The 54557-nt window shown below is 46.5% G+C and carries 35 protein-coding genes and 1 pseudogene (1 of these 36 cut by a window edge); 17 read left to right on the top strand and 19 right to left on the bottom strand.

All coding sequences use genetic code 11. The annotated features are described in order from the left end of the window. Window positions 1–208 (top strand): annotated as a pseudogene (locus GWO68_RS17810) (transposase); the annotation flags it as partial. A 26-nt stretch (window positions 209–234) separates the two neighbouring features. Here GWO68_RS17810 and GWO68_RS08215 read toward each other — a convergent pair. Both GWO68_RS08215 and GWO68_RS08210 read right to left on the bottom strand, forming a co-directional pair. Then, window positions 235–660 (bottom strand): hypothetical protein, encoded by a 426-nt coding sequence (locus tag GWO68_RS08215; RefSeq protein WP_162345950.1) that lies wholly within the window; start codon window positions 658–660, stop codon window positions 235–237. A 109-nt stretch (window positions 661–769) separates the two neighbouring features. Then, window positions 770–1819, bottom strand: a complete 1050-nt coding sequence (locus GWO68_RS08210) for a nucleoid-associated protein (RefSeq protein ID WP_162345949.1) — start codon at window positions 1817–1819, stop codon at window positions 770–772. 268 nt (window positions 1820–2087) lie between these two features. Here GWO68_RS08210 and GWO68_RS08205 point away from each other — a divergent pair, with 268 nt between their 5' ends. Further along, the gene (locus GWO68_RS08205; protein ID WP_162345948.1) at window positions 2088–2765 is read left to right on the top strand and encodes a porin family protein; all 678 of its coding nucleotides are present in this window, start codon (window positions 2088–2090) and stop codon (window positions 2763–2765) included. A gap of 181 nt (window positions 2766–2946) precedes the next feature. Here the strand turns inward: GWO68_RS08205 and GWO68_RS08200 are convergent, their stop codons facing one another. Further along, a complete protein-coding gene (locus tag GWO68_RS08200) occupies window positions 2947–3174 on the bottom strand; it encodes a hypothetical protein (protein WP_162345947.1) in 228 nt (75 codons plus the stop codon). A gap of 235 nt (window positions 3175–3409) precedes the next feature. On the opposite strand from GWO68_RS08200, the gene GWO68_RS08195 reads away from it, so the two are divergent. Beyond that, window positions 3410–3781 carry a hypothetical protein gene (locus tag GWO68_RS08195; protein WP_162345946.1) on the top strand — a complete coding sequence of 124 codons (372 nt, stop codon included), beginning with the start codon at window positions 3410–3412 and terminating at the stop codon, window positions 3779–3781. 126 nt (window positions 3782–3907) lie between these two features. Then, window positions 3908–4504: a helix-turn-helix domain-containing protein gene (locus GWO68_RS08190; RefSeq protein WP_162345945.1), complete on the top strand. Its 597-nt coding sequence runs from the start codon at window positions 3908–3910 to the stop codon at window positions 4502–4504. 87 nt (window positions 4505–4591) lie between these two features. On the opposite strand, the gene GWO68_RS08185 is transcribed toward GWO68_RS08190, so the two are convergent. Beyond that, entirely contained in the window at window positions 4592–5002 is a 411-nt protein-coding gene (locus GWO68_RS08185; protein ID WP_162345944.1) for a response regulator, read from the bottom strand. After that, a complete protein-coding gene (locus GWO68_RS08180; RefSeq protein ID WP_235941991.1) occupies window positions 4971–8300 on the bottom strand; it encodes a PAS domain S-box protein in 3330 nt (1109 codons plus the stop codon). The genes GWO68_RS08185 and GWO68_RS08180 overlap by 32 nt, the downstream gene beginning before the upstream one ends. A gap of 445 nt (window positions 8301–8745) precedes the next feature. On the opposite strand from GWO68_RS08180, the gene GWO68_RS08175 reads away from it, so the two are divergent. Both GWO68_RS08175 and GWO68_RS08170 read left to right on the top strand, forming a co-directional pair. Then, a complete protein-coding gene (locus GWO68_RS08175; protein WP_162345942.1) occupies window positions 8746–10983 on the top strand; it encodes a heavy metal translocating P-type ATPase in 2238 nt (745 codons plus the stop codon). Between the two features lie 27 nt (window positions 10984–11010). Then, window positions 11011–11217, top strand: coding sequence for a heavy-metal-associated domain-containing protein (locus GWO68_RS08170; protein ID WP_162345941.1), 207 nt, complete (start codon window positions 11011–11013; stop codon window positions 11215–11217). 39 nt (window positions 11218–11256) lie between these two features. Here the strand turns inward: GWO68_RS08170 and GWO68_RS08165 are convergent, their stop codons facing one another. From GWO68_RS08165 to GWO68_RS08155, 3 genes are all read right to left on the bottom strand, one after another. Beyond that, window positions 11257–11628: a transmembrane 220 family protein gene (locus tag GWO68_RS08165; RefSeq protein ID WP_162345940.1), complete on the bottom strand. Its 372-nt coding sequence runs from the start codon at window positions 11626–11628 to the stop codon at window positions 11257–11259. Between the two features lie 119 nt (window positions 11629–11747). Beyond that, window positions 11748–12764: a PorP/SprF family type IX secretion system membrane protein gene (locus tag GWO68_RS08160; protein WP_162345939.1), complete on the bottom strand. Its 1017-nt coding sequence runs from the start codon at window positions 12762–12764 to the stop codon at window positions 11748–11750. A 3-nt stretch (window positions 12765–12767) separates the two neighbouring features. Beyond that, window positions 12768–19982, bottom strand: a complete 7215-nt coding sequence (locus GWO68_RS08155; RefSeq protein WP_162345938.1) for a gliding motility-associated C-terminal domain-containing protein — start codon at window positions 19980–19982, stop codon at window positions 12768–12770. 1110 nt (window positions 19983–21092) lie between these two features. Here GWO68_RS08155 and GWO68_RS08150 point away from each other — a divergent pair. Together GWO68_RS08150 and GWO68_RS08145 are read left to right on the top strand one after the other, a co-directional pair. Then, the gene (locus GWO68_RS08150; protein ID WP_162345937.1) at window positions 21093–22487 is read left to right on the top strand and encodes an undecaprenyl-phosphate glucose phosphotransferase; all 1395 of its coding nucleotides are present in this window, start codon (window positions 21093–21095) and stop codon (window positions 22485–22487) included. Then, window positions 22477–23304: a WecB/TagA/CpsF family glycosyltransferase gene (locus GWO68_RS08145; RefSeq protein WP_162345936.1), complete on the top strand. Its 828-nt coding sequence runs from the start codon at window positions 22477–22479 to the stop codon at window positions 23302–23304. Before GWO68_RS08150 ends, GWO68_RS08145 begins: the two co-directional genes overlap by 11 nt. A gap of 11 nt (window positions 23305–23315) precedes the next feature. Here the strand turns inward: GWO68_RS08145 and GWO68_RS08140 are convergent, their stop codons facing one another. After that, on the bottom strand, window positions 23316–23522 hold the full coding sequence (locus GWO68_RS08140; protein WP_162345935.1) for a hypothetical protein: 207 nt from the start codon (window positions 23520–23522) through the stop codon (window positions 23316–23318). Window positions 23523–23697: 175 nt separating this feature from the next. Between GWO68_RS08140 and rfbF the strand changes: the two genes are divergently transcribed. From rfbF to GWO68_RS08115, 5 genes are all read left to right on the top strand, one after another. Continuing rightward, window positions 23698–24501: a glucose-1-phosphate cytidylyltransferase gene (gene rfbF / locus GWO68_RS08135; RefSeq protein WP_162345934.1), complete on the top strand. Its 804-nt coding sequence runs from the start codon at window positions 23698–23700 to the stop codon at window positions 24499–24501. Window positions 24502–24540: 39 nt separating this feature from the next. Continuing rightward, window positions 24541–25629 (top strand): NAD-dependent epimerase/dehydratase family protein, encoded by a 1089-nt coding sequence (locus GWO68_RS08130; protein ID WP_162345933.1) that lies wholly within the window; start codon window positions 24541–24543, stop codon window positions 25627–25629. 10 nt (window positions 25630–25639) lie between these two features. Continuing rightward, the gene (gene rfbC / locus GWO68_RS08125; RefSeq protein ID WP_162345932.1) at window positions 25640–26203 is read left to right on the top strand and encodes a dTDP-4-dehydrorhamnose 3,5-epimerase; all 564 of its coding nucleotides are present in this window, start codon (window positions 25640–25642) and stop codon (window positions 26201–26203) included. Window positions 26204–26246: 43 nt separating this feature from the next. Beyond that, entirely contained in the window at window positions 26247–27617 is a 1371-nt protein-coding gene (locus GWO68_RS08120) for an NAD(P)H-dependent oxidoreductase (RefSeq protein WP_162345931.1), read from the top strand. A 257-nt stretch (window positions 27618–27874) separates the two neighbouring features. Beyond that, entirely contained in the window at window positions 27875–28639 is a 765-nt protein-coding gene (locus GWO68_RS08115; RefSeq protein ID WP_162345930.1) for a sugar phosphate nucleotidyltransferase, read from the top strand. 93 nt (window positions 28640–28732) lie between these two features. Here GWO68_RS08115 and GWO68_RS08110 read toward each other — a convergent pair whose 3' ends face one another. The 4 genes from GWO68_RS08110 to GWO68_RS08095 form a co-directional block, all read right to left on the bottom strand. Next, on the bottom strand, window positions 28733–29839 hold the full coding sequence (locus GWO68_RS08110; protein ID WP_162345929.1) for a glycosyltransferase: 1107 nt from the start codon (window positions 29837–29839) through the stop codon (window positions 28733–28735). 125 nt (window positions 29840–29964) lie between these two features. Next, the gene (locus GWO68_RS08105; protein ID WP_162345928.1) at window positions 29965–31200 is read right to left on the bottom strand and encodes a glycosyltransferase family 61 protein; all 1236 of its coding nucleotides are present in this window, start codon (window positions 31198–31200) and stop codon (window positions 29965–29967) included. A gap of 44 nt (window positions 31201–31244) precedes the next feature. After that, on the bottom strand, window positions 31245–32378 hold the full coding sequence (locus tag GWO68_RS08100) for an alginate O-acetyltransferase AlgX-related protein (RefSeq protein WP_162345927.1): 1134 nt from the start codon (window positions 32376–32378) through the stop codon (window positions 31245–31247). 12 nt (window positions 32379–32390) lie between these two features. Continuing rightward, complete coding sequence (locus tag GWO68_RS08095; protein ID WP_162345926.1) at window positions 32391–33869, bottom strand: MBOAT family O-acyltransferase; 1479 nt, start codon at window positions 33867–33869, stop codon at window positions 32391–32393. Between the two features lie 336 nt (window positions 33870–34205). On the opposite strand from GWO68_RS08095, the gene GWO68_RS08090 reads away from it, so the two are divergent. The 4 genes from GWO68_RS08090 to GWO68_RS08075 all read left to right on the top strand — a co-directional run bounded on the left by GWO68_RS08090 (window position 34206) and on the right by GWO68_RS08075 (window position 45056). Then, on the top strand, window positions 34206–37580 hold the full coding sequence (locus GWO68_RS08090) for an Ig-like domain-containing protein (RefSeq protein WP_162345925.1): 3375 nt from the start codon (window positions 34206–34208) through the stop codon (window positions 37578–37580). A gap of 9 nt (window positions 37581–37589) precedes the next feature. Then, a complete protein-coding gene (locus GWO68_RS08085; protein WP_162345924.1) occupies window positions 37590–38570 on the top strand; it encodes a PorP/SprF family type IX secretion system membrane protein in 981 nt (326 codons plus the stop codon). 332 nt (window positions 38571–38902) lie between these two features. Then, a complete protein-coding gene (locus GWO68_RS08080) occupies window positions 38903–41209 on the top strand; it encodes a LamG-like jellyroll fold domain-containing protein (protein WP_235941990.1) in 2307 nt (768 codons plus the stop codon). Between the two features lie 316 nt (window positions 41210–41525). Continuing rightward, window positions 41526–45056 (top strand): PQQ-dependent sugar dehydrogenase, encoded by a 3531-nt coding sequence (locus tag GWO68_RS08075; RefSeq protein WP_162345923.1) that lies wholly within the window; start codon window positions 41526–41528, stop codon window positions 45054–45056. Window positions 45057–45180: 124 nt separating this feature from the next. On the opposite strand, the gene GWO68_RS08070 is transcribed toward GWO68_RS08075, so the two are convergent. From GWO68_RS08070 to GWO68_RS08045, 6 genes are all read right to left on the bottom strand, one after another. Continuing rightward, window positions 45181–46317, bottom strand: a complete 1137-nt coding sequence (locus tag GWO68_RS08070; RefSeq protein ID WP_162345922.1) for a glycosyltransferase family 61 protein — start codon at window positions 46315–46317, stop codon at window positions 45181–45183. Window positions 46318–46576: 259 nt separating this feature from the next. Continuing rightward, the gene (locus GWO68_RS08065) at window positions 46577–50026 is read right to left on the bottom strand and encodes a PA14 domain-containing protein (RefSeq protein ID WP_162345921.1); all 3450 of its coding nucleotides are present in this window, start codon (window positions 50024–50026) and stop codon (window positions 46577–46579) included. A gap of 952 nt (window positions 50027–50978) precedes the next feature. After that, complete coding sequence (locus GWO68_RS08060; RefSeq protein ID WP_202923703.1) at window positions 50979–52214, bottom strand: glycosyl hydrolase; 1236 nt, start codon at window positions 52212–52214, stop codon at window positions 50979–50981. After that, on the bottom strand, window positions 52214–53053 hold the full coding sequence (locus GWO68_RS08055; RefSeq protein WP_162345920.1) for a glycosyltransferase family 2 protein: 840 nt from the start codon (window positions 53051–53053) through the stop codon (window positions 52214–52216). The genes GWO68_RS08060 and GWO68_RS08055 overlap by 1 nt, the downstream gene beginning before the upstream one ends. Before the next feature lie 13 nt (window positions 53054–53066). Next, on the bottom strand, window positions 53067–54305 hold the full coding sequence (locus tag GWO68_RS08050) for a glycosyltransferase family 4 protein (RefSeq protein WP_162345919.1): 1239 nt from the start codon (window positions 54303–54305) through the stop codon (window positions 53067–53069). A 12-nt stretch (window positions 54306–54317) separates the two neighbouring features. After that, window positions 54318–54557 carry the end of a nucleotide-diphospho-sugar transferase gene (locus GWO68_RS08045; protein ID WP_162345918.1) on the bottom strand. 696 nt of this gene lie beyond the right edge of the window, so only the last 240 of its 936 coding nucleotides appear in the window; the start codon falls outside the window, past its right edge; the stop codon is at window positions 54318–54320.

Raw genomic sequence — 54557 nt, 5'->3', positions numbered from 1 at the left:
GGAAAACCGCCTCAAGCTGATGCTGATCCTCTCGGTGGTGTATGCCTTCCTGTTGAGCCTCTTGCAGGCAGAAGAACTCAACCAGCTGCTCCGGCAGGGATGCCATAGAACAGGAAAGCGGTACCAGCAAGCCCTGATACCGCTTTATCGTGTCCGAACTGCACTCATGCACATCTGGACTCAAGCACAATCCCTAAATTCGGGATGACTCATGTTTTATAAACTATAGTTTTCTTAATTATTATACTGTTCCTGGGTTCTGGAGCTTTCCTGGCGGATGGCAGGATTGCTTTGTGCTTCTTTTGGAACACCCATTTTTTCTTCGCGGCGTTGCTGGTACTGGGCAAACTGCATCGGGGTCAGGATATCTTTTATGAGCGATAACCGTGTTTGGCTGATAATGTCCATTTCGGTAGCTAACTTTTTAGGATTGCTTTTATACTTTGCCAAAACCTTGTCGGCCTGCTTCATGCTGGACAGGTTTACTTCGTTTACTTTTTTAAACTGCTCCGGGGTAAGGCGCAGGTTGGTAGCCATACTTTGGGTGATAGCTGTTGCCCGCTGTTCTACAGACTTTGCTGGCGCCTGGCTTTTTGTGCCCTGGGCAAAGGTGGTGAGTGTTGCAAAAACAAATACGGCTGCTAAAAATGCTTTTCTCATATAAATGGTTATTATCTGTGCGGTTCAGGGTGTAAAGCAAGAACCATTCCGGTTATACTTTGCTGCAGGCTATTAAACAAGTGCTGCTAAACTATAGTTTCTCAGGCGCTTACGTTTCGCTGTAAAAGTATACTTTGTAAAAGTGCATGCCACGCTCCTCGTCAAAGCCACGCTCTACGTATTGCTCGCTTTGTTCGGGGTTATACCCGCTAAACTTGATCTCAATCTGCGTATCCAGTTTAATGAAATTGCGGAACTTGCGCTTCATATTACGTACCGTGCTCTTATTTATTGTAAAGCCCTGAATATCCTCCAGGTTTCGTTCCTCGGCAAAGTTCTGGCTATAGTTTTTAAACCGCTCTGCCGACTCGGGTTCGTCAATTACACTGCTGGTAAACTCTTCCAAGTCAAAAGTCTCGTTCTTAGAGAAATAATCAACGGAACGACTGATGAAATCTACCTGTGCTTTTTTACTTTCTGTTGTAGCAAATACCTCCTCCGAAAAATCCTTGCACATGTTCAGTACTGTCCTCGTCGAAAAGTTCGTGTCTTTTAGTTCGTCTACATGCAGAAAATCATCTTTCCAGAACTGGGCATCGGTACTGTTGGCGTCTACCATTTTCACGCGGTAACCATCTTCGGCTTCTGTGTTATAGATCATGCAGCCTTTGTCTACGCCTTTCAGGTTTACGCCGGCATGGTAATCTATGCTCAGGTCGTTGTGGCTGTCCTGGAAAGTAAGAAAGGTGTCTTTGTTCTCTGATTTAAAGATACCGATGGCATCTACTTCCTCGTCGTTTATAATGCAGCCTTTAAAATGCGCCACGTATAGTTCTCCGCTCTTTACTTTCGGGTGATCGGACTGCTCGTACAAATGGTTGAGGATGTGTACCGAATATTCATGAAACTTAGCCGGCTGGTTAAAGATAAGCGTAGCATAAGCAAACATTTCGTTGAGGGCCAGGTCCGAAGTATGGGTAAATCTGAAAAACTCTTCCTGCTTGAACGGGGAAATAAAATAGCGTAACAACAGATCATTCAGCTGCGCATCACGCAGGTCAACCAGATCCTGCGAGGCTACCACACCTTCTTCCTTCGACTTATTTCCAACTCTGTGCACAGCCAAACGCTGTAGGGTTACCTGTATCTTATCGCTCATTTCATGCTTCGTTTTTCCGGACCGCAAAGGTAAGGCTTATAGTTTATAGTTTCAGAGCCCGGGTTAAAGTATAGTTCATTCAGCTGTGTTTTTATGCTTTTCACCAAGTATAATTGCCATTTTGTAAAATATATATTATTGATAGTTAATATTTTAACTTAAAACGAGTTCTGTGTCTTATAATCAGCCAAAGGTTTTGGCACGGTTTTTACATCCTGCATTATCAAGCCGCGCAGCTTACCATATTCACACAAAAATTAAGGGGATCATGAAAAAAGTATTTTTACTAATAGCCGTGGTGTTGGGCTTGGTGGCTACAAAAGTAAACGCGCAACAACAACCTATCCGTTTTGGTGTACGGGTGGGTGCAAACTTATCTAACTGGGAAGGCGAAACTGTAAACAGTGCCCAAAACCTGATTGATTTATCAGACGGAAACGTGAACCGTAAGATGCGCGAAGGGGTGCATGGCGGTGTATATATGAGCATACCGGTTGGGCCAGGTTTCGAGATAGAGCCGGGCCTGCAATATTCGCAAAAAGGTACGCGCCTGACTGGTAAATTACCGTGGGTAGAGACTGAGTTCCTGAATACGCAGATGACCATCACCAACAAATCGGAATACATTGAGTTGCCGGTAATGGCGAAACTATACGTTGGCGAAGGGTTTCATATTTACGGCGGTCCGCAGGTGGCTTACCTGTTATCAAACAAAGTACAGGCGCAGGCCAGCGTACTTGGGTTTAATGCCCTTAACCGCGAGTGGGATATGAAAAATGGCTTCCGTGAAATGGACTTTAGTGTGGTTGGTGGTATTGGCTACCGCTTTGCTAACGGCCTTAACCTTACTGCCGGCTACGACCACGGCCTGAATACGATAGATGAAAACGGAAATTTTGAAACCTATAACCGAACAATTAAGGCATCTGTAGGTTTTACATTTTAAGAATAGAGCGATTGTATAGTGTTTTGGTGAGTGCATAAGGCTGCTGATTTTGGCAGCCTTTTGTCTTTTATACTTCCGGTACCATAGTACTGCTACTTATAGTTACAACTATAGTTGTAGTGGCCTTACCGTTATACTATAGCAATGCCATTAGTTTACGCTGCTGGCTTTGTTATTTGTGTTAATGGTGATGATGGTGGTCGTGGTCGTTAGGGTTGCGCCTGAAGTTAGCGATAGTGCCCAGCGTAAAAAAAACAGCCCAGCAAATGTACAGCGCCGAAAAGTTGTTTACGCTTTTACCAATCAGGGCAAGTATCAGGTGTGCCAGCAGCGTCATTACCAGGCCTGTGGTGGCAACAAACTGGTACGAATTCATTTCGCGCGGGTCGTATATTTTCGATAGCTTCATCCAATTTAAATATTATTCTTTTCTGTAACGCGATAACTATACGTAAGGTGCCGCACCAGCCATTTATAATACAAAGATAGCAATTACCAGCAGCACACCGGGCTATAGTTTACAAGCAATAAACTATAACCTGGGTAAAGTGTTTGGTTGGAAAGTTATGTTAAGTAAGGATGCCCTGCCCCGAACCACCACACCTGCAGAGCGTATACAAGGCTACACCAATTAAACTCAAACTATGGCAACCCACAACGAAAACGAACATAAACCTGATAATGTAAAGAATATAAATAACGATTTCAGCAAGCGAGTGTCGATGGATAACCGCCCTGACCCATCGGCCAAGCGTAATGTAGGGCCGGGAGGGACCCTGGAACGGGCGGGCCAGAAAGACAAACTGGAAAACATGCACATACAGGGCAACGAAACAACCGGCTATGGTGCTACCGGCAAAAGCAGTACCAACGATTACCTGGCACAGGGGCCTGGCTTTGAGGCCGAAGGCAGCGACACGGCCATGGATAACAACCATAACGGCATCCGGAACAAGGAACAACCCTTCGGAGAAAATAATACCGAGCCTGATGGCACCGACCATAGCCGCACCTAATACAACTTTTAGCACAAGTGGGAATCTGAAACAGGTTCCCTCTTTTGCTTTAAGGCATTACCACTGCAACTATAGCCAAAATTTTATAAGTTTGCCTGTCCTTAGTTTGTTGTAACACCCATCCGCATGACGCACCAAAACCAACCGACTCCCCCTTACACCTTACACATCCGGAACATGGTATGCGACCGCTGCATTAAAGTGGTAACCGATGAACTTGAAAAACTGGAGTTGCCTTTGCAGGACGTTAAACTGGGAGAGGCGACCCTTGCCCGCGAACCGCACCCCGAAGAGCTGCGCCAGGTTAGAGAGATGCTTACTGCCAACGGCTTTAAATTGCTGGAAGACCCAAAAACCGAACTGACCGAAAAAATAAAGATCGCTGTAATTGAGCTGCTCAGAAGCGGCAAAGTAGAGGATTTGCAGGTAAACCTTTCGGACTACCTGGCTGACCTGCTTGGTAAAGACTACAATACCCTGAGTGCCCTGTTTTCGGCATCGGAAGGTATAACTATAGCCCGGTATATGGTGTTACAGAAAGTAGAAATGGCCAAGGAATTACTGGAATACAATGAGCTTACCTTAAGCCAGATCGCTGATAAACTGGGCTATAGTAGTGTAGCACACCTTTCAAATCAGTTTAAGCAGGTTACCGGCCTTTCGCCATCCGAGTATAAAAAGGGAAATTCGGTTACCCGCAAGCCTTTAGACCAGTTGCAGTAAGCATGTAGTTGCAGGAGGGGTAAACTATAGTTTAAAACTAAGTGCAGGCAAACAAAAAACCACAGCGCTTAAACTGTGGTTTAGGAGTTATTCGCAGATAAACTCTTCTCTTATAAAGCTCAGTATCTCAGGCGAGAGTGGCTTCGAGAAAAAATCTTTTACCTCTTTGTGGCTCTTGGCACTAATAATATCTTTCCTGTCAACGGCTGAGGATAGCATAAACAGGCAGCAGTCTTTGGTTACATCCTCGGGTAGTAGTCTGTACTCATCTATAAAGCTCCAGCCATCCATGCCTGGCATGTTAATATCCAGGAAAATAAGGTTCGGGAATGCGTCTGGCTGCTGTTCAGCAACCCGCTTTAAATAATCAAGTGCATTTTCAGCCCACTCAAAACTTTGTACTTCTTCAGCAAACTGTTCGTTTTTGATGATACTCTCGCAAACAAAGTTGTTTACCTGATCATCATCAATCAATACTACTCTTTTTATTAAGCTCATCTACTACACTATTCTTTAAAAAGTAAACACTAAAAGTTGTGCCTACTCCAACGCTACTATCCACCGCAACTTTTCCTCCAAGCAGCTCTGCCTGTGTCTTGACCAAATGCAGGCCAAGCCCTTTGCCAGCAACATGCGCATGGAACCTTTTATACAGACCAAAAACCTTGCCTTTTTCTTTCTGAAGGTCGATACCCAGGCCATTATCGCTGACTTGCAGGCAAATATAGCCATCAACTTCAAAAGTTTGAAGCTTTATATTCAAAATTTTGGCCTCATCGCGGTATTTCAGGGCATTCGAGATCAGGTTGTGTAGTATACTTTTCAGGTAGCTTTTAATGGTAACTATAGCCGGGGCCATTTCAAAATCGCATGTAAGCACGGCGCCGGCTGCAGCAATTTCATTGGTCAGGCTGGCATTAACCTGTTTCAGCACGTCCTCAAAAAATACTTTTTCCTGCGCATCATCCAGCTCGCTCCGCATCGACAGCAGCTCGTTCAAATCGCGGATGGTGTTATCGAGCAGCTTCGCCGATTTATACATGTTCTCAATTACGCGCTGGTTAATAGGTGCCTGTGGGTTTGCGCTATCATAAATAGAGGAGAGGCCCAGAATGTTGGCGATAGGTGCACGCAGGTTATGAGACACTATGTAGGCAAACTGTTGCAGGTTCTGGTTCTGGATCTGTAGCTTTTCGGCTAGCTGCGTCTTTTTTTCTTCGGCCAGCTTGCTTTCGGTAATATCGGCTACAGAGCTGTCCAGGCGTATAACTTTGCCTTCGGCATTCAGCTTCGGAGACATCCGGAGCATTACCCAGCGTGTTTCACCTGATTTGGTAATAATCCGGCATTCATGTTTCAGCCTGTAACCGGCTAAACCTTCGTTCAATAGCCTGCTTTCCAACAATTCCAGGTCGTCTTTATGAATTATTTCCGGCCATAGGTTAGACGCTAGAAATTCATCTTCGGTATAACCGGTAAGTTCGTAGCACTGCGGGCTGATGTAAAATATGCGGATATTGGTATCGGCAGAAAGTATGATTTCCGGGATATTCTCTATCGTGGACTGGAAGCGGTTCTTGGTTTCGGTTATTTCGAGCTCACGGTCTTTCTGCTCAGTTATGTCCTGGGTGGTGCCTACTACTTTTATTACTTTGCCTTCCATGTCTGTAACAGGCTCCATAATATGGTACAGGTATTTTAAAGTGCCGTTTGGCAGCAGTACACGGTGCTCCAGGTCTGTGGTGGTCTTGGTCTCTATTACGCGGTAATATGCTTCTAAACTGATGTCTTTGTCCTCAGGGTGAAACAGGTCCAGGATATTGTTGAAAGTAGGTCTGAATTCTTCCGGAAGCTCATATATCCTGTACATGTTCTGCGAAAACTTCATCACATTGCGGTCAATCTCGTACTCCCAGCTTCCTGCCTTAGCAAGTTCCTGCGACCGTAGCAGCTGCGATTCGTTCTCTTTTATAGCTTTTACAATGTTGCGCTGTTCTGATATATCGTGTATGCTGAGCGCTACAGCTATCGTATCTTTTGATTGGGTGAAAACTGGCCTGTACGATACCTCGAACCAATGGCTGCCACACCCGGTGTCGTAAGTTACAGTATTGCCCTGCAGAGCCTGCTGGTGGTCTTTTATAAGCGAGTCCAGTTGTTCGGTAGCGGCATAGTTGAGCATGCTTTGCCCGGTTTGCAATTGCTTTATCTGCAGCCTGCTAACCTCTTCGGCAGCTACTTTGTTAAACGATATTACCTTCAGGTCTTTGTCTAACAGGTAAATAGCCTGCGGCGAGCTGTCTAACAAGGCAGTAAGGTTGGCCTCACTTTCCAGTAGTTGATGCTGTGCTTCTTTTTGGGTGGTAATATCAATAAGTGTTCCGTTATATAGTATCGACCCATCATCCTTCGGGGTTGGCAAACTATGGCCCCGTATCCAAATCCATTTATTATCGCCAGGGCTCCACATCCGCAACTCCTTCATCCACGGCGAAAGTGTGCGGGCTGATTCGTAAATACTTTCCCAGATGGCTTCCAGCTCGTCTGGGTGAGCAGCCTTAAACAGCAGGTTCGGGTCCTGGTAAATGTCGTTGGGGGTAACACCGTACATGTTAAGCAGGCTGCCGCTTATAAACGGGAAGCTGAAGTCCATGTCCTTGTCGAGCTGGAACTGGTAAACCGCCCCCGGTATACTGGAACTTACCCCAAGCAGCTGCCGTTCGCGCCGTTCCAGTTTCTGTATCGCCTTTACCTGTTCATCTATGTTGATGGCTACCACTACCCGGGGTTTTATGTTGCCCTGGGGCGGCAAACTATGCGATTTTATATCTACATAAAAAGCACTGCCATCCTTTCTAACGTGTAGCCAGTTCTCATTAAAACTAAAACTATAGTTGTCATTTATCAGCGGAATCAGTTCCTTAAGTTTAGCTACCTGTTCGGCGGGCTGCAGCTGGGCTATGGTCAGGTTCAGGAATTCCTGGCGCGAGTAACCGTACTCCTGCATGGCAGCTTTGTTCACCTCCAGTATTTTTAACGTATTTACATCAAACACCCAGATAGGAATGGCAATGTTGCGGAACAGGGAAGTGTAGATCAGCTGGCTTTCGGTTAAGGCATGTTCTAACTGTTGGCGCTCTCTTTTCTCTGATTTCAGCAGCACATCATTGAAGCTCATTTGCTTTAATACCTCCCTGATAAGGTACGCAGCCACGCCGGTCATTAACAGCGCTATTAAAAGCAATACATTATAGTTGCGTATCGTATTATGGATGGTGGTAAGAGCAATGGTACTTCGCTTTCTGGTATTAATACTGATAGTATCCCCGAGTCTGTTTAAGTATAGCTGGTGCTGTTTGTAAGCAAGCAGCAGCTTTTGGTCTGCTATATTGTTTGCTGCGCCGCTTTGCTGCTGCTGGCCCGCCGAAAGCACCTCCTGTAGCATGCTGGCATATGGTTGCCGGTTTGTCTGGTAGGTGTGTAGCAGTTGTCGCCTTGAAGGTATATAAAGCAGTTTCTCAAGTTCTTTCAGGTCAGTCTGGATGATGTTGTTTAATTGCCTGATCTGCTGTTTTGCTTCCTCCATTTCGTGTTTATCGGAGGTTTTCATGTACTTTATAACCAAACTATAGACCAGATCTTCGTTACGATGCAGTTTCGTGATCAGTTCCAGCCTGTGCAGCGATTCGGAAACCATTTTGTTATAATCTTCCTGTACTTTTTGGGCAGCCAGGTACGAGTAAGCGCTGATAATAAGCAGTGTAATAGCCAGCACAGCAAAAACAAACGCTGCCAAGCGCGTAGTTTTAGAATGATTAAGCAAGATCTGCCTGGTTTGCTGCCTGTATTTCATGTAACGGTATTACGTAGCTTTTACCCTGAAAAATGTAACTGGTAAACTATAGTTGTTTACTGCCGGTACCAGCAGGAACTTCTTAAAACTGATCAACCGGTTTAAAGGTATGGATCAGGTATATACTTGTAAAAATCCATTCTGGTTAGTGACAAAAGTAGTTCAGGTATCTTTTTTAATCCTATAATTCAACTTTTGCATGCCTTACAATCCGGATAATTTAAATATAAGCACAACTCTTAAATTTACTAGCTTCCTGTATTCAATTTTGCTGCATAGCACACTGGCCAGGCATCCTTCTGAAAATCTGTAAATCATTAACTCAAATCTGTAACAGCCCGGGGACTTTGCAGGTGTATCTTTGTCATATTCTAAAAGAGCACAAACTATGGCAACATTAACCCATACTACCGCTGAAAAAGCTACCTACCCGGTAGAAGGCATGACTTGTGCCTCCTGCGCATCGAGTATAGAAAGTATGCTGCGTGCCCGCGAAGGCGTAACAGATGCAAATGTAAACTTTGCAGGTAAAACGGTGCAGGTAATCTACGAGCCAACTATAGTTAACCCCACCCAGCTGCGCGATACGGTAAAAGAAATAGGCTTTGATATACTGATTGAAACACAGACGCAGGAACAGCTGGAAGAACGCGAAGCACAAGCCATAAAAACACTGAAGCAGAAAACTATAGTTGCCGGCGTGCTGGCGCTTCCTGTTTTTATATTGGGCATGTTCCTGCATGGGCATTTTGCGTGGGGTAACTGGGCAATGTTGTTGCTTACTACACCCATCCTTTTGTGGGCCGGACAGCGCTTTTTTACAGGCGCATGGGCACAGGCAAAACACGGCCGCGCCAATATGGATACGCTGGTGGCGCTCAGTACGGGTATCGCTTTTATTTTCAGTGTTTTTAACACCGTTTACCCCGAATTTTTTCTGAGCCGTGGCCTGGAACCACATGTGTATTTTGAAGCGGTAGCCGTTATCATTGCTTTTATACTGTTGGGCAAGTACCTGGAAGAAGGAGCAAAAAACCGGAGCTCGGCGGCTATAAAAAAACTGATGGGCATGCAGCCAAATACAGTGCGTATAGTTCGGGATGGTGGTGAGCTGGAAATTAAGATTGAGGAAGTGCAGGTAGGCGACAGGGTTATACTTTTGCCCGGCGATCGTGTGCCTGTGGATGGAGAAGTTGCATCCGGAACCACGTACCTCGACGAAAGTATGCTGAGCGGCGAACCGCTGCCCGTTCAGAAACAGCCCGGAGACAAGGTATTTGCAGGAACTATAAACCAGAAAGGCAGTGTGCAACTTATAGCGCAGAAAACAGGCGGCGAAACCATGCTGGCGCACATCATTAAAATGGTGCAGGAAGCGCAGGGAAGCAAAGCACCTGTACAAAAGCTGGTAGATAAAATTGCCGGCATATTCGTACCTGTTGTGCTGGGTATTGCTATAGTTACACTTCTGGCCTGGATCATACTTGGTGGCGAAGCTTACTTAACAGAAGGTTTCCTGTCGATGATTTCGGTGCTGGTAATTGCCTGCCCTTGTGCACTTGGTTTAGCAACACCAACGGCAATAATGGTGGGTGTTGGCCGTGGCGCTGAAAACGGTATCCTGATAAAAGACGCCGAAAGCCTGGAACGCGCCCACGAAGTAAACGCCGTGATACTGGACAAAACCGGAACGATAACTCAGGGCAAACCAACCGTAACCGATGTAGTGTGGGCAAGTGATGTACAGCATGAAAAACAGCTGGAGGCATACTTTTACTCCATGGAGGCCCAGTCGGAACACCCGATAGCGCAGGCGGTGTATGCCTACTATAAAGAACTTGGCGCGCAGGTGCAGCAACCCGACCATTTCAACAGCCTGACAGGTTTAGGTATTGAAGCTGATTTTGAAGGCAAAAAATACTATGCCGGTAACTATAAACTGCTGCAGCAACACGGTGTAACCATACCAGAAGAACTCGCCCAGCAAACTATAAAACTACAGGAAGATGCCAAGACCGTTGTATATTTTGCAGATGAAAAACAGGCGCTAGGCGTTTTTGCGGTATCAGACCCGATAAAGGAGACTGCAGCGCAAGGTATAAAAGCCATGCACGATGCCGGACTTGAAATATACATGCTGACCGGCGACAATAACCAGACCGCCGCAGCCGTGGCGCGCCAGGTAGGCATTACTAACTATAAAGCCGAGCTTATGCCGCAGGACAAAGCAGAATTTGTAAAGCAACTGCAGGGAAGCGGCAAACACGTAGCTATGGTAGGAGATGGTATAAACGACGCGCAGGCACTTGCCACCGCCGACATAAGTATAGCCATGGGGCAGGGTACTGACATTGCCATGGATGTAGCCGGTATAACCCTGATGCGCTCGGAATTAACACAGGTGGCAGCAGCTATAAAGTTATCACGGGCAACAGTTAATACCATTCGCCAGAACCTGTTTTGGGCCTTTTTCTATAACGTGATCTGTATTCCTATTGCCGCCGGTTTGCTGTTTCCGTTTACAGGTTTCCTGCTTAGCCCGATGATTGCGGGTGCAGCCATGGCTTTTAGTTCGGTTTCGGTGGTGGCAAACAGTTTGCGTTTAAGATCAGTAAAATTAAAATAAGTGTATAGTTAATTAATTATGTTAAATATGAAGACCTATAAATTTAAAACCAACATAAACTGCGGCAGCTGCATTAAAGCAGTAACCCCGCACCTTAACAAACTGGAAGGTATAACCTGGGAAGTGGATACAAATAACCCGGAAAAGATACTGGAAGTGAAATCTGAAACTATAGAAGCGGATCAGATAAAGAGCACGGTTGAGAAAGCCGGCTTTAAAGCAGAAGAAGTGTAAACTATAGTATGTATAAACGCAAAAAGGCTGATCCACCGATCAGCCTTTTTGCGTTAGGGGAGTAGTATCTGTTACTTGCCGGCGGGGCACTACAGCATAGATAAACAACACCGCAGCTACCAGTAATAAACCCAAAGCTTCGCGGGCTTCTTCTATGTTTTTAATATCGCCACCACCCACTTCTAGGCCTTCGTATTTTTCAGGCCACATATAAATTGCTCCAACTACAAAGGCAGCGCAGGCTAAACCCAAAAGTATAAACGGGACCCTACGGTAAGCAGCAAATACACAAAGGGCAGCAGCCACCAGGTAAATGGCTACCCAAATACCCGTATCCGGGTCGTTGTACTGCAGGGCGGCGAAGCTGGTAAAAAGCAGGGCAAGTATAATTCCGATAATTTTTCGAAGCATAGTCAGGCCGGTTTTTAAACAATATAGCTATACTTGAATTTAAGGGAAAGGTTATAGGTAAAGGCAAACAAAAAAGGATGGCAACTACCATCCTTTCTACTCATGCTATAGTTACAACTTTACCAGGCCCACTCCGGACATAACACTTTGCGTGTATTGCGTAGCTTAAAACCCAGCACTACTTCGTGGCTGCCTGCATTTGCCTGGCCCAACGGCGATGTGCTTGCATCATACGAGTATGCCAGGTCAAACAGGTGGTTAATGTTCATGCCGGCCATAGCTGCCACCGACTCTTTATGACGATACGTAGCCCCCGCCCAGATCCTGTTGGCATACATTACTTTAGCTGATACATCAAACGAAACAGGGCTCGGTTGTGCCATTTTTACCATCACCGACGGTATTATGGATAAGTCGGGCGTCATATCCAGACGGTAAGCAGCTGTTGCGAAATAGTGCTGTTGTAACCTGCCATCGTTATCTGTTGGGGTGCCGTCGTTTATATACTTGCGCTTGCTTGGTACCAGCTGCGCACCCGAAACACCCAGGTAATAATTGTATGAGTACAGCCAGATACCCATGTTCAGATCAAATTTTATTTCGTTTACGCGGCCATCATACACGGCAGGGTCGTTACCTTGCGCTGTAGTTACGGTGCCGGGGTCCAGGCTGTATTGTATCATACCCGGTGCCACGCCTGCTGCCACCCGCAACGACCTGGTAAGCGGCTGGTGATAAGCATAGCTCATGTTAAAGCTGCCACGTTTTAGCGGACCGGTTTTGGTACTGCTGGCCATAGCCCCAATGCCGTGGTGCGGACGGATACGCTTATACCTGTTCGGTTTTTTGGTGGTTTCTTCTTTTGCCTTCGTACCAACCCGGCTACCCCTATACGAGGAGCTCATGTCCTTATTGATCGGCATATGAAAGGTAGCATAATACGTCTGCGGCGCGCCTTCCAGCCCGGACCATTGCTGGCGGGTTCCCAGTTTCAGGTCGCCGTAATCTTCTATTCCCGAAATGGCAGGGTTTAAAAGATAGTTATTGGTACTGTACTGCGTGTACTGTGGTTTTTGCTGCGCCATTGCCTGCCCAGCTAATAGTAACACAAATCCTAAGGCTAAAAGTCTTTGCATATATTATTTAACTATAGTTATACTTCCTGATAATGGTTTTTCGGATGGCTCCAGCTGAATGATGTAATAATAGGTAGCCAGCGGTAATTCCTGCCCGTTATACCGCCCGTCCCAAGGCACTTGGTACCCGTTCGACTGGAACACCATAGTACCCCATTGGTTAAATACCTGCACTTTGCAGTTCGGGTACTTCTTCAGGTTGGCAATTTCCCAGGTATCGTTAATGCCGTCGCGGTTTGGCGTAAAGGTGTTCGGTATTTCCACAAATGGCAGCACGGTTATAGTTACCTCATCTGTGAAAGTACAGCCACCAGCCGTTGTTATAGTTACCTTGTAAGTAGTAGTAACTTCGGGGGTTGCTACCGGGTTTGCTATGTTCGGGTTACTCAGCCCGATGGCCGGAGACCAACTATAGGTATCACCGCCGGTTGCTTCCAATGGCGTGCTTCTGCCTTTGATGATCATCCTGTCCGGGCCGGCGTCTGCTGTTGGCTCCATCACGGTTACCGTAACAGCAGTTCGTTCGCTGGCGCACGAAAGGGTAACCTCCTGCACATAATAAGTAGTAGTGTGCGTTAAGGCTGGCGTCGTAAATGTAGGTCCCACAGCTAACAGATCGCCTGCGCTTGCCGAGGCATACCATTCCAGTCGGCCTTCTTTGCCGGTTGCCTTTAGGGTAGTGCTGCCTCCTGCGCATATAGTTACCTGCTGGGCAACCGGTGCTAGTGGCTGGGCATTTATACTTACCACCACCGCATTGCTTATCAGTCTGTCGCACGACTCCGAAGTTACGATTCTGCGGAACCAGGTTTTCTGGGTGAGGGGCATCGGGGTGTAGCTTTGGCCGTTGTTTGCGCCCGGTGCAGTCGTAAATCCTTTGTCCGGACCATCTGTGCTGTATTCCCACAGGTAGCTATAGTTTCCGCTTCCGCCAGCTGGCATAGAGCCCGTCAGGGTTGATGGCGCCGTCGCATAACAGATCGTCTGGTTGGTGCTGATCCTGTTGTTGCTCATGGCCGGCTTCACGGTAATCATTACTTCCTGGCTGTTATCAGAGCGCTGCCCCGAGATCACGATTCTGCGGAACCAGGTATCTTCGGTAAGTGCTGGCGGTGCGTAATCTATAGTTGTGCTGTTACCTTTGGCCGTTACCCAGGTAGCGCCTGCTTCGCCGGTCTTGTACTGCCACTGGTACAGGTAATTGCCTTCGCCACCTTCCGGTGTAGACCCTTTTAGTGGCTGCGGTGTGTTGCCATAACAGATAACCTGGCTTGCCTGGATGTTGTTGTTCGAGATACCCAGCGTGATCGTAATCTTCACCGGATTTGAGATGCTTTCGCAACCTCCGGAATATACGCGTCGGCGGTACCAGGTATCGGTTTGCAGCACACCCGGGCTATAGTTTCTGCCATCGTTCAGGCCAGTAGCGGTGCTATAGTTGGTGCCATCGGTGCTAACCTCCCACAGGTATGTATAGGTGTTGTCGCCGCCGGCGGGTAAAGAGCCGGTTAACGGTGCCGGACGCTGCCCCGCATAAATTGTCTGGTCTAATGTAATGGTGTTTTTCGTTATCTGTGGTGATACCGTTACTTTTACCACATTCGATACCAGCGTGCAGGCACCAGACATTACCACTCTTCTGAAATAAGTAGTAGTGTATAATGTGCCTGGCTGATAATCTGGGGTAGTACCGTTACCTGCAACCGGGTTAAAGGCTGATGGTGTGTTAGTTGTAGCATATTGCCACTGATAGGTGTAAGTGCCGTTGCCACCGGTAGGAGCAGCGCCTTGCAGTAGCGCTGGGGCAGCGCCTACGCAAACAGCCTGTTCGTCCGTTATGGTGTTGTTAGCAATTACCGGGTTTACCTCAATTTTAACAGCAGCTGAATAATCGTAGCATTTACCGGAAGTTACCTTGCGGCGGAACCAGGTCGGCTCTGTTAATACACCTGGCTGGTAAGCCTGGTTGCTGTTCACACCTGCAGCAGCTGTATAGTTTACACCATCGGTACTGGTCTCCCATAAGTAAGTATAAACGCTGATGCCTCCTGCATGCTTGGAACCATTGATAATGCCAGGTTTTTCGTTGGCACAGATCACCGCATCGGTTAAGGTAACAGTATTGGCAATTATAGCCGGATGCACTACTACCTGCACTGCAGCACTTTCAGTCTGCGCACATGGGCCAGATGTAACCGTGCGCTTAAACCATGTAGTTTTGGTTAATTTGCCTGGCTGGTAATCTTTTAAGTTGCTGTTAGCTATAGTTGTAAAGCTTGTTCCGTTTTCGCTGAAAGACCAGCTGTAGGTATACATGCCATCACCGCCGGTTGGCGTTGAGCCCGTTAATAAGGCTGGCGTTTCGCCTTCACAGATGGCTTCAGCTATAGTTATCGTGTTATTATCCAGCGCCGGTAATACCTCCACTTTCACTGCTTCGCTCACATATTCAGAACAAGGGCCTGAGATAGCTATACGTCGGAACCAGGTAGTTTTATCGAGCGCAGTTGGCTGGTAAGTAGCAGAAGTAGCATTGGCTATCGTTTTAAAGGTAGCGTCTATGCCTTCGGTTTTCTTTTCCCAGCGGTAGGTAATGCCCAGTATATTGCCGCCTTCCGGTGTGGTGCCTGTAAGTATATCCGGAACCTGTCCGGCGCAGATAGCTTTGGTTGGGGCTATTAAGCTGTTGTTTGTAATGTTTTTGTTAACGGTAACTATAACGGCTGTGCGCTCCGAGCTTCCGCAACCATTGGCATTCACGGTCTCTACATAATAGGTAGTAGTTGCGTCAAGTGCAGGTGTTTCGAAACTGCGGCCACTGAACACCGGGGTTGTCGCATCAACTGAAGTGTACCAGTTATAGTTGCCGGCTGCTGCTACGGTAAGCGTCGCCTTGGTATTCTCGCAGATAGTAACAGGAGCTATAGTTGGCGCTACCGGTAACGGCACAACCGTTATTTCAATGGCTGGGGAAATATCCACGCAGGTACCCGATACCACTTCACGCTTGTACCAGGTTGTTTCCTGTACCGCGCCTGGTGTATAGTTGGCCTCGTTGTTTACGCCTGCTGCCGGAGTATATGCGCCGTTGGCCCCGGTTGTGCTCACCATCCAACGGAAAGTATAAGTAGCATCGCCACCGGTAGGTTGTGTGCCGTTAAGCGTAGCCGCTTCCGTTCCGAAACAGATTACCTGGTCTTTAGAAATGCTATTGTTGGCGATAACCGGGTTAACCTGTATTTTGATGCTGTTGCTGGTGCTGACGCCGCACGGCCCACCTGTTACTTCGCGTTTAAACCAGGTAGTTCCGGTAAGGGCACCTACTTTGTAGTTTATACCATTGTTCTGGCCTGTAGCAAGTGTAAAGTGTTCGCCATCGTTGCTCATGTACCAGCGGTAGCTATAGTTGCCATCTCCTTTTTCTGGTTGGCTGCCTTCCAGTACCTGCGGAATAGCGTTGGCACAAACTGTTTGCTCCCCGGTAATCGTGTTGTTCGTGATTGGTTCGTAGATCGTGATCTTAACAGGCTGGCTAATATTAACCTGGCAGGTGCCCGACATAACTTTTCTGCGGAACCAGGTAGTTTCTTCTACTGCTGATGGGCTATAGTGCTGTGCTGCGTTGTTTCCTGTTGCCGATATATAAATTCCGTTCTCGCCCGTGGTGCTCATTTCCCAGAGGTAAGTATAGGTTTCGTTCCCACCGCTTGGCTGGCTGCCGTTTAGTTGGACAATCTCGCTCCCGATACAATAAGTAGCATCTTCGGTAACGGTATTGTTAGCGATAACAGGTGTTACACTTACTTTCACCGGTTCAGAAATATGCGAACATACCCCTGATGATACCACCCTCCGGTACCAGGTTGTAGTTGTAAGTGCTCCCGGCTGCAGGTCTTTAGTAGTTGCGCCTTCCACTTTACTAAAACCGTCGGTAGCTGATTTGGTGCTGCTTTCCCAGTAGTAACTATAGTTGTTGTCGCCGCCTGCAGGAGTTGAGCCAGTTAGCAGATCAGGTGTCTGGCCGGCGCATATTTCAGCAACAGGTGTAATGGTATTGTTGCTGATAACATCCAGCACAGTTATAGTTGCCGCCGTTCTCGGGCTGATACACCCTTCGATAACTGCCTGCACATAGTATGTTCTGCTTTCGTTAACAGATGCAATCCCAAATGAACGGCCTTCGAAAAGCATGGTACCGCCAGTTGCTGCATCAAACCACTGGTAAACGGTGGCATTGCCTTGTGCTACCAATGTAGCGCTGCTGCCCGGGCCGCAAAGGATAACAGGTGCTACAGTAGGAGCCGGCGTGGCCGGACGAACCGTAACTTTTACAGGCGTGCGCACGCTGGTACAGCCACCTTCTATCGTGGTTTCAACATAATAGGTAGTAGTGGTTTGCAGGGCAGGAGTTTCAAAAGTTGGGCCATCGCCTAACTGTTTCCCGCCAGTTGCAGCATTGTACCAGGCCAGTTTACCAACCGGGTTCTGTACCTGCAGGGTAGTGCTAAAGCCAGGGCAAAGTGTTTCTGCAGCAGCTACTTTCGGGGCAGTAGGCAATTCGTTAACGGTAACTATAACTTGGTCCGAAGTGGCGCAGCTGCCTTCTCCGTAACTATAGGTTAAGGTAAAGGTGCCTGCCGCAGCCGGTGTAAAGGTACCTTGTGTCGTAACATGCTGCGAACCACTCCAGGTGCCACCCGCAGGGCTTGCTTTCAGGGCGAAGCTGCCGCTATTCAAACAAACTGTAATATCCTGTCCGGCATCAGCGATTGGAGCTTCGTTAACAGTAACCTGCATGGTGCTATAGTTGCTGCAGCCATTCGGGTCGGTGTAAGTATAGGTTAAGGTGTAATTGCCGGTTGCAGTTGGCGGAGTAAATGTGCCATCTGTTGTTACATGCTGGCCGCTCCAGGTTCCGCCTGCCGGGCTGCCCTGCAGTTTGGTGGCTACCGGTTTGTTGCAAACTATAAGATCCGGGCCTGCGCTAACAACAGGTAGCGGGTTAACTTTTATAGTTAGTTGCTGTGTTGTGCTGCAGCCGGTTTTATCATCGTAACCAATTACGGTATAAGTTGTAGTTTGGGCTGGCGTGGCTGTAACCTGCTCACCGGTAGTTGCACTTAAACCTGCAACCGGAGACCACTCATACCGATCAGCACCTGTAGCAGAAAGTATAGCCTGGCCCTGACCCACACAGATCTCCTTAACACTAGCTTTTACTTCTACTTTCGGAGGCTCGTTAACAATAACTGTAACGGTAGTGGTGTTTGTACAGCCGGTGGTAGTGTTTTTACCGGTAACTGTATAAGTAGTGGTTTTAGTTGGTGTAACAGTAACGATGCTTCCGGTAGTTGCGCTCAGTCCTTCAGCTGATGACCAGGTGTAAGTATCGGCGCCCGAAGCAGTTATAGTTGTGCTGGCTCCCAGGCAAAGTTCTGCTGTTGCGGCTATCGCTTTTACTTCCGGCAAAGCATCTATTTTAATCTGCTGCATAGCCGGTTCAGACTCGCCGCACTCATTTATAGCTACTACGCTAATAGTATATAAGCCTGCTTCGGTAAATTTTATAGTTGGGTTAGCACTGGCTGCATCGCCAGCTTCAAAGGCAACGGCACCGCCAGTTACGGTCCATTTGTAGCCGGTTATAGTTCCGGATTGCGCGTCGTAAGTTGGTGTATGTGCGGCATTGGCTGCGGTAAATGCTATAGTTTGCGGACCGCAATACACGGCATTGGCGGGCAGCGTAACAACAGGTTTACTGCGTATCGTTACTTTTTCTTCTTTTGTACTGGCAGGCGCGCATTCGTTAGTTGCTACAAGTTTTATAGTATAGTCGCCGGCTTTTGTAAAGTTAAATTCAGCATTCTCCGAGGTGGCATTGGTACCGTTGGTAAAACCCCAGCCTTCAGCCGGAAGTACCTGCCAGGTATACCTTACGCCATCACCTACAGATGTATTCTGGGTTTTATATGTTGTTGGCGTGCAGTTATCCGAAGAGGAGGGAAGTAACGTGAAATCCGCTTTAGGAGGCTCATTAACAGTTATCTCCATTTCCTTGGAGCTTACCGCACAGGTGGTATTAGGGTCAAGTGGTTTTACAACTAGTACCAGTTTATACTTACCAGGCTTTGTAAAAACAACTTTTGGGCTTTTAGAGGTAGCCGTACCCGATACAAATTTCCAGCCTTCAGCAGGCTCTATGGTCCATTCGCTCAGGTAGTTTTCAGTATTGTTGGTCGCATCGTAACCGCTTTTGGTAAGGTTTTGTAAGGCAATAGGCTGGTTAACACACAACGACTCAGAGCCAAGTGCAAAATCCGCTTCCGGGCCTTTGGAAATACGGATGCCAGAGAACGTAGCCCGCGACGAACTACATGGGTTTTTAGCATAACCGGTTAAGGTAAAACCAAATTCCGTGTCTTTAGATGATTCGTTGAAAGTATGCTCTATGTAGCGGTCGGCTGGCAGCTCGCTGTGCTTGTAAGTAATGGCTGGGGTGCCATCATCAAACTGGAATGTATAAACGGTTTCCGGTGAGTTTCCTTCTACGCCGGTTATCTTAAATCTGTATGTAGCAGGTGCACATTGCGTGTTGTTACCATCGCTGGAAATACCCAAACCAGGGTTACTGCCCACAAACATGCGCTTGGTTGTGGTAGTAGTGCAGCCATTTTCGCCTACAACAGTTAGTACAATATCGTAACCGCCGCCGGCAGTATAGGTGTGGGTAGCCTTCTCGAAGTTTTTGCCATAGGTGCTCGTTTTGCCATCACCCCAGCTAACGTGGTATTCTTTGTTGGTTTCCTTGGTAGTAGAGGTGTTCTCGATGTTCAGGGTAAACTTAAACCCTGATGAGCTACTGGAGTAGCTGCAATACGTAAAATTAAGCTCCGGATATTCGGGGTCGATGATGCTGGCATCGGGGGCACCGGCTATAGTTATTGTTTCAGAAGTGCCTTCGCAGCCATCTTCATTTGTTGTTTTAACCCAGTAAGTGCCCGGTTTGGTAACGGTAATGCTGGCTGAAGTTTGGCCCGTAGACCAGGTATAGCTTTTTGCCGATGAAGATTGCAAAACAACAGCAGAGCCTGTACAAAGTGAGGTTCCTTGCGGGGTAGTGATAACAGGCTGACAAACCTGGGCAAAGGCGCTGCTACACCACATCCCGAAAAACAGGAGGAGCAAAGGCAAACGTTTGCCTAAATGTATTGGCTGCATTGGCTAAAAGTTGTAAAGTTTATTGCAGAAGCAGATTATTTATTGCATTAAAAATTAAGGAGACAAAGTAGGGCAAGGCTGCCTGATTTGTGCTTGTAGTAGTAATAGCCGGTATAGTTTGTCGCTTTTTACAGCCATAAAGTCAATCCCGGTACTATAGTGTCACCCGAAACTATAGCTGACACGTGTATTCGGTTGCAGGAAAAAGTATAATTAATTCCTGTATTTAAAACATCTCTCAAATTGTAATATAACTAAGTTGTAGCTATAGTTGCTATTTGTGATGTCTGACTAACCAAATTAAAAAATAATAAGTTTAATATCATACTTAAAATTTAATACACTCGTGAAAATTAAGTATTTGTAGCCTTGTTGCAATCCGATTTTGATTTTAAGGCGACTATAGTTTTGTTAGCTTATAGATAGGATTGTAGCGCTGTTGATGAGTGTGAACTATAGTTGTGTGATTGTATTATTGCAGTAAAACTTTCAGGTAAGCGTAATAGCGCACCTTGCGGAAATAATAAAAATAAAGTCCGTTCAAATCGAGTCTGCCTTCCCCTGCACATCTTCTTCCTTTCTATCCCGGTCTCATCCTTAATTGGACGCTTGCTTTTGAGTAAAAGTAAGTGCTACTGGCAGCAACATTGAATATAGTTTGATAGCTAAAGTGACCATTTATTTGCTATGTGCATTGAAAAATACAATTGGTTGATATAGCTTGAAAACAGCGTCACGCCTTGTGTTATGCTATAATTTATAGCTTAAAATGCCTTAATTGATTAATATAGGTATGTTTAGATATATGAAGTTTCATTTATTTATCAATTTCAATTTTTTAATAAATATAAATAAAACACTAAACCATTCGGAAACGACACCCGTAATTTAGACTGCTTGGAGAAAGGTATACTTGCTTAACTGGCAACAGCACATATCTCCCCAGGTAATTTCTATAGTTCACAAATTAACTGTTTTACCGAGTAAACCTAAACCTTCCGGAGATGCCGGATTTGAAGTTGGAACGCATGCAGCCAGTAACAGCATGCAGCAAAGTAGTCGGTGAAAAGACCAAAGTGTTTATGGTTAAAATTTTACAGCGTTTCAAAAATGAATAAATATCAGCATTACCACAGTTTCAACAGGATTATTCTGTTGATTTTAGACGTAGCCCTTATCGCCCTTTCATTTAACTTATCAAATCTTTTCAGGTATGGTACTATAGAACTGGACCACCAGTACAGCATTTTCTTTGTGTTGTTTGCCCTGGTTTGGTGGATCGTTTCCGGCTTTTCCAATTTCGTTTTCCGGATAGATGGTTTTCTGCCAATCGGTAAAAAGCTTGCTAACCTGATCAACGCCTTCGTACTGCATGCCTTTATACTTGCCAGCTGCATCGTAATCTTCAACCTCGAGGAAATCTCACGTTTGCTGCTGCTTTATACTTACCTGTCTACAGCCATGCTGATCGGGTTTAGCCGATTGCTGTTTATGCAACTGAGCCGTTATTTTACCAAGTCAGATATGGCGTACTCGCGGTTTGTAGTAGTGGGTAGCGGCCAGGCAGCCATTAACCTGTACAACACCTTCGGCAACGACGAAAACCCTGGTGCCAAGTTTATGGGCTTTTTCGACGACGAAGCCGATGTGAACAGTCCATACTATAGTTTGGTAAAAGGTTCGGAAGCTGATCTACAGGAATATTGCCTGCAGCACAGCATCGACGAGATCTACTACACCAAGCCCCTGAACAATAAAGAGCAGGTAGATGAACTGACTGCTTTCTGCGACGATAACTTCTTATACTTCCGTATCGTGCCGGACTTCAGTGCTATAGTTCAGAAAGACCTTAACCTGTACTTCTACCACAACATCCCGATGCTGAGCGTGCGCAAAGAGCCGCTGGAGCAGGTTACCAACAGGGCAGTTAAGCGTGTGTTTGATATCGCTTTCTCTATGGCTGTTATCCTGCTTATTTTCCCGGTTGTGCTGCCAATCATTGCACTTCTGATCAGGCTGGAATCTAAAGGGCCGATCTTCTTTAAGCAACTGCGTCCAGGTAAAAAGAACAGATTGTTTGTGTGCTACAAGTTCAGGACCATGTTTGTAAATAACCAGACTGAGTTACAGGCAACTAAAAACGATCCGCGCATTACCAGAATAGGTCGTTTCCTGCGCAAAACTAATTTAGACGAACTACCACAGTTCTTTAACGTACTGTTGGGCGATATGTCAGTGGTTGGGCCTCGTCCGAACCTGGTTTCGCAGCTCGATCATTATTCAAAAGTTATATCAAAATACAACATGCGTCACTTTGTAACACCGGGCATTACCGGATACGCACAGGTTAGCGGCTACCGCGGCGAGACCAAGGAAGTACACCTGATGGAAAAACGCGTAGAGTACGATGTGAAATATATGGAGAACTGGAGTTTTATGATGGACATGAAAATTATTTTCCTGACCGTTTGGAATATGATAAAAGGCGAAAAAAATGCTTACTAATGATACCTATACTACGCCTGCCACAACACCACCCTTACAATTAAAACGCAGGTTACTTACCGCTGATATTACGGCGGGTTCTTTTAAAAATTTTGTTGAGCAGGTGTTCTGGCTGAGTGAACACAAAAAGTCGAGTTACGTGTGTTTTGCCAACGTGCACATGCTGGTAGAAGCCTACAAAGACAAAGACTTTAATACGATACTGAACAATGCGGATGTGGCCAGCCCGGACGGAGGCCCCCTTTCCAAGCTAATGAAACTTTTATACGGGCAGCAGCAGGACCGTGTAGCAGGCATGGACCTGTTGCCGGCACTCTTGCAACAGGCAGCTGCCCGGGGTAAATCGGTATACTTTTATGGCTCTACCGACGAGGTACTGGAAGCCGTAGTAACAACTGCCACGGCAAAACACCCGGAGCTAAAAATTGCCGGTTATTATTCGCCGCCCTTCCGGAAACTGACAACCGCCGAAGATGCCGCTATAGTTGATAAAATAAATGAAGCCAACCCCGACCTGGTTTTTGTAGCCCTGGGCTGCCCGAAACAGGAACGCTGGATGGCCGAACATAAAGGTAGAGTTAATGCCTGTATGCTGGGTGTAGGCCAGGCGTACATGACCTTTGCCGGCCTTGAAAAGCGCCTGCCAAAATGGGCACGGGACCTGAGCCTGGAATGGGTATACAGGTTAGTACAGGAGCCAAAACGACTCTGGAAACGCTATTTAGTAACCAACAGCGTGTTTGTGGCATTGGCTTTAAAGCTTATAGTGCAGCGCATGGCTGGCAAAAACCCCGGGCAGGAGTCTGTGAGCGGGTAAAATGTAATACCTTAACGTGTAAGATGAAGTATGGCACTTACATAGAACACTATTATCGTTATAAATGCAATTATAGCCACTACCGGACGCACGTTTTCCGGTATTATACCAAGCTGTGCCACTCCCGCCGAAATAACAGTGCCATTCTTTATCCCAAACAAACCTGTGTGGTTACCTCCATGCAATTCTATGCCTCTAAAAAATATGCATCTGAGCATGTAGAAGCAGTTATTTCAGCTGCATGAAAAAAAGAGCTGTAAAAAAAGTAAAATTTAATACATCAAAATATAGCTATTGCCGTATCAATTACCGACCGCAACAAAAGCTGCATGAACAGATAACATAAGGCAGCAGTGGTCATCTGAATCTCAACCTAATAAAACCCTTACTTTTATGAAAGCAGTTATACTTGCTGGTGGTTACGGAACCCGAATTAGCGAAGAAAGTGGCGTAAGACCTAAGCCTATGGTCGAAATTGGTGGTAAGCCGATCCTTTGGCACATCATGAAAATATATTCTTACTATGGCATAAATGAGTTCGTAATCTGCTGCGGCTATAAAGGCCATATGATCAAAGAATACTTCGCCAACTATTGCCTTTACAATTCTGATGTAACATTTGACATGCGCAAAAACAGCATGGAAGTACACCGTAACAACACAGAGTCGTGGAAAGTAACGCTGGTAGATACCGGCGAAGGTACTATGACTGGTGGCCGCCTGAAGCGCGTGAAAGACTACATTGGTAACGAAACCTTCTGCCTTACTTATGGCGATGGTGTGAGTGATGTAGATATTGCAGAAGCCATAAAATACCATAAAGAGCAGGGAACACTGGCTACACTTACTGCCGTGCAGCAGCCAGGCCGTTTCGGAGCTTTCAACCTTGCTTCAGATGCAACCAAGATCAACCAGTTCCAGGAGAAACCGACAGGTGGAGAAATGCCATGGATTAACGGTGGATTTTTCGTGCTGGAGCCAGAGGTGCTTAACTATATTGAAGACGATAGCACAACCTGGGAGCGTGAGCCAATGGAACAGTTAGCCAAAGAAGGCGAGCTATCTGCTTATCGCCACACCGGTTTCTGGCAGCCAATGGATACCCTGCGCGACAAGCATGTGCTGGAAGAACTATGGCAGAAAAACCAGGCGCCATGGAATGTATGGCAAAAGATGCTTTCTAAAGCTGTAAACTAAGAAATCCTTCCTCAACTATACTTTTAAATCCCTTTACAGATGAAGATATTAATAACCGGAAATATGGGTTATGTAGGCCCTGGCGTAGTTAGCCAGCTGCGCGCTACTTACCCGGATGCTATACTTGTGGGCTATGACATGGCCTATTTTGCCACCAGCCTTACGAATGCACCTTACTTACCAGAGAGCAAACTGGATCAGCAATTGTTTGGCGACGTGCGCACCATGCCTGCCGATGTGCTGGAAGGCGTAGATGCTGTAGTGCATTTAGCGGCTATCTCCAACGACCCAATGGGTAACAAGTTTGAAGAAGTAACACTGGATGTAAACTATAGATCAAGCATCAGAATTGCTGAAATGGCGAAAGCTGCCGGCGTTAAGAACTATGTATTTGCGTCGAGCTGCAGCATGTATGGCGCGGCATCGGAACAGGCTAAAACTGAAGAATCTGAGCTTAATCCGCTAACAGCTTATGCCCGCTCTAAAGTAGCTTCTGAAAAAGAACTGGCTCCACTTGCCGGCGATGGCTTTACCGTAACCTGCCTGCGTTTTGCAACAGCCTGTGGCATGAGCGACAGATTACGCCTGGACTTAGTTCTGAACGACTTCGTGGCTGGTGCGATCTCTACGGGCAAGATAACTATACTTAGCGATGGCAGCCCTTGGAGACCATTGATCCACGTAAAAGATATGGCACGCGCAATTGAGTGGGCTATAACCAGAACACCAGATAACGGCGGTGAATTTTTAGCGGTAAACGCCGGTAGTAACGAGTGGAATTACCAGGTAAAAGAGCTGGCACAGGCTGTTGCCGAAGTTATTCCGGGCACCGAAGTTTCTGTAAACCTGGAAGCTGCGCCGGACAAACGCTCGTACCGCGTAAACTTCGACAAGTTCAAGGCACTGGCACCAAACCACCAGCCACAGGTATCGCTAAAGCAGGCTATTCAGGAGCTACGAGATGGCTTAACTGAAATGCGCTTTAAGGATGGAAACTTCCGCGATTCGCTGTTAATGCGCCTGAAAGTGCTGAACCAATTGCAGGAAACAAATGCCATTAACGAGCAGCTACAGTGGAACCGCAGCACTGCCAAAGTAGCCAAAGAAACCGAATTAGAGATCGCTTAATACTTTACTGATGATATTTACTGAAACTAAGCTGAAAGGCGCCTATATAATTGATGTTAAAAGACTGGAAGATGAGCGTGGCTTTTTTGGTCGTTCGTTTTGCCAGAAAGAATTCGAAGAGTTCGGCTTAACAAATGACATCCGCCAGGCGAACGTATCTTATAACAAAAAGAAAGGTACACTGCGCGGTATGCACATGCAACTTGCCCCGAACGAAGAAACCAAACTGGTACGCTGCACACGCGGTGCTATCTACGATGTGATTATCGACATGCGCCCGGATTCTGAAACTTATAAGCAATGGATTGGCGTGGAGCTGACAGCCGACAACTATAGAATGCTGTTTGTGCCGGAAGGTTTTGCCCACGGCTTCATTACACTGGAAGATAACACTGATGTAACGTACAATGTAACCGAGTTCTATACGCCGGGCGCTGAGCGTGGCTACCGTTGGAACGATCCTGCTTTTAACATTGAATGGCCGATTGAGCCGGTTGTTATTTCTGAAAAAGACCAGGCCGCCCCTGATTTTGAAGAAGTAACTAAAGAAACTGAAGGAAAGCTGCTGGTATAATACCGGCGGCTTTCCGTCTTATAACCCTTAATTAAAGTATAAAATGATTATAGTTGATAGTGCGCTGGCAAAGCGTCACGCAGAAAATAACCCTGTCAGAGTTGCCATGGTTGGTGCCGGCTTTATGGGCCGCGGCATCGCGCTACAGATCTGCAAATATGTGCAGGGCATGGAGCTGGTAGCCATTGCAAACCGCGACCTCTCTAAAGCAAAAAGAGCTTATTCCGAAGCCGAAATAGAAACCGGTGTAGAAGAAGTAGCCTCTGTTGAGAAACTGGAAGAGAACATCCGTAACGGCAAGCATAGCATTACCGACGATGCGATGCTGCTTTGCAAAGCCGAAGGCATTGATGCCATTATTGAAGTAACCGGAGCCGTTGAGTTCGGTACAAACGTAGCCATGCGCGCCATCGAAAACGGAAAGCACATCATTATGATGAATGCGGAAGTGGATGGTACTGTTGGCCCGATCCTGAAAGTATATGCTGATAAAGCAGGTGTAGTATTCACCAACGCCGATGGCGATCAGCCGGGTGTGATCATGAACCTGTACCGCTTTGTGAAAGGCCTTGGTGTGAAGCCGGTGCTTTGTGGTAACATTAAAGGCTTGCACGACCCGTACCGAAACCCAACTACACAGAAAGGTTTTGCCGAGAAATGGAGGCAGCAGCCATCTATGGTTACCTCGTTTGCCGATGGTAGCAAGATATCATTTGAGCAGGCTATAGTTGCCAACGGAACTGGTATGCGCGTAGCCAAGCGTGGTATGCATGGCCCGACTGTGCCAAGCGGCACATCTCTGAAAGACTGTTTTAAAGATCTGTATCCGCTGGAAGATCTGACAAACGGCCCGGGTATAGTAGATTATGTAGTAGGAGCGGAGCCAGGACCGGGCGTATTTGTACTGGGCACGCACGATAACCCGATTCAGCAGCATTACCTGAACCTTTATAAACTGGGTGAAGGTCCGTTATATTTATTCTACACGCCATACCACCTGTGCCACTTTGAAGTGCCAAGTACTGTAGCGCGTGCTGTATTGTTTAACGATGCTGCACTTGCTCCGATTGGCGCACCAACCGTAGAGGTTGTAACAGCTGCCAAAATAGACCTGAAAGCCGGACAAGTTGTAGACGGTATCGGCCACTACATGACCTATGGTTTATGCGAGAACGCAGACACAACTATAGCTGAAAACCTGCTGCCAATTGGCGTAGCCGAAGGCTGTGTACTGAAGCGTGACATACCAAAAGACCAGGTGTTGACGTACGATGATGTAGTGTTACCGGAAGGCCGTTTGGTTGATAAGTTGGTAGCTCTTCAGCGCCGTTACTTTAACGCAACAGATAATGCCGAAAAAGAGCAGATCCTGAAAAGCGTTTACGGTAAAAGTGAATCATTGACAGAGGTATAAGCACACAAACTATAAACTGAAGCATCCCGGCAAGTATAAACTCGTCGGGATGTTTTGTTTGAAGCTTAGGTGGTATACCATGGCGCGAACGTCCTCGCTCGTGACGAACTATAGTTTGGGCCTCTGGCCCAGTGGATCATAGATCCACTATTATAGTAAGTCACGGATCACAGATCCGTGCCAGCAAATAGAGTGTGAAATTCCATTCCTTGGAGGGGCAGGTTAATACATTACTAGAAAAAGCTAAACTATAAACCATGAAGCAAACTATAGTTGGTATTATTCCGGCGGCGGGCCTGGGTTCCAGGTTAGGGCAGATGCCTTTCAGTAAGGAGCTTTACCCGCTTGGTTGCAAAACTGATGGAACACCTAAAGTGGTGTCCGAGTATTTGCTGGAACTGATGCGGGAGGCAGGAGCGGAGCAGGTCTATTTTATAGTACGCAATGGCAAATGGGATATACCGGGGTATTTTAGCGATGGCAGTAACTATAGCATGGCTTTCGCTTATCTGCTGATGAACCGACCGTATGGCACACCTTTCTCTGTAGACCAAAGTTATAGTTTTGTAAAGGATAAAACTATAGCTTTTGGCTTCCCGGATATCATAGTTGAGCCGAAGAGTGTATTTGTAAAGCTGCTTAATAAACGACAGGAAACCGATGCAGCTATAGTTTTAGGTTTGTTTAAAGTAGAGCATCCGCATAAATGGGACATGGTAGAAACTGACGAAGACGGTAACGTAAAAGCTATACTTCCCAAACCTGAAAAATCTGAATTGACACAAGCCTGGTGCATTGCTGTCTGGTCACCAGCCTTTACCGAATTTATGCACCAATACCTTAAGGCTGCAGAGCCGAGATTTAAACTTGGCGAGCTTAAAGAAATTCCGATGGGAACCGTGGTTCAAGCAGCTATAGTTGCAGGCTTAAAAGTGCAGTCGGATTATTTCTCAGAAGGCAGCTGTTTGGATATGGGTACGCCCGAAGATCTGAAAGTAGCGATCGCAAAGTATAGCAAGTAGCGAAAGACCTCACAGCGTTTTAAAACCTGTGAGCGTCTATTTAGCTACGTAGCGAGCCACCGACAGGTGTGAAAGACACTATGAAGTCTACTTTTAATTTATAGAAGCCAGGGCCTTATCTACAGCTTGCAGGTAACGCTTTTTAGAGAACCTGTCCAATAGTTTTTCTCTTGATTCAGAAATCTCTTCTGGTGTCAAACTCAGCACATTATCCAGCGCTTTGTTAAACGAGTCGAACGAACTTAAGCTGAACTCACCGGCTTTAGTGTCTTTTTCCATGATTTCGGCTACAGAAGTTCCCTCTACAAAAACAACAGGTGTGTTCAGGTAATATGCTTCTATGGCAGGCAAGCCAAAGCCTTCAGACTCGGACGGGAACAACAGCGCGCGGGCTTTGCGTATTTCATCCACAAACACATCTTCCGGCAAATGAGATTTCTGCACGATACCTTTCATGCTGGCTACGAGCTTTTTACTTTCCGGGCAAATCTTTCCGATCAGATGCAGGTCGGGCAGGTCTTTGCGTGTTTCGGAGAGTTGCTTCCAGAATTTAAGCAATGGCAAGGTACACTTGTGTGGCTGCTCAGATGCCAGGTGAATAACGTAGTTGCCTTTATCTTTAAAGTTACTTGGCTCTAAAGTCTCAAAATCAGAAGCTTCGTAGGTTACATGTATAATCGGGCGCGGAATGTTATACCTGTCGCACACATCCGTTATCTGCTTCTTAGCGTTTTCGGTTACAGTCAGCACATAATCGCACTTCTTCATGCTTGTTTTCAGGATGTTGATCCAGTATGCCATATCTGCCTTCGACCGAAACTGCGGGTATTTATCAGCATAATGTTGCAGCAGCGTGTCGTGCATTAAACCAACCGTTATGCCTTTGGGCTTTGTTAAATAGGGCAGGTAGCCTTTGGGGTAAAACCAGATATCGGCAGGTATTTTTTGCAGATATAATGGGTGCAGGTTATCAGTTAACAGGCGTTGTATCTTGCTGTTATCGGTACGCCAGGGTAATGTATGCTTTTGTATACGGGCATCATCATAGGTAAACGACGACTGCGAAACGATTTGCGAAAGGATATAGTTTGGCAACTCTGCCAGGCCACCAATTAGAGTTTTGGTAATGCTAGTAATACCGAGGCTCCTGTCGCGGTGCGGGTTCTGGTCGGCCAGGTAAAAAGCAATAGATTTCGACATGTGTTACTAAGGGTAAACCAGCAGCGGATTTAATTGCTGTAGCTATAGTTTATAGTTGGGTTTCAGTAAAACAGCTGCCCAAAAAGCAGCTGTTCAGGTAAAATTTCAGATTCGGTCAGGTAAAATTACGCTGTCTGGTAAACGTATTTAACGGCCTTCATCTTCTTTACGGTCTGCATTATTTGTTCTACGTCTACTTTAAAGTGGCGGGTCTGGCCCTGGGCCATGTTGGTTACTTTGCCATTGCCTTTACAGATCACGTAATCGTAATCCAGGTCTGCTTTGCCGGCAATATCGAAGAACGGTTCTACTACAAAGCCTTCGTTAAACACCTCGATGATGCGTGTACCCGGTTTGCAGAAAAGCATGCTGATAAGACCGGCGCCGGTAGCCGAAACCACTACGCGTGCCTGCGAGAAAAGGCTTATCTTTTCGAGTATACTTAGTTTGCTGGAAATCACGTTTTCAAAGCCTTCCATGCGTAAGGCACTAACAAGCTCATTCTCGTTTAGGATGTTACGTACTTTAGAGTCGCTGCGGCTGATGTAGATAAGTGGTGTTTCAGGGGCCATTATTACAGGTGCCTTTGCTTTGGCAGCAGGTACAAAAGAGTTTCGGATAAAGTCGCAAAGCCATTTTGGTACCAACGTATGGTTTCCGCGCGGGGCAGTAGAGGCTACAATGCAATCAGCGGCTATATGGTTAAACTTGTCTCCGGCAATCAGTTTTTCTTTCGGCATGCCCAGCAACTCTAATGTTTCCAACTGGTAGTCATACTTCAGGCTTGGCACCAGAAACCAGTCAATCTTATCATATAATCCACTTTCGCGCAATAAATGCAGTCGGGGCAACACATCTAAAAACCAGTGGCTGATGTTGTTTATACCTGCTCCACCCGTCAGCAGCGAAAACACCGTACCATTAAACTTAACCGGGGTAGAGAAGAAGCGCTGCTCAAAAATATTGTTAAGGTTTGGCTCCGTTACTTTACCCTGCGTCAGGCTCAGAGATACATTTTCGACTACTCTGTTATACTGTGTAATCACCGACACGCTCGACTCATTATCGGTATGGATGCGGCCATTGGGGACTTCTACAACCAAGTAGGTGGTAGTTACACTTTTTTCGGGTTTCCAGTAGGCGTTGCAGGCTGCGTATAGTTCGTCCGAAATATCGAGGGTGGTAACAGCATCTTTATAGATGGTGTGTACTTTCACTTCGCTCGGCTTCATGGTGGCCATGTTCTCGGGCGTAAGGCGGCATACGCCGGCAGGTTTGTAGCGGGTGTTATAAGGCACAAAGCGGCCTAATATTTTGCCAGCTTTCCTGGTGCTTTTTGTATAGAGGGTTTTAATGTTCATCGGTTCAGTTTGTTAAAGCTGCGTCTCAGTTCTGGTTACGTATACTACTGATTAGTTGCAGCCTGGGGTGTATAATTAACAAGGTATTTGGGGTCTTTTTTATCTATAGGTGTTTGTACATCATCTATATGTTTCAATACTTTTTCAGATGCTACCTTTACAGCTATTTCGTTCCAGTGCGCGTCATCCACCGGAAACAGCGGCACATTTTTCTGCTGGTATAGTTGCTCAAAGGCGTCCTGAATATTTATTACCTCTACGTTGCGTTTATGCAGTTCTGCAAACAGCCTTGGTAAAAAGTCGGGCTTTTTCTGGGAGGGCAACAGTTTATAGTATATGTTTTCTTTGTTAGGTATCGGCATAAACATAAACCGGATGCCCCGTTCTTCTACAGCATTTTTGTAGCCTTCCAGCACATCGGCCATCTGCTGTACTTCTGCTTCGCTAAAGTCGCGGTTTGCTATCTCGCCTTCTATGAAAAATTCGTTATTATAGGCTACATAATCTTTTTTGCCAAACTGCCTGTTTAGGTTTGCCAGCGTGCGGTGGTATAAACCAAGTTTAGAGATACGATCGGCAGTAATGGCGGCATAAGTAAGCACAGGCGATGAGTTGATCAGGTTACCGGTATAGTTGCGGATTTTGGAGTCGAAGCCATTGGCGCCTACGGCCGGCAGTTCAGGTATGCGGCGTTCTATACTCGATACGATCACTACTTCTGGGGCATCTTTTATAAAGCGGTCTGTAGCCAGAAAACGGTTCATGGTTGCCGGCGCAAAGGCATATACGTCTTTATCCAACTGGCGTTCCAGTACCTCGGCCAATGTTTCTTCCTGCGATAGTTTGGAGCCGGTAATGTTTGAATCTCCTATAAGTAACACATCGCATTTCGAGTCGCGGTTGCGGTAGCCATACTCATCTGTAAACCATTCAACTTTGCGTTTGGTGGCAAACGGGGTGTGTGGTGCCAGTTCTCCTTCTTCTTCCATTACCATGTGCTGGTTAGGGTAAAATGGCCCCGACATAATGCGCACTTTATTTACACAAATAGCCTCCCAAATGCGGAAAGTAAAAGTATCGATAGGCAATATGGTTGCCTCCAGCAAAGGCCAGACGATGAATGGAAGCCCTAACAAGGTTAGTTTTGCCAGCAGCCTTTTTACGCCATTGTTCTGCATAACCTTATCGTTTTAAAATTGGAAATAGATAAATTCCTGATTGCCGAACTGCCCGAAAAGTAACACCGCGATCAGGGCAATGTAATACACGCTCCAGCGAACTATAGCCGGACGGTTCAGGATAAGCTGCGATACACTGCCGTTGCGCTGTATCAGGTGCACGGTTTCCATAATAAGTACAGCCACTACCGATACCACAAAGGTTTTAGCGCCCTGGTCCATAAACAGCAGGTGCTCCAGGTTTATGCCGGCAAATACCTGGCTTATATTGCCCAAGCCTACCACACTATACTTAATGATGTAAAGGGCATCGGAGATTGTATTGGCCCGGAAAAAGATCCAGGAAAAACATACCAGGGCAAATACGGTCAGTACCTGTACCCATTTATATAACACCGGGCGGCTGGTAAGCCCTATAGCACTGGCCAGTGCATTACGCTGTTTGGCGGTAACTATAGCAAATATCAGGTAGAAGCCGTGCAGTGCGCCCCAAACTATAAAAGTCCAGTTGGCGCCGTGCCAGAGGCCGCTCACCAGAAACGTGATAAACAGGTTATAGTACCAGCGCCATTTTACCACGCGGTTACCACCCAGCGGTATGTACAGATAATCGCGGAACCAGCTGGAAAGTGAAATGTGCCAGCGGCTCCAGAATTCAGAGATCGATTTCGAGAAGTATGGCCTGCGGAAGTTTTCCATCAGGTTGTAGCCCATTACCTGTGCCGCGCCAATGGCAATATCCGAATAGCCTGAAAAGTCGCAGTAGATCTGGAAGGCAAAGAAAACAGTGGCCAGTATAAGCGTAAAGCCTTCGTAATCGGTGGGGTTGTTGTAAACCTGGTTTACCAGTAGGGCAAGGTTATCAGCGATCACTATCTTTTTAAAGAAGCCCCAGGCCATGCGTCGTAAACCCGAAACTACCCGTGCGTAATCAAAATCATAAGAGGTGCGCAGCTGGCCCAGCAGGTTTTCGGCACGCTCGATAGGACCGGCCACCAGTTGCGGGAAGAAAGTGATGAATAGCGCAAAAATGCCCAGATGTTTTTCAGCTTTAATGCGGCCATGGTACACATCTATACTATAGCTCATCGTCTGGAAGGTATAAAAAGAGATACCCATGGGCAGCAATAGCTCGAAAGCAGGCATTGCATAATTCATACCCAGGCCCTGGGCCAGGTCGCGGGCGCTTTCGTTAAAAAAGTTGTAGTATTTAAAGAGCGCCAATATAGATAAGTTGGCAACCAGCGACAGGTACAGAAAAGGTTTGCGCTTGTGTTTTTCGGCATCAGAATACCTGCCCATTGCCCTGCCGGTAAGGTAATCGAGTACCGTTGAAATGATCAAAATGATGGAATAAGCCGGCTTCCAGGACATGTAAAAGTAATAGCTAGCCAACAGCAGTATGATCCACCTTCTGTTATAAGGGGTCAGGAAATAGAGGGTAACTACTACCGGGAAGAAAATAAAAAATTCAGTAGAGTTAAATAACATAATACTGGCTTAAAGAGTGTTCTGGAAACTTTCTGAAATCACATCTGAAGACATTGTGCTGGTTGTCGGTAATGAAAAACAGGTTTGTGATGCCTGCTTTTTTATACTCCTATTATATAGATATCAGTAAAAAAGGTTAGGCTAAAACCGAAATATTTTTTTAGTGCAATATAGGTACACTCAAATAAAAGCTTGTACGTATAATATCTGTATCAGAATATGATATTGTTTTAATAAAATTGCACTATGATAATATAATAGGATTAAAAAAGTATAACCTTCGCAGAATATAGTCGTTAAAGACCTCATTAATTTTGCACATAACTTACAGAGCGTATGCCTCACTCTTACTCTTCAGGGCGCCATCGCCTATTATTTTATATATGCCTTTTCTTCGCTTTTATACTACCTGAAACCAGTTTTGCCAACACCACTACTGCCCCGGCTACTGTTGTAATTGCAGCGCCGCAGGTATATGCTTCACCTTCTGTTGCCGGCACCATTTCTATTACCTGGAACAGCGTTGCCAATGCTTCTCAGTACACCGTGGAGTATTCTAAAATTTCCGGATCGGGGTTTACGGTGTTGCAAACGGTTGGCGCCAGTGTTACCAGCTACCGGCATACCAATTTAGGAAACGCTGAAACGCTGTATTACCGCGTGAAGGTGACAGGCGGCGGGGAAAGTGCTTATAGTAATGTAGTAACAGCAACTACCCGGGCAGCCAATTATGTTTACCGTGTTATGCCGCTCGGCGACTCCAATACCGACGGGGGCAGCGCTGACCTGGCCCGCGAAGACCGTGTTGCCTACCGTAACGAGCTGTTTCAGTTGCTGACCAACGCAAAGTATAAAGTTGATTTTGTCGGAAGTGAAGTTTCGGGTACTAACACGAGTACGGCTTTTCAGCAGAAGTATGGCTTTGCCCCGGACCTGAATCATGCAGGGTTTGGAGGCTATAAAAACTATAATATCCGGGACTTGCTGAAGAATGGAAACGATGGCAGCGGCCCTTACCTGGATAAATATAAGCCGGATATTATTTTACTGCACATTGGCACAAACAGCCTCGGTTACCCGACCAACATTACCGAACTGGACGAGATACTGAATGAAGTGGATGCCTACGAAACCCGCTCGAAACAGGAAGTAACCGTTGTGTTAGCCCAAATTATAAAACAATGTACCGATTGTGGTGCAAATGAAGAAGATGCTTACTGGGGTGCTTACTACACTGCCAAGTATAATGAAGATCTGGTAAAACTGGCGAACAGCCGCATTGCCAACGGCGACAGAATAGTGCTGGTTGACATGGCAGATGATGCAGGTATTGTGTACAATCAAAACGCAGACATGTACGATTTTCTGCACCCTAACCTGAACGGATACAATAAGATGGCCCGCGTATGGTTTGGCCCCGTTAAAACGCTGCTGACAACAACAGATACACAAGCTCCTGAAACACAGATTACTGCTGCGCCACCAGCTACTACTACCAGTAAAACAGCTACCTTCTCGTTTGCGAGCAATGAAAGTGGCGTAACTTACCAGGCCAGCCTGGATGGGGCTGCTTTTGCAACTATAGCTAACCCGGCAACTTTAAGTAATGTAGCCGACGGAACCCATACCCTAAAAGTAAGAGCTGTAGATGCCTCCGGAAATGCCGATACCACCCCAGCCACACATACCTGGACCGTAGATGCCACGCCGCCAGCAGCACCAGCTATAGTTGCTATTACAGAAGACCGCGGTCCGGTTACCAACGACAGAATAACATCTGACAACACCCTGAAACTAAACGGAACCGCTGAAGCCAATGCTACAGTAACCTTAAACTTAAGCGGAAAAGGAACTATAGGAACCGTAAAAGCAAGCACCACCGGCACCTGGGAGTATAGCTACGAAGCAACTGCGCTAACCAACGGTACATATACGTTTACAGCCACCGCCACCGATGCTATGGGCAATACCAGTGCTGCCAGCGCAAACTTTGTTGTAACTATAGACCAGGCTGCACCAACTGTAGCCATTACAACTACAACTGCCAGCCCGGTAAACACTGCGTTTGATGTTACCATTACGTTTAGCGAGGGTGTTTATTACCTGGCCACCACGGATTTTATAGTGACCAATGCAGCTATAAGCAATCTGAAAAGTACAGGTACTGCAACCTACACCGCAACTATAACACCAACCACCGACGGTAAAATAACCGTGCAACTGCCCGCCGCCAAAGTAACCGACCTTGCTGGCAACAGCAACACGGCTTCCGGCATGCTGGAAATGGAAAGCGATATTTCCAAACCGACTGTGGTACTTGCTACTAATGCACCGGAAATTACAAATCAGGCGTTCGAGGTAACTATAACTTTCAGTGAGAATATCACAGGGTTTGAGGTTAGCGATATTACTGTCGCCAACGGAACTGCGTCAGCTTTTAAGAAGGTAACTGATAAGACATTTATAATCCTGGTAACACCCAGCGCGCAGGGGGAGGTTGCAGTAAGTATAGCTGCAGGAAAAGCACAGGATGCCGCCCGTAACGGAAACGAAGCCTCCAACATCATTAAACGCCAATACGATGCTGTAGCCCCAGCCGGGTATGCTGTAAAGTTTGCGGTGGCGCAGGTTAACGTTTCTAATGAAAAAAGCATTGATCTGAACATAACAGGTGCCGAAGTAGGCGCCAGCTATACTTATTCCATCAGCAGCAGCAACGGTGGGGAGCCTGTAAACGGTTCGGGTACTGTATCTGCAGCCGCCTTTACCATTGCCGGCCTTAACCTTTCGGGGCTGAAAGATGGTATGCTGACCGTAACCTTATACCTGACAGACAGGGCAACTAACAAAGGAGAAGCTGCCACGGCGCAGGTCGCAAAAGTATCGAAAGACATTGCTTCAGTTACGCCATCAGAAGCCGTAAAAGTGCCTTTTAACACTGCGTTCAGTAAGGTAAATCTTCCACAAAAAGTTAAGGTTACCTACAATACCGGCGAAGAAGATTACCTGGATGTAACCTGGCAGCAAGGCAACTACAACCCTAAAGTAGCTGGCAAATACACCTTAACCGGCACCCTGAAACTGGCCGAAAGCACCACAAACTTTAGTAACAGAACAGGCAGTATTATAGTTGAAGTAGAGCCTAACCAGCCACCAACCAACCTGACCCTGAGCGCCACCAGTTTTACGCCAAACGCACAGCCAACCGATGTTATCGGCACTTTTACAACCCAGGACCCGGAGGACGATAACTTTACCTATAGTTTGGTAGCCGGTGAAGGCGATGCGCAGAACGCGTATTTTCACATCGTTAACAATGAGCTGCACTTAACTTCTAACAGCGGGTTGTCAGGTATCACTGCTTTTAACATCAGGGTGCAGAGCGTGGACCCATATAACAACACTATACAACGAACATTTAAACTCACCAAGGCCCCTTACGAACCGGCGCAGATCAAGCTGGTAAATGCATTCTCGCCAGACGGGGATGGCATTAACGATACCTGGACAGTGCCGGAACTGCGCTTTTACAACACCGTGGAAATTACCGTAATGGACAGAGCCGGAATTACGCTCTTCCATAGCACTGACCCTGAAAAAGGCTGGGACGGAAAAGGTAAGAACGGGCAGGTAAAACAGGGTGCCTATTTTTATATCATCCAGATAAAAGATACCGGCCTGGTGCAAAAAGGGGTAGTATCGGTTTTATAACAGAACAAAATGAAAAGATATATTTTACTGATTTTCCTGGCATTTTATAGTTTACTGGCAACTGCCCAGACGCGGAAATATGTCGGCAATTTTTCGCAGCTCAGGACTTTCTATAACCCATCGCTGACCGCGCAGGAGGGGAGCAGGTTTACAACACTTTACCGTAACCAGTGGACCGGCTTCGAGGATGCCCCTAAAACCATTTTTGCCACAGCAGAACTTAACCTCAGCGACCTGAAAAAAAGCAAAGGCTACCAGTTAGAGAACCAGAGTGAGCAAACTACCGCATTGCAACATGGGCTTGGCCTTTTATTGTATCGAGACTCGTTTGGGCCGTACAGCGAAACCCAGGTAAACCTGAGCTATGGTTCGGGCATAAATTTATCGGAGAATGTGATGTTGCGCTGGGGCTCGGCTGTTACCTATACCCTGTTGTCGCTTGACGGAAACAAACTGACCGTAGACCAGGAAAACGACCCGAAGTATAGCCGCCTGCTGGGCCAGAACAACCGCTCCGGCAAAATGGATCTGAACCTGGGCCTGACACTGGCTGGCCGCAACTTTTATGTTGGGTATGCGATGCAGGATATTACACAAAGTAAGCTTATGAAATCAGGAGATGCTTTTATGGAGGATTTGTACGCGCGTAAACATATCGGTTTAGCTGGCATCCGGACAAATATAACAGATGCTATGGGGCTTGTGCTGAATGGCCTGTACCAGTACGATAAGCAGGAAGAAGCAACTATAGAAGGCCAGGTGAAGGCAGTTTACCAGAACATATTCTGGGCCGGCGCCGGGTACCGCCACAACCAGGCTTATTCCGCTACGGCAGGTTTCAGGCTAAACAAACTACAGATAAGCTACCTCTACGAGTCGCCTATAGCTGATGCCGCAACTATAGATAAACCATCCAACGAAATAACTTTAGCTTACCAACTGCGTGCCATTAAATCATTGCCGCACCGCAAACAGCTACAAGTCTGGTAATAGCAGCGGCAAGCTATAGATGCCAGCATTTTAACAAACTATAAACAAGAGTGCTGTTGTAAGTTATTGATAATGAATTACTGGTAGTTTGGAGTGCGCTGTGCTACAACTATAGCCTATCTTACAACTTACCTAAACCTACAAAACCAAACCGCGTAATATAAGCAGTTTCCAATAAATGGGATTTTGAATACTTGGCTGCTAATGCTGGCTATAGTTCATTTTCCCGGTTCATGCAGCTGGCTCTGATCATAACCCGGAGCACTTTTTTACTGAAGTAGCCTTATACTTCCCGTAATCGACTTTACCCTTTACAAAGAGCGATCTCACTTATGATACATCATTACTGGTACGCTTGCATAAGTAACCTGACCTTACTCCGAAATTCCATAGCCCTGCCGGGTGTTGTGTGGCTGCCCAAGCAGTTGGCAACTATAGTTACCATGTTGCTGCTATTGGCAGCAGTTCAGGTAAAAGCCCAGTGCCCGCCCAACATGGCGCATTACTTCCCTTTAGACGAAAAAACAGCCGGTACTTATAAAGATAAAATGGGTGGCCCTGATGCTACGTGTACCAACTGCCCGGCTCCGGCTACCGGTTTGTTTGCCGGAGCGCAGCGCTTTGATGGGAGCAACGATGGCATTGTATTGCAGGATAAAACAGTATTTGAGTGGGGTTCTAATGCCAGTTTTACAATCGAGTTCTGGGTCCAGACAACAGCATCATCTGGTAGCAACCAGGTAATTATGGGCCGCACCGCCACCGATACCGACATGACCTGGTGGATAGGGCTGGACAAATCAGGAAGTGCTGTTTTCAGTTTTTTCGATAATCAGAATAAGGGCACTGTAATAGGTAACGGCGAAAGCAAACTGAACGACGGCAAATGGCACCACATCGTAGTGGTAAGAGATGGCATAAATGAACGCAACAAGATCTATGTAGACGGCTACACCACAGCCAACTTCAAGCAGGTATACACAGGTACCTTCGAAAGTATATCGCAGGTAACACTGGGCTACCTTGATAAGCATGCAGGCACCAACTATAACGGCCTCCTGGACGAGGTGATGGTGTATCAGCGTAACTTATCAGAAGTAGAAGTTAGAGCACGCTATAACAACGGGGCCGGCAGTTATTGCGGTACCGAGCAGGTAGCGCCTACTCTTATGTCTGAGCCGGTAACGTATGGGGTAGTGGGGCAACAGTACCTGTACCAGGTGCAGGCAACCGGTAATCCAAGGCCAGCTTTTACATTGGTAAGTCCGCCGGCAGGTATGTCTATAAACGCATCAACCGGCGAAATAAAATGGGTGCCAGCGGCCACTGGTAAATTTCCGGTAAAAGTGCAGGCAAAAAACAGCGCAGGCCAGGCAGAGCAAAACTATACGATAACTGTAAAAGACAGCATAGGCGAAAAGTTTGGAATGGTGCATCACTGGATGCTGAACGAAGTGAGTGGTCTCACTTTCAAAGACTTTTACACGCCTGCTGATGCTACGGCCGAAGCTGAAGCAAAGCCTACGCCAACGACTGGCGTTGTAGGCGGAGGGCAGCATTTTAACGGGCAAAGCAGCGGCCTGGATGTGATTAAAAGCAGTAACTTTAACTGGGACCCTAACGAAAACTTTACCATAGAGCTTTGGATGCGCAGCTCGGCAAGCACTGCCGGCGGCCGCGTGTTTATTGGCCGCAGCGCCTCCGATTCGCCAACGCACTGGTGGCTGGGAGCTAATGGTAACGGTAATGCCGCTTTTCAACTACTGGATATAGAGTACCAGGGACACCTGATCGGGAATACCGGCCCTAAATTGAACGACGGCATCTGGCACCAGGTAGTTGTAGTACGCGAAGGTAGCGCCGGGGCTACCCGGCTGTATGTAGATGGCGAACAGATAGCGACAGGCAACTATAGTTTCCAGCACAATTTTGCGAGTAAAACCCCGGTAAACATCGGCTACCTGAAAAGCGGAAACGGTTACCGTTACGAAGGTGACCTGGATGAAGTAAAGTTATTCCACCGCGCCCTTAGCCCACAGGAAATTAAAGAACGCTATACTGATACATTCGATGCCATTACCGATCTCCTTCTTTTCGAGGGGGAGTTTATTAACAACACCGTGGTGCTTAAATGGGAAACTATAAACGAGACCAACCTGAAAACCTTTGAAATTGAACGGTCAGCAAACGGAACAGAATTTACAAAAATAGGAGAGGTAGCAGGTTCGGGCACTTCATCAGAGAGGCTCGCTTACACTTATACCGACGAAAAACCACTGGATGGCAGAGCGTACTACAGGCTCAGGATTGTGAAGGAAAGCGGGGCGCATACATACTCCAACACAATCATTATCGATAACCGTTCTATTACAGCATCCGAATTCAGGGTTTACCCTAACCCAACCAACGGGCAGGATGTAACAGTAGAAGTAAACAGACTGGTGCCCGACGAGCCAATAGAGCTTATAGTTTCGGATATGACTGGCCGCAAACTGATGCAACAATCGCTTAACGCTGATGCGGAAGGCTACCTGATACTCAACATCCAAACCCTGGATAAACTAACCCAGGGCATGTACAACATAACAATTGCAACCAACAAAAAAGTAATCAGCCGCAAACTGGTGGTTGCCAGATAAAGACCGAAAACCGGAAACTATAAAGAGAGCACCTTACACAGTGCTCTTTTTTATGAATATCGCTTGTTAAATATAAAATTGCACTTAACAAATATTAATTAATATATATTATATAAATATAGCTAATTAATTGATTTATAAAACTATAGCTGACGGTAAGCGTAATTTTCCAAAGTTATAAGGTTAGTTATATCCTATTTTATAAGAGTACAAACCTGTAAATGCGCATGCGAACAGCTCAGAACCAGGAGTTTGCCCTGTAAAAATTCAAATTCTGATTAAGTAACTATAGATGTAAAACGATTACCCTTAACGTATGAAAAAAAACTATACCCAACGCGGAGGAGGCTTCTCTCTGCTACTTCGTAACGGCACAAAACAAAAGCAAAAATCAGCCTGGATCTATACTTTACTTTTTTCCTGTTTTTTATTTTTAGTTGGTTCAACTATAAGCAATACAGCCACGGCGCAGCCTTCCGGCTTTGTTGTTGAAGATATTGGCGGCGCCTGGAACGCCGCTGTCGGGCTTACCTTCTCTAAAGATGGCAAGCGTATGTATGTTTGGGAAAAAGGTGGCAAAGTATGGATCGTGGAGAATGGTGAAAAACTGCCAACTCCGCTGGTAGACATAACCGAGGAGGTTGCAGACTGGGGCGACCATGGGTTGCTTGGTTTTGCCATCGACCCCAATTTCGACTCCAACGGCTACATTTACCTATACTATGCTGTAGACAGGCACCACCTGATGAACTTTGGTACCGCCAACTATAGCTCCACCAAAAACGAATACTATAATGCCTCTATTGGCCGCATTACGCGCTACACGGCACGTACATCAGATGGCCGCAAAACCGTAGACCCTGCCAGCCGCAAAATACTGGTAGGCGAAACCAAATCTTCAGGCGTGCCCATTTTGTATGAGTCACATGGGGTAGGCTCGCTATACTTCGGCGAAGATGGTTCGTTGTTGTTCTCGGCAGGCGATGGTGCTACCGGCGGCTGGAAAGATTACGGCTATTACGAAGACGACCCCAACAAACCTGCCGATACATTTATACCACAAGCCCTTGCTGATGGCATTATTGTGCCTGAGCAGAACGTAGGTGCTTTCAGGGCACAGCAAACAACTTCTATTAACGGCAAAATACTGCGCATAAATCCAGCAACCGGAGACGGCTATGCAAATAACCCATTTTATGACGGCTCCAAACCACGGTCTGCTGCGTCACGGGTATGGGCTATGGGTTTCCGGAATCCGTTTCGTTTTACCATTAAGGCAGGTACAGGCAGCGCTACCAACCCCGGCGTAATTTACCTGGGCGATGTGGGCTGGCAAACCTGGGAAGAGCTGAACGTGGTAACCAAAGGTGGCCAGAATTTTGGCTGGCCGGTATACGAAGGCTTACTGGAGCAGGAATATTACTACCATCATCAGGTGGCGAAGCCAGGCGCTACAAACCCGTTGCATGGCCAGGGTACCTGCAACCAGCCGCTGTTTTATTTCCAGGATCTGATTTATCAGCCAAAGCAAACCGGCGATGTATATTTCGGAAATCCGTGCCAGTGGGAAACACCAATACCAAGCAGCATTCAGACATTTGTGCACACACGCCCTGCCATTGACTGGGGTAACCGCGAAGGTGGTTCCCGCACAGGTATTTTCAAAGACGGTAAAGCAGATGTGATCAATATCGGGGCAGCAGGCTCGCCGGTTTCAGGTCCGCAGTTTAGCGGTAGTTCTGCTACAGGCGGTGTATGGTACACGGGCACACAGTTTCCGGCCGAGTATCGCAATGTATACTTCTTCGGAGATTATGGTGCCGGCTGGATAAAGGTAGCTACGTTCGATGCCAACCATAATCCGAAATCAGTGCGTAATTTTATTGATAAAGATGTAAACGTAGTTGATTTTGCCGTTAACCCGGTAACAAACGAGCTATACTTTATAAATTATGCCACGCAGGTTAAAAAAGTAAATTACTACGGCGACAACATCCCTCCGAAAGCTGTAGCCAAAGCCGATAAACTGTTTGGCTCCAGCCCGCTGACTGTTAAATTCAATGGCAGCGAATCGACAGACCCGGAAGGCAAACCGCTGACCTATGAATGGAATTTTGGAGACGGATCGGCAAAAGCAACTACAGCTAACCCGGAACATACCTTTACCGGCACAGGCATGAAATCATTTGAAGTGGTGCTGAAAGTTACGGATGCCGGCGGCTCTACTGCTACTTCCAAACTTACCATCATCCTGAACAATACTCCGCCTAAGGTAGAGATAACAAGCCCGGCCGAAGGTACCAAATATCCGCTTACCCAACGCTCGGTATATAACCTGCGAGCCACTGTTACGGATACCGAACACAGCGAGAACCAGCTAACATACGCCTGGCAAACCACGCTGCACCATAACGAGCACGAGCATCCCGAGCCTATCGATAACAAGAAAGAAACGACGGCTACCATTATCCCGATCGGGTGTGATAACCATACGTATTTCTACCGCATAAGCCTGACTGTAACCGACGCCGGTGGACTGGCCACTACCGATTATGTGGATGTTTACCCGGATTGCAGCGGCGGAACTATAGAAACTGTAAGCCTGACATCGCCTGCCAACAATGCCAGCTATGAAGTAGGCGCGCCTATAAACCTGTCTGTTAAGTTTGCAGATACCAACCGTAACTGGAGCAAAGTAATCTACTACGCAGGTACTAATCAGATTGCAGAATCGTCTACGGCGCCGTTTACGGCAGTATGGAACGGCGCTACAGCCGGCACGCACAACATTACCGCACAGGCCACCGACGATGGCGTGCATTACCATGCTACTGGGGCGGCAAACATAGCCGTTGGCGGCAGTACCCAGATCAGTTTACCAAACTGCTTGCCGGGCGTTACGCACTACTTCGGTATGGATGAACTGACCAGCGAAAAAACTTACAAGGATTTTGCATCTGCCTCGCTGGCCAACTGCACCGATTGCCCTACACCAAGTTCTGGTAAGTTTTATGGTGGTGCTACTTTTGGAAATACCTCGGCTGTAAACCTGACGGATGGCTCTAAATTTAACTGGGGCAAAAACACCCCGTTCGCTATTGATTTCTGGATGCGCACTACCTCTAAAGTAGATCGTAACTCCGTGATTATCGGACGTAATGCTACTTCCTCGCAAATGCACTGGTGGATTGGCATGGACCCGAATGGCTATGGAATATTTATGCTGAAAGATGCCCAGCACCACGGCTTGTACATCGGCGAAAAAGGACCGAAGCTGAACGACGGAGTCTGGCACCATGTAACGGCTGTGCGCGATGCTGCTACCAACAAAAACATTTTATACATAGATGGTATAAAAGTAGATGAAGCCGAAATTGCCTACGATAATGGGTTTGAAGGCACCGAGCCAATAAATATCGGTTACCTGGAAGTAGGGGATGGCTACCATTTTAACGGCGAGCTGGACGAGTTTAAACTATACGACCGCGCCCTGACCGCAACCGAAGTTGCAAGCGAATACAACGGAGGGCAGGGAGCTTATTGCGGTACAAATCCGCTGGGCTCGGGCAAAGAGCATGCATTGGATAAGTTCTTTGAAGTGTACCCTAACCCGGCTAAAAACGGCAACGTGAACCTGTGGATGACCGAACTGACACCTAACCAGGAAGTAACCGTGCAACTAAGTGACCTGACCGGCAAAAAGATCATCCGGAAAACACTGAAAGCCAACGCCGAGGGCCAGTTACGCGGAACCCTGCAGCCCAAAAAGCTAAGCACCGGCTTATACAACCTGACACTAACCCTGCAGGACGGAACCATAAACCGTAAGATTGTGGTGCTGGAATAACTAGAAGTAACTATAACTATAGCAAAGGCCGGTAACTATACCGGCCTTTGTTTTAATATTAGGCATAAAAAAGCCGCTGTTGCAGAAATGTAACAGCGGCTTTTTTATAAACCATAGTTTGAGTTTAGGGCAGTAGTTGCGTGAGTTTTATCCGCAGTTCTTCAGGGGAAATGTAGATGTCTTCAGCGGTGTTGCTCCAGTGGTTTTCCTTGTTGGCGGTTCTGTCTACCAGGCAGTTATAAGGCATATGCAGGACGTGGCACAGGTAAAAGTAGTAGTTTGGCCGGTATCCCTGGTTAAATAGTTCAAGCACTTTTGTGCCCGGGTCGCACCACAACAGGTTGGTTAAGGCCGCGCCGTGCGGACTAACGATAGCTTCTGCTCCCCTAAACAATTTTATCTGCTCATCTACGCTTCGGGCTCTGTCCTCAATAAACTCAAAACCAAATGCTTTAAGTACAGGCAATAATTCTGCCTCGTTGGTTACTTTGCGGCGGCCTGCTCGGGCAATGTATAACCTGCGTTTTTTAATAGGTTTTTCAAGGTCCGGTAAAAAGCGTTTCCGTAGCAGGGCAATGTCGGCAGCAGTTGGGATGTATTCTACCTGGTTGTTGCCTGCAATTACACGATCAGCCTGTATTTCCTGTTTCCAGTTGGTTCGGGTGTCCAGCACAGTTTCTTCCGGGATGTTCAGTTTTCGGAGGAATTCTTTTTCGTAAGCAGTCTGAAAGAGCGGGTAACACACTTTTGCTTTTTGCCAGATCTCGGGTCCGTACACTTGCTCGATGCGGCAAAGCTTGGCTACTACGTACATAATGTAATCGTAATAAGCTCCCCAGAAATGCGACCAAGGAGCCACTACTAACGGGTACGTTACACTTTCGGTTTTGATCGGAGAATCCAGAAGGCCGGCAGAGCAACCGTAATCCAGGTTCAGGAGCTGCCTGTTGTTGAGTAGCACTACCCCCGAACGGCTAACTTTTATAGTTTGTACAGCTGTGTTGCGATCTATAGCCCAAACCGTGTCGGGTTCAAATTCAAAGTCGGCCTCTTCCTGCAGCATTTCGCCTGTAACAGCGTCGTTTAGTTCGGGTATGTGTACCGGCGGCGATTGGTGCTGGTAAACTATAGCGTGTTTTAAAAGGGCTATCGTTTCTTCGCGGGTAAGCGGGTTTCGCCATACTTTGCCCGATACCGAAAGCATGGTGGTTTTGAACTGGTTACGGGCATTGCCCGCTATTTCTTTTAAATTGAATTTCATAGGGTGTAAACTGCTATCTGAACTATAGTTCCTGATAAAAAGCAGTGCGTTTGTGTTACCTGGCTTTGGGTTTATATGGCCGAAAACGTGAACTGAACTATAGTTTTGCCGACCCCACATTTATACTTGATCTGTATAGTTTAGTTGCTATGTTTTTCCTGTGTTTTAAAATTCCGGAAACATAAAAAGGCGGTACTAGCCTAAAGCAAAAAAGGTGCATCCGTTACAGATGCACCTTTCTATAGTTGTTTGTTGTTAATTACTCTTTGATAACTTTAAGCGATTTGCTGTTACCGTTGCTGTCTGTGTATTTCAGAAGATAAATTCCGCGTTTCAGACGAGCGCCAGTCAGGTCCATCTCCAGTTTGTTGTTAACCAGCTGCAGGTTGTCTTCTTTGTATTTAACCTTGCCATCCTGCGTCATGATCACAACTGACTGTAGTTTCACATTCTGAGAACCCATATCCAGGGTAAGTACAGTCTTAAACGGATTAGGATAAGCTGTTACATCCGTGAACGAGATATCTGTGTCTGCTGTCTCGGTTGTTGTGCTTGCAGAAGCCAAGGTAATAGAACCTGCATCTGTTGTGCTTCCGATCGGAGACAGTCTGTTACCGGCAATCGGTCTTTCCTGTGTTCCGTTCGGTAACTGCCAGCCTACTGAAAGGTGGTCGCCACCATACACATCCATCATCACGGCCTCAATGTAGTAGCGCTTGCCAGCTTCCAGGGCTATCGTTGCCGATTTCTGCGATGCAAATTTCGTGTACTCCCGTGAGTTGGTCCAGCCGGTTACCGAAGCAATCTTCACTTTCTTAGCCGGGTCTTCCGACGTGCTCAGGTATAGTTCAGAATAATCATCCGAAGCGATCCAGAACGTATAGTTACCAGAAGACGGAGCTGTTACATAACCTTTGATACGCTGACCATAGTCATCACCTACGTTTTGTGGCGCTTCGAACAATGTCAGTTCAGAAGTGCTTGTAGGGTTTGAAGTTGGCACTGCTGCTACGCTTGTTCCTGTAACATTAGACCAGAACTGACGCGTAATTTTACCAGTTACCGTAGTTGTTGTACCAGGCACAGTAGCTACAGGCTCTGTGGTTGGTGTTGTAGTAGTAGTAGCAACGCTTCCCATCGGCGACAGTCTGTTACCGGCAATTGGTCTTTCCTGCGTACCGTTTGGCAGCTGCCAGCCTACAGATAAGTGGTCACCACCGTCAATATCCACCATGGCAGCCTCAATGTAGTAACGCTTACCTGCTTCCAGGGCGATCGTTGCCGATTTCTGTGATGCAAACTTGGTGTACTCACGAGAGTTAGTCCAGCCCGTGATCGAAGCGATCTTCACTTTCTTGGCAGGATCCTCAGACGTGCTCAGGTATAGTTCCGAGTTGTCATCAGATGAGATCCAGAACGTATAGTTACCAGTAGCCGGTGCTGTTACATAGCCTTTCACACGCTGGCCATAATCGTGGCCTACGTTCTGAGGAGCTTCAAATAAGGTCAGCTCAGACTTAGACGTCGGGTTTGTAGTCGGGATAGAGGCTACCGAACCAGTTGTAATATTTGACCAGAACTCACGCGTGATCTTACCTGTACCGGTTGTAGAACCTGTTGTAGTACCTGTAGATGGTGCTGTGCTGGTTAAAGCTGTTACAGTTATAGTAGCTGCTGTCGATGTTTTAGTAGCACCTGAATTGTCAGTAGCCTTCGCTGTAATAGAGTAGCTGCCTGCCGCTGCATTTGCCCAGTTATAGTTGTATGGGCTCACAGTAGATTCACCGATCTTGGTTGAACCCTGGAAGAACTCTACTTTAGCAATTTTACCGTCGGCATCGGTTGCTGTTGCTGACAGGGTAATAGCTGTACCTGCTGTATACGAGGTACCTGTTTTAGGCGATGTTAGCGTAATAGCCGGTGCCTGGTTAACTGTTGGCGTAGGCGAAGTAGTGGTAGGAGCAGTGCTACCCATTGGCGACAGTCTGTTACCGGCAATTGGTCTTTCCTGCGTACCGTTTGGCAACTGCCAGCCTACTGAAAGGTGGTCACCACCATCAATATCCACCATAGCTGCTTCAATGTAGTAACGCTTGCCTGCTTCCAGGGCGATCGTTGCCGATTTCTGTGAAGCAAACTTGGTGTACTCACGAGAGTTGGTCCAGCCATTGATTGAAGCAATTTTTACTTTCTTAGACGGATCTTCAGACGTGCTCAGGTATAGTTCCGAGTTGTCATCAGATGAGATCCAGAACGTATAGTTACCTGTTGTTGGTGCTGTTACATAACCTTTCACACGCTGGCCATAATCGTGGCCTACGTTCTGAGGCGCTTCAAATAAGGTCAGCTCAGACTTAGACGTCGGGTTTGTAGTCGGGATAGAGGCTACTGAACCAGTTGTAATGTTTGACCAGAACTCGCGGGTAATTTTACCACCAGAAGTTGTTGTACCTGTTGATGTTTCTGTAGGTGGAGCTGGAGCTGGTGCTGGAGCCGGAGCAGTTGCTATCGGGCTGGTTGATGCACCAGAGCCGTTAGGGCCTAGTACTATACCGTTTTTAGCAAGCTTCTGCTGCCAAAGCTCAAATTCAGCGGCTTCAGTCTGCAGTGTTATAGTACCTGATAGGTTAGTGTTGTTGCTGTAAGAAGCATACTGGTTAACTGTAAAGTCGTTACGGTTGTTATCCCAGCCCCATGCTGTAATACCTACTACGTTGTTGTCGATAGAGTTAGAGAAGGTTGTTCCCATTTTGTAATAGTCAGCACTCCAAAGTCCTGAAGTATACATGTTAAAGCGGGTACCATCCTTAAACGTAGCAGAGTTGATAGCGCGGTTGTGGTGATAACGGATGTTGTTACCGCCGGCAATACCCATGCTATAGTTACCCAGGTTTACCAGGTGGTTGTCGTGTGCTTCTACGTAACGGGTAGCCTGGTCTAAACCGGCGTTTGTGTCAGATATGATACCACCACCTGAGTATTCGTTACCAGTTGCAGGGTTAGGGTATGCACCCTCGATGTAGTTGTTGTGGATACGGATAGGAGAATCGGAAGTACCGCGTGAGTTAAACAGGTTAATGTTATCCTCTACAGCAGACTTGCCTGGCTCATTGATTACCTGGTTCCAGCCAATTTCAGCGCCGCGCACATCGCCACGGAAGTTGAACTGTACAAACTGCACCAGGTCAGTATCGCCCTGCACACGGCCATCTATGTTTTTGGCTTTGTTGTAGCGTATCTTGATAGACTCGGAAGTAGTTCCGTTACCAACATACTGCTCGCCAACAAAAATACCGGCAGTGCCTTCCATGTAGCAGTTCTCTACAACTACATTACGGAAAACGTCTATTGATAAAAAACGGCGTGACTTCGGATAGTCTCTCCAGGCAGTTGGAGTTAAACCATAACCATTCGTGTGGCGAACTGTAATGTTAACGCCATGGCCCCAGCTTTTGATAAGGTAACCGGCACCACGAATATTGGAATTTACGATAACTACAGGTTCAGATGTTCTTACGTCTACGGCAGGAATTTCTGAATCGCGGGACTCCCAGTTACCAGTGTAAGTACCACCCTTTGTGATCACCAGCGGTCCGCTGTATGTCTGGGCTTGTACAAGGTTGGGGATAAACACACTCACTAATACGGTGAGTAATACGGCAAGCAATAGCTGAGCCTTCTTATTTACATAAGAGGTTTGTGTATTCATCTTTTTTGGCTAAAAGTTGAAAATATTTATTTTTCCTTAATCACCCTTTTCTGGTATCTGTTAGTGTATAGCACTTTACCTGAAAAGAGCAGAGCAAGTAAGCAAGAATCTGAAACTATAGATGCAAACTTAAATTGCTCATATATAAGTTGTTGCAAATATAAGGGGGAAAATTTTATAAAAACTACACCTATTTTCGATTTTCTGAATAAAATTATAAAAGCTTTATAAAATTACATCTTTATGTAATTGCAAAAAGCCTAAATAAAGCAAATAAAGCATGTTTTTGTAAAAGTTTCAGGGCGGCTAAATATTTAATTCTATAAAAAATTATAATTTAATTGTATTGATATTATGTTTATAAATAGGATTAAAACTATAAGTTCAAATTTATTGTGTGCTAGCCCAGAAATTTTAAACAAAAATTGAAGAAAATTTAGATAAGTATATTTTAATTTAAACATATAGATATAACTATACTTATAAACCTAAAGCGACTTTTGTGTGGAATTGTACTGTTTGATGAGAAGCAAATTCAATTTTAATAGTCTTTTTAGTGACGGCAGTTGGTAATCAAATGGTTAGAAGTGAAGTGAGGATATGAAATAGCACCGAAATTAACTGCCACTAATTGATCTATACAATGTATGTGTTTAGGCTAGCTTGTAAGCTTGAGGCCTCAAACCAGCCTTAAATTCCGTAAGAGAGGTGAACAGTATACCACTAAACTATAGCTGGAGCGTCCTGACTGGTAACGAACTATAGCTTGGCCTATGGCCCACTCACATCTCAGACTCGCTCTTAAAGTTCATCATGAAATTCAAAACGCGCCAGTAAACTAAGTATAGAGTAACCCACGCTTGCCAGACAGCTTCAAAAGCTGAACCCTTAATATGATGCGCTATCTATAGTTACGTTAATGCTACAAACTATGAATAAGGGAATTGGATGTTTACTGATTTTGTGGACCCAGCTTAATGCCGGCTAATTTTAACTTCTGTTGCCAAAGCGTAAACTCCCGGGCTTCCAGGTTTATAGTTACTTTGTCAGGTAAATGTTCGTTGTCGTAAACCGAGGCTACAAACTGGGTGCTATCGCCCACATCGTTTCGCCAAGTTCGGTCGCGGCCAAGTACGGCCAGCTGGTTGTGGTGTATGCTATTGCCATAGGTTAGTTTGCCTTTGTAGTAATCCCGTGCCCAGATGCCGCTGGTCCAGAAAGGGAAGGGAGTGCTGTCCTGGAACGAGGCAGCCACTACCGCCCGGTTGTTGCAGACTTCTATGTTATTGCCTCCTGCTATACCTATACAATGGTTTCCGAGGCCAACCAACTGGTTATCATGTATCATAACAAATGCTGTAACCCTGGCAGAATCTGTTCCCGGGGAATCGGTAAGAATGCCGCCCCCTGAGTAAGAATTGCTGTTGGCAGGGTAGGGGTAAGCGCCTTGTATATAGTTGTTATGGATGCGCATCGGGGAGTCGGGAGTGCCGCGCGAATTAAAGATATTGATGTTATCCTCTACAGCTGACTTATCGGGTTCGTTGATCACCTGGTTCCAGGCAATTTCTACAGCAGGTACCTCACCTTTATAATTAAACTGCACAAACTGTACAATGTCTATTCCATTATAAGTGCGCCCGTCAATGTTATAGGCTTTGTTATAGCGTATTTTAATAGAGTTAGCAGGCGTACCGTTGCCGGTATAGTTCTCGCCAATATAAATGCCGGCCGTATTATTCAGATTGCAGTTTTCAACCACCACATTCCGGAAATGATCTATCGTCAGAAATCTTCTGGATTTGATGTAGCCGCTCCAGGGGGTAGGTGTTAGCCCATAGCCACTGGTGTGCTTTATAGTTATGTTGGCATCATGCCCCCAGCTTTTTATAAGGTAGCCCGCCCCGCGTATTGTAGAATTTATAATGGTAACAGGCTCAGACGTACGCACCTCTACAGCCGGTATCTCAGAGTCCCGGGATTCCCAGTTGCCGGTATAGGTGCCGCCCTTTGTTATAACTATAGGCTTATCAAATTCCTTTGCTTGTAATACCCCTACCGATGGGGTACTGTTTTTCTGGTTGTTAATAGTTACAACTATAGCCGCTAACAAAACTATAAAAGCAGAAAGCCATAAAAATACTTTATGGCTCCGTTGCTTATTATAGTATAGTGTTGCTGCCTGCATTACTTAACAAGATAGCCTAACAGCCGGCGGGTATAGCCATTGGCAAGGTAAAAGGGTATATAAGGTTTTGGGCAGTTTTTAAAAGTAAACCGGGTAAAGTCGCGCAGGTTACCACCACCTTTAATATCGAATAAGTGTTTGTAGTAGTTTTTCAGGCTCTTGTTTCGGCGGTTCTCACGGTCGCCGCTGGCCTCAGGGTATGTTAAGATTTTAGCATCGTAATTTACATATAGCTCAAAACCTGCACGGCGGGCAGTGTGCGTATAGTCAAAGTCAGCGATATAATGCGGAAAACGGTCTTCATCAAATAAACCGATTTTCTCAAAAACTGCTCTAGGTATAAACAGGCCACGACCCGGTAAGTGCGTTACTGCGTGCAGGCCTCGGCGTTCCGGTTCCGGTATAATTTCCAGTATCTGCTGCGTGCTGCCAGATATCCAGTTTAATCTTTCGCCACCGAATATCGGTTTGCCGTTCTCTGCATCTAGCTCTAGAGCCCCGATCAGGGCTTCCGGCTTTTTAGCATGCCATTTATACATCTGCTCTATCATGCGCTCATCCACTACCACATCGTTATTCATGGTCATGATCTTATCTGCGCCTTGTTTCAAAGCATGGCGGATGCCCAGGTTCACGCCAGCTGTCCAGAACAGATTGCCATCGCCGCGCAACACATCCACCTCAGGGTATTCTATGCGCAGCATTTCATCCGTACCGTCCGTAGAGCCGTCGTCAACTATAATTACTTTAAAATCCTGGTTGGTTTGCCTGTTAAGGGAGTCAAGGCAGGCGCGGGTAAATTCTTTTCTGTTAAATACAGGTATAACTATATGTATCATTGGGTCGGGTTGTTTATAGTAAAACTTCTTGCTGCGCAGGTGCATACGCATTATAGTACGCAGCCATGTGTTCTATTTTCTTGTTAAATGTGTGTTCCCGCGCTACTTCAAAGGCTCTTTTGCCATAGTGTAGCAGCTGCTCGGGGTTATCGTACAGGTTTGTTACGGCATCAGCCAAATCCTGACAGGTTTGTTCTGCTGTAGTTGGTGTTATTTTAATAGCCGCATCATCCGGTACAAACGCTTTTACGCCATATAGGTTTAGTGTTATGAGCGGTAATCCGTAGGCCATGGCTTCTAAATACTGCGAGGCAAACGAATCGCGGAGACTGCAGAAGAAGAACAGGTTATGCGTAGTATAGGCTTGCTGTACTTCCTGCCACGTTACCTGCCCTCTTACGTTTACTTTTCCATGAAGTTTATAGGTATCCAGCCACTCCGGGATCATGTAAGCTGCCGGGCCATCGCCGATTATAGTTAGCTCATACCGAACATCACTCCGTACTTTTGATAAGGCTTCCAGAACTAATGGCAGCCCTTTACGCGGGTAAACCCGTCCAACCCATAGTATCTTTAGTGTACCGTTAAACTCCCTTTCAGGCATTTGTTCCGGGTAAAAACTTTCAGCAAGGCTGGTGTCCAAGAACATTTCCGGGTTTTTAGCGCCATTTGCTACTGCCAGGTTATATGTGTCTTCGTTGGTAACAAAAACCTTATCGGCGTGCTGCATGGTCTGGCGCACGTTGGGGTTAAATTTTACCAGCAGGTTGCTTACAAAATCACGGACAAGCTCCATGCGCCACCAATGGTAAAAGTATTTCTTAAACGCTACCGGGGCTTTTTGTCCGCCACCCACTGGTCCGAACAGCAGCGGCTTTTTCAACTTCCAGAGGGCCGAGCTCATTTGCAGGCTACCCAAGGTAATATGGTGCACTACATCAAAAGCTATAGTTGCCGATAACTCCTTCGCTTTTTTATAAGCTTGTTCTTGCCATACTATATAATGTAAGTATACGCCGGGCTGGTAACGGAATGCATAGTTCACCCAGTCGGGCACGGTAACATAAATGATATGCAGGTTAGGTTCCTGTACGCGTTCCAGCTCCGCTTCTATTTCATCTTTGCCCTCAGGGGTTGTCAGGCAGTATACTTCGTAGCCCAGCCGTGCCGTTTCCAGTGCCCAGTTCCAGCCGTTTCCGAGCTCGGAGCCACTGTTGGGTTGGCAGGCGTAGGCGGAAAGCAGAATCTTCATGGTCAGGCGGTGTTATAAACTGAAATTGAACAGGCTTTTGATTTTGGCACTTACTTTATCGCGGATGATGTAGTTGAAGTACCGCTTATCAGATTCCTTGTCCTGGATCACAAAACGCGGATGGCGCAACGGAAAAGAAATTTCCTGTTCTTCCACTTTGGCTTTATCCTCATGCTGGTTAAAGGTATGGGTAGCATCTTCGCCGAAGCCAATGTTACGTACCAGGTTCACTTCCGGCACTATGCATAGTCC

Source organism: Pontibacter fetidus (assembly GCF_010119545.1).
Classification (GTDB): Bacteria; Bacteroidota; Bacteroidia; order Cytophagales; family Hymenobacteraceae; genus Pontibacter; species Pontibacter fetidus.
The sequence above is the reverse complement of the archived record's forward strand: the minus strand, read 5'-3'. Positions and strand labels throughout refer to the sequence as shown.

What these genes read in the sequence shown, in the direction of transcription:
- GWO68_RS08215 (WP_162345950.1), bottom strand. Translation starts at nt 660, where the DNA reads ATGAGAAAAGCATTTTTAGCAGCCGTATTTGTTTTTGCAACACTCACC.
- GWO68_RS08210 (WP_162345949.1), bottom strand. Translation starts at nt 1,819, where the DNA reads ATGAGCGATAAGATACAGGTAACCCTACAGCGTTTGGCTGTGCACAGA.
- GWO68_RS08205 (WP_162345948.1), top strand. Translation starts at nt 2,088, where the DNA reads ATGAAAAAAGTATTTTTACTAATAGCCGTGGTGTTGGGCTTGGTGGCT.
- GWO68_RS08200 (WP_162345947.1), bottom strand. Translation starts at nt 3,174, where the DNA reads ATGAAGCTATCGAAAATATACGACCCGCGCGAAATGAATTCGTACCAG.
- GWO68_RS08195 (WP_162345946.1), top strand. Translation starts at nt 3,410, where the DNA reads ATGGCAACCCACAACGAAAACGAACATAAACCTGATAATGTAAAGAAT.
- GWO68_RS08190 (WP_162345945.1), top strand. Translation starts at nt 3,908, where the DNA reads ATGACGCACCAAAACCAACCGACTCCCCCTTACACCTTACACATCCGG.
- GWO68_RS08185 (WP_162345944.1), bottom strand. Translation starts at nt 5,002, where the DNA reads ATGAGCTTAATAAAAAGAGTAGTATTGATTGATGATGATCAGGTAAAC.
- GWO68_RS08175 (WP_162345942.1), top strand. Translation starts at nt 8,746, where the DNA reads ATGGCAACATTAACCCATACTACCGCTGAAAAAGCTACCTACCCGGTA.
- GWO68_RS08170 (WP_162345941.1), top strand. Translation starts at nt 11,011, where the DNA reads ATGAAGACCTATAAATTTAAAACCAACATAAACTGCGGCAGCTGCATT.
- GWO68_RS08165 (WP_162345940.1), bottom strand. Translation starts at nt 11,628, where the DNA reads ATGCTTCGAAAAATTATCGGAATTATACTTGCCCTGCTTTTTACCAGC.
- GWO68_RS08160 (WP_162345939.1), bottom strand. Translation starts at nt 12,764, where the DNA reads ATGCAAAGACTTTTAGCCTTAGGATTTGTGTTACTATTAGCTGGGCAG.
- GWO68_RS08155 (WP_162345938.1), bottom strand. Translation starts at nt 19,982, where the DNA reads ATGCAGCCAATACATTTAGGCAAACGTTTGCCTTTGCTCCTCCTGTTT.
- GWO68_RS08150 (WP_162345937.1), top strand. Translation starts at nt 21,093, where the DNA reads ATGAATAAATATCAGCATTACCACAGTTTCAACAGGATTATTCTGTTG.
- GWO68_RS08145 (WP_162345936.1), top strand. Translation starts at nt 22,477, where the DNA reads ATGCTTACTAATGATACCTATACTACGCCTGCCACAACACCACCCTTA.
- GWO68_RS08140 (WP_162345935.1), bottom strand. Translation starts at nt 23,522, where the DNA reads ATGCTCAGATGCATATTTTTTAGAGGCATAGAATTGCATGGAGGTAAC.
- rfbF (WP_162345934.1), top strand. Translation starts at nt 23,698, where the DNA reads ATGAAAGCAGTTATACTTGCTGGTGGTTACGGAACCCGAATTAGCGAA.
- GWO68_RS08130 (WP_162345933.1), top strand. Translation starts at nt 24,541, where the DNA reads ATGAAGATATTAATAACCGGAAATATGGGTTATGTAGGCCCTGGCGTA.
- rfbC (WP_162345932.1), top strand. Translation starts at nt 25,640, where the DNA reads ATGATATTTACTGAAACTAAGCTGAAAGGCGCCTATATAATTGATGTT.
- GWO68_RS08120 (WP_162345931.1), top strand. Translation starts at nt 26,247, where the DNA reads ATGATTATAGTTGATAGTGCGCTGGCAAAGCGTCACGCAGAAAATAAC.
- GWO68_RS08115 (WP_162345930.1), top strand. Translation starts at nt 27,875, where the DNA reads ATGAAGCAAACTATAGTTGGTATTATTCCGGCGGCGGGCCTGGGTTCC.
- GWO68_RS08110 (WP_162345929.1), bottom strand. Translation starts at nt 29,839, where the DNA reads ATGTCGAAATCTATTGCTTTTTACCTGGCCGACCAGAACCCGCACCGC.
- GWO68_RS08105 (WP_162345928.1), bottom strand. Translation starts at nt 31,200, where the DNA reads ATGAACATTAAAACCCTCTATACAAAAAGCACCAGGAAAGCTGGCAAA.
- GWO68_RS08100 (WP_162345927.1), bottom strand. Translation starts at nt 32,378, where the DNA reads ATGCAGAACAATGGCGTAAAAAGGCTGCTGGCAAAACTAACCTTGTTA.
- GWO68_RS08095 (WP_162345926.1), bottom strand. Translation starts at nt 33,869, where the DNA reads ATGTTATTTAACTCTACTGAATTTTTTATTTTCTTCCCGGTAGTAGTT.
- GWO68_RS08090 (WP_162345925.1), top strand. Translation starts at nt 34,206, where the DNA reads ATGCCTCACTCTTACTCTTCAGGGCGCCATCGCCTATTATTTTATATA.
- GWO68_RS08085 (WP_162345924.1), top strand. Translation starts at nt 37,590, where the DNA reads ATGAAAAGATATATTTTACTGATTTTCCTGGCATTTTATAGTTTACTG.
- GWO68_RS08080 (WP_235941990.1), top strand. Translation starts at nt 38,903, where the DNA reads ATGATACATCATTACTGGTACGCTTGCATAAGTAACCTGACCTTACTC.
- GWO68_RS08075 (WP_162345923.1), top strand. Translation starts at nt 41,526, where the DNA reads ATGAAAAAAAACTATACCCAACGCGGAGGAGGCTTCTCTCTGCTACTT.
- GWO68_RS08070 (WP_162345922.1), bottom strand. Translation starts at nt 46,317, where the DNA reads ATGAAATTCAATTTAAAAGAAATAGCGGGCAATGCCCGTAACCAGTTC.
- GWO68_RS08065 (WP_162345921.1), bottom strand. Translation starts at nt 50,026, where the DNA reads ATGAATACACAAACCTCTTATGTAAATAAGAAGGCTCAGCTATTGCTT.
- GWO68_RS08060 (WP_202923703.1), bottom strand. Translation starts at nt 52,214, where the DNA reads ATGCAGGCAGCAACACTATACTATAATAAGCAACGGAGCCATAAAGTA.
- GWO68_RS08055 (WP_162345920.1), bottom strand. Translation starts at nt 53,053, where the DNA reads ATGATACATATAGTTATACCTGTATTTAACAGAAAAGAATTTACCCGC.
- GWO68_RS08050 (WP_162345919.1), bottom strand. Translation starts at nt 54,305, where the DNA reads ATGAAGATTCTGCTTTCCGCCTACGCCTGCCAACCCAACAGTGGCTCC.